Genomic DNA, 56,428 nt, shown 5'->3' with positions numbered 1-56,428 from the left:
GGCGGTACCGGCGATCGGGCGCATCAGGATCTCGCCGTCCTCGATCCGGAAGAACAGCTCCGGGCTGGCCCCGATCAGGGTCCGTCCGGCCTGCGGCATCAGGTACATGTACGGCGAGGGGTTGCGGCCGCGCAGCCGCCGGTAGACGTCGAGGGGGGTCAGGTCGGTCTCGACGTCGACGCGGTGGCCGATCTGGATCTGGTAGACGTCGCCGACGCCGATGTGTTCCAGGCAGCGCTCGGCCCAGCCCAGGAAGGTCTCCCGGTCGACGCTGTCGCGCACCGACCGGGGGGCGGGCGCCGGCGGGTGGCCTGCCGGGCGGGGGGCCTGCGGCAGTTCGGGGAGTTCGGGCGGTTCCGCCGGGCCCGCGAAGGCCGGGCCGTCGGCGCGCAGTCGGCGCACCCGGCCGTCGGCGACCTCGTACCAGACGGTGTCCCGGAACAGGGTGAGCGTGATGTCGGGGCGCCCGCCGTCCCCCTCGGTCCGCTCCGGCAGCTCCTCCATGTGCCAGGACGACTCGTACGCGAGCGAGGTCAGGAACCCGAAGGCGTAGCCGGTGTCGGGGAGTTCGGTGGTCACCGAGAACAACCCCTGGGCCCGTCGCAGGGCGTCCCAGACCTGGTCGGAGCGGGTGAAGCGGAAGACGTACGGGCCGTCGGGGAGCGGGTGGTGGGCCACCGGGCAGCCCGCGGCCGGCCCGTCGGTGACCAGGCCGGCCGCCTCGACCGCGCCAGCCAGTGCCCGCTTGAGCTCCGCCGCGGGGCCGTCCACTTCGACCCGGTCCGCGTGGACCCGGATCTCGGCGAGCCGCCCGAATCCGACGACGGCGGACCGGCGGTCGGCGGGCGCCCCCTCCAGGCTCTCGAAGAGGAACACCTCCTCGGCGGGGAGGACCTCGCGCAGCGCCGCGTACAGGTCCAGCGGGGCGTGCCGGGCCAGTTCCTCCACGGTGACCCGAACCTCCACTTCCGGATTGCTCACATCACTCGAACCGCTTGAATGCCACAAAGTGAACTCCCCCTGAATTCGGTTTCCGTCGGAATGAGTGAATCAATGTTTTCCGAACCACCGCCAGACCAATTCCCGGTCCCCGATGCGGTCCATTTCCAAAATGCTTGACCATTCCCCGGCCCCGGTGGGTAACTGACGCCATGAGAGAAAACGAGAACAGTTCTTCCTGGCGGGATTTCCCGGCCGCCCAGCAACCCGACTGGCCCGATCCCGCGGCGCTGCGCGACGTCACCGGCCGGCTGTCCGAGGCGCCCGGGCTGGTCTTCGGCGCCGAGTGCGACCAGCTGCGGCTGAAGATGGCGGCGGTGGCCCGCGGCGAGGCCATCCTGCTCCAGGGCGGCGACTGCGCCGAGACGTTCGCCCAGGTCACCACCGACTCCATCCGGGGCAAGCTGAAGACCCTCCTCCAGATGGCCGTCGTGCTCTCCCACGCCACCGCGCTGCCGGTGGTCAAGGTGGGCCGGATGGCCGGGCAGTACGCCAAGCCGCGCTCCAGCCCGTACGAGGAGCGCGACGGGGTGACCCTGCCCTCGTACCGGGGTGACGCCGTCAACGGCCTGGAGTTCACGGCCGCTTCCCGCACCCCCGACCCGCGGCGGCTGCGCGACACGTACGAGGCGTCGGCCCGCACCCTGAACCTGGTACGCGCCCTGACCACCGGCGGGTTCGCCGACCTGCACCAGGTGCACGCCTGGAACCGGGGCTTCGTCGCCGGTTCGGGCGCCGGCGAGCGCTACGAGGCCCTCGCCGACGAGATCGACCGCACGCTCGCCTTCATGCGCGCGTGCGGGGTGGACACCCGTGAGCTGGGCACCGCCGAGTTCTTCGTAAGCCACGAGGGTCTGCTGCTCGACTACGAGGCAGCCCTGACCCGCACCGAACCGGAGACCGGTCGGACCTACGCGGCCAGCGGCCACCTGCTGTGGATCGGCGAGCGGACCCGCGACCTGGACGGCGCCCACGTGGAGTTCTTCTCCCGGATCGACAACCCGATCGCCGTGAAGCTGGGCCCCACCACCACCGCCGACACCGTCCTCGCCCTCCTCGACCGGCTCGACCCGGACCGCGACCCGGGCCGGCTGACCTTCGTCGTCCGGGCCGGCGCCGACAGGATCCGCGACGTGCTGCCCACGCTGGTGGAGAAGGTCGCCGCCGAGGGGGCGCTGCCCTGCTGGGTCAGCGACCCCATGCACGGCAACACCATCACCGCCCCCAGCGGCCACAAGACCCGGTCCTTCGACACGGTGCTCGACGAGGTGCGGGGTTTCGTCGAGGTCCACCAGTCGCTGGGCACCCACCCCGGCGGCATCCACGTCGAGCTGACCGGCGACGACGTGACCGAGTGCACAGGAGGCGGCAACACTGTTCGGCCCGAGGACCTGCCGCACCGGTACGAGACGGCCTGCGACCCCCGCCTCAACCACACCCAGTCCATCGACCTGGCCTTCCGGCTCGCGGAGATGTACCGCGAGCGCCGGCCGGTCAGCTCCTTTGTGGACGCAAGCCCTCTTCGATGAGCCCGAACGGCGGCCGGTCGCCCAGGTAGAAGTGCTCGCCGGGCACGGTCAGCGCCCGGAACGGCCCCCGGGTCGACTCCCGCCAGGCTGCACTCTGCGCGGTGGTCACCCGGGGGTCGGCGTCCCCCACGATCGCGGTGACCGGGCAGGTCAGCGGGGGCCGTCGCCGGCCCTCGTACGCGGCGAGCATCCGGAAGTCCGCCCCGATGTACGGCATGACCAGTTCCACGAAGGCTCGGTTCTCCAGCAACTCGGGGTCAGTGCCGCCCAGTTCGATGAGGGTCCGGCCGATCGACTCCGCGTCCCAGGCGGCCGCGGCCACCGGGTCGCCGGCCATCAGATGAGGCGCCCGCGCCCCCGAGGCGAAGAGGTGCGCCACCCCCGAGCCGGCCTCCTCCAGCGCCCGGACCACCTCGTACGCGACGATCGCGCCCATGCTGTGCCCGAAGAACGCGACCGGCCGGTCGTCCCCCGAGGCCAGCACGTCGGCGGCGATCTCGCGCGCCATCGGGACCAGTCGGTCCGCGCACTCCTCGGAGAACCGCTCCGCGCGCCCCGGGTAGCAGACCGCGTGGACCTCGTACGCGTCGAGCCCCTTGGCCCAGCCGCGGAAGAAGTAGGGCGACCCGCCGGCGTGCGGGAAGCACACCACCCGCTCCGCCGCGAACGGCCGGGCCTCGACCACCTGTGTCCACACCATCACTGCCACCCCTGCCCCAACGGCCGTACCACGGCGTCCGCACACTTCCGACGGCGCGATGGTCGTGCCTCGCCCTGACGGCGCGCTGACGTCCGGCGGGCGTCACTGTCAGTGCCCCGTCAGAGTCCTTCAGCAAAGTGACAGGGGTCCGCCACGCCGACCCCTGTCCCTGGAGATTCCATGACGGTGACCTCCGCCTACCCGTCGATAGCCGAAGCGACGATGATGCCGCGCATCATCCGGCTCGGCCCGAACCTGTACGGCGCGGCCTTCACCCTGATGAAGCTGCTTCCCGCGCACCACATCCTCAAGCAGGCCGAGGAGCGGGGTGAGCTGGGGCCGGACACGGTGATCGTCGAGACCACCTCGGGCACCTTCGGGCTCGCCCTGGCCATGCAGGCCGCCCTGATGCGCCGGAAGCTGATCCTGGTCAGCGACCCCGCGATCGACGCCAACCTGTACCGGCGGCTGACCGACCTCGGGGCCCGCGTGGAGATCTGCCACGAACCGGCGGAGGTCGGCGGCTTCCAGGGGGCCCGGCTGCGCCGGCTCGCCGAGATCCGCGCCGAACTGCCGGACTCCTTCTGCCCGGAGCAGTACAGCAACCCGGGCAACCCGGGCGCCTACCGGCTGGTCGCGGAGCAGCTCACCCGGACCCTCGGCACCGTCGACGCGCTGATCGGCCCGGTGGGCTCCGGCGGATCCGTGTGCGGCACCGTGCGGGGCCTGCGCGCCGCCACCCCGCACACCGAGGCGATCGGCGTGGACAGCCACCACAGCGTGCTCTTCGGGCAGCCCGACGGCTCCCGGGAGCTGCGGGGCCTCGGCAACAGCCTGTGGCCCGCCAACCTCGACCACCGCGTCTTCGACGAGGTGCACTGGCTGACCGCCGGCGAGGCGTACGCCTCCACCCGCGCCCTTCACGCCCGCCACGCCCTCTTCCAGGGGCCGACCAGCGGCGCCGCCTACCTCGTCGCCCGCTGGTGGGCCGAGCGCAACCCGGACCGCACCGGGGTGGTGATGCTCCCCGACGAGGGCTACCGCTACCAGGCCACCGTCTACGACGACAGTTGGCTGGAGGCGCAGGGGCACCCGCTGCGCGAGCGGCCGTCCGCGCCGGTCACCGCCGCCGGCCCCGACGCGGCGGGCGACCGCTGGACCCGGTTCGCCTGGGACCGGCGGGCCTACGAGGAGGTCCCGGGCGTCGTGTCCCGGCCCGCGCCGGCGGCCGCCCGATCCGCCGACGCGGCCGCCGCGCAGCCGGTGGGGGTGGGCGCGTGAGCCGGACCCTGCCCACCGGAACGGTCACCGGCACGGGCCGGCTCGAACAGGGCCTGGGCGCCCGTACCCGCCGCGTCGTCTACGGCGAGCCCGGCCCGGAGGCGGTGCGCCGGGAGCTGGAGGCCACCAGCACCGTCGACCTCGCCCACGTGGTCATGCTCCGCGAGAGCGGGCTGCTGCCCGGTCCGGCCGCGGCGGCCCTGCTGGACCGGGTCCGGCGACTGCGGGCGAGCGGCTTCGCCGAACTGACCGGCCGCCAGGCCCCGCGCGGCCTGTACCTCATGTACGAGGGCTACCTCGTGGAGGAGCTCGGCTCCGACATCGGCGGGAAGGTGCACACCGCCCGGTCCCGCAACGACATCAAGGCCACCGTGACCGCGATGCGGCTGCGCTCGGAGCTCACCGAGCTGCTCGGCGAGGTCCTGCGCCTGCAGGCCGCGCTGCTCTCCCGGGCCCGCCGGCACGCCGACGCGGTGATGCCCGTATACACCCACTACCAGCCCGCGATGCCCATCAGTTACGGCTACTACCTGGCCGGCATCGCCACCGCCCTGGACCGCGACATCGCCGCGCTCCGCCACACCGTCGAGGACCTCGACCGCTGCCCGCTGGGCGCCGGCGCCGTCGCCGGCACCGACCTGCCGATCCGCCCCGAGCGCACGGCCGCCCTGCTGGGCTTCCGCGGCGGCGCCACCCTGCACGCCACCGACGCGGTGGCGGCCCGCGACACGATGCTGCGCGGCCTGGCCGTGGTGGCGTCGGCGGCGGTCACGCTGAGCCGGCTGGCCACCGACCTCCAGCTGTGGAGCACCCAGGAGTTCGGCTTCGTGGAGTTCCCCGAGCGCCTCGTCGGCGGCAGCTCCGCGATGCCGCAGAAGCGCAACGCCTTCCTGCTGGAGCACGTCAAGGCCAAGGCCGCGTGGGCGGTGGGGGCGTGGACCGCCTCGGCGTCCGCCAGCAAGTCCACGCCGTTCACCAACTCCATCGAGGTCGGTACGGAGGCGGTGGCCGTGGCCTGGCCCGCGCTGGCCGCCGTACGGGAGTCCGTACTGCTCGGCCAGGTCCTGGTCTCCGGGGCCCGGCCGGTCACCGAGCGGATGGAGCAGCGGGCCAAGGAGGGCTTCACCACCGCCACGGTGATCGCCAACCGGCTGGTCGGCGAGGGCGTGCCGTTCCGGACGGCGCACCACGTGGTGGGCGCGGCCGTGCGGGACGCCATCGCCGCCGGCGAGCGCGAACTCACCAAGATCGAGACCCCGGAGGGGGTGACGGACTTCGGCGGCGGGCTGCCCTCGCTCGCCGAGGTCGTCGCCGACCTCGACCGGGGCGGCGGCCCCGGCGAGTGCGCCGCGATCGTCGGCACCCTGCGGGACCGCCTCGCCGGGCACGGCGACTGGCTCATGGCCTACCGGGCGGGGCTGCGCGATGCCGCGCGGCTGCTGGACGCCGATGTGGACGCCGTCGTGAGACGTCACGGAACGGGAGAGACGCGATGAGTACGGGCGGCGGCCGGTTCGCCTTCCTGGAGAGCAACACCACCGGCACCGGGCGGGACTTCTGCGCCGCGGCCCGGGCCCGCGGGATGCGCCCCGTCCTGCTGAGCCGGGACCCCGGCCGGTACCCGTACGCCGTGCTGGACGGCATCGACACGGTGGTGCTGGACACCTCCGACCCGCAGGCCGTCCTGGAGGCGTGCACGCGGCTCGATCCGGTTGCCATCGCCTCCAGCTCCGAGTACTTCGTCGCCCTGGCGGCGCGCATGGCGGCCAAGCTGGGGCTGCCGGGACCGGACGGCGACGCCGTGGAGCGCTGCCGGTCCAAGGACACGCAGCGGGCCGTGCACGCGGCCGCCGGGGTGCCGGTGCCGGCGTTCGCGGCGGTGACCGGGGCCGCGGAGGCCGCCGGGGCCGCGGAGCGGATCGGCTTCCCGGTCGTCCTCAAGCCCGTCAGCGGCTCCGGCTCGGTCGGGGTGCGGCTGTGCGAGGACGCGGGGCAGGCCCGTGCGTGGGCGCAGCGGTTGCTGTCCGACGGCTCGGCCACCGTGCTGGTGGAGGCGGCCGTCTCCGGCCCGGAGTTCTCGGTGGAGACCTTCGACGGCGAGGTGGTGGCGGTGGTCGCCAAGCACGTCGGGCCCGAGCCGTACTTCGTGGAGACCGGGCACGACGTGCCCGCCCCCGTCCCGGCCGCCACCGCCGCCGAGCTCGGCGCCACCGCGGTACGAGCGGTGGGCGCGCTGGGTCTGGGCTACGGCGCCGCCCACACCGAGCTGCGGCTGGGCCCCGGCGGGCCGGTGGTCATCGAGGTCAACCCGCGCCTGGCGGGCGGCATGATCCCGGTCGCGGTGAAGGCCGCGACCGGGGTGGACCTGGTGGACAGCGTGATCGCCCGGGCCGCCGGGCAGCCGGCCGCCCCGCGCGGCGCGGCGGCCGGTCACGCCGCTGTCCGCTTCGTCCAGTTGGCCGGAGAGGGCCGGGTCACGGCCGTCGCGGGCCTGGCCGACGCCGCCGCGGCGCCGGGTGTGGCGGCCGTGTCCGCGAGCACCGCGGTGGGCCGGGAGCTGCGGGTGACGCACTCCTTCCAGGACCGCCTGGCCTGCGTGGTCGCCGCGGGCCCCGACTCCGCCGCCGCGGCCCGCCGGGCCTCGGCGGCCAAAGCCCTGATCGACATCACCGTGGAGGAGACCCCCCGATGAAAGGCGCACCGACGTCCCCCTCACGGACGCGGCCGAGCACCCCCGCCGACGCCCCTGCGGCCGGCATCCGGACGACCACGCACGCGCCGGCCGCCCCCGGCGGGCGGCCCACGACCGACGGCCCGGCGACCGCACGGGCCGCAGGCACCCCGGCCGGGGGACCTGCCGTCAGCACCCCGCCCACCGCCCAGGCCGAAGCCGCCTCCGCCGGAGCCCCCACGACCGGCCGCCCGGCGGACGCCCGCACCGGGGGCACACCCGGCCAGGTCGCCCCGGCCCCCGTCGCCTCTGCCGGTGCACCGAACGTCGTACCCCCGGCGGACGCCCCTGTCGGGGTCGGCGGCGCCGCGCCGGCCGGCAGTGCGGCCGCCGGCGGCTCGGCACCCACCGCCGGGGGCGCCAGGGCCGGTACCCGGCTGCCGCGCTGGGTCGCGGGGGACCGCGTGCCGCCCGGCTCGCCCGCGGGGCCCACGGCGGGGACCGGCTTCCACGAGGTGACCGTGGAGCCCGCGTTGGTGGGGGCGGTCGGGCGGACGGCCGCCGCGCTCGGGGTCGCGCCGGACGCGCTGCTCGGCGCCGCGCACGCCCGGGTGCTCGCCACGGTGGCCGCCGAGCGGGAGCTGCGGACCGGCCTCGCCGACGGGCCCGGCGTGCGGGAGCTGCGCCTCACGGTGGCCCCGTCCGGCTGGGCGGAGCTCGTCGCTGCCACCGCCGCCGCCCTCGCCGGGGCCGCGCCGGCCGCGGGGCCCCGGCCCGAGGTGGTCCTCGACCTGGCCGGCGACGCCCCGGCCCCGCTCGGCGCCGGCGAGGTGCTCCGCGTCCTGTGGAGCTCCGCCGACGCGGGACTGCGGCTGAGGCTGCGCTACGACCCCCGCGCGCTCGACGCCACGTACGCGGACCGGCTCGCCGGCTACCACCTGACCGCCCTGCGCCTGCTCACCGAGGACCCGTACGCCCGCCACGACCGGCAGAGCCTGCTGTCCCCCCAGGAGGTCGAGAGCCAGATCCACGGCCTCGCCGGCCCCCGCGCCGAGTTGCCGGACGCCGTCCTCACCGACCTCTTCGAGGAGCGGGTCCGCCGCCACCCCGACGCCGTCGCCGCCGAGCACGGCGCCCGCCGCTGGACGTACCGCCAACTGGACGCGCACGCCGACCGCGTCGCGCACGCGCTGCTCGCCGCCGGGTCACGGCCGCACGACGTCGTCGCCGTCGTCATGGACCGCTCCCTCGACTGGATCGCCGCCGCGCTCGGCGTCCTGAAGGCCGGCGCGGTCTACCTCCCCATGGGCCCCGACCTGCCCGTGGACCGGATCAGCGCCCAACTGTCCGCCGCCGCGGCCTCCTTCGTCCTCGCCGAGCCCGGCACGGAGGTGCTCGCGCGGAAGGCCGCCGACGGCACGCCCGCGCCGCCGGCCGTGATCTGCGTACGGGACGTCCACACGGCCGACCTGCCCGACGGTCCGCCCGCCGTCCGCGTCCGCCCCGACCACGCGGCGTACGTCTACTTCACCTCCGGCTCCACGGGCGACCCCAAGGGCGCGTTGTGCGAACACGCCGGCCTCCTCAACCACCTCCTCGCGAAGGCGGCGGACATGGGGATGGCGGACGGCGGGGACACCGGGAGCGGCGAGGTCGTCGCGCAGACCGCCCCGCAGAGCTTCGACATCTCCCTCTGGCAGTTCGCCGCGCCCCTCCTGACCGGCGGCGCCACCCGCATCATCGCGACCGACGTCCTGCTCGACGTGGACGGCTTCCTCGACGAGATCGTCGAAGGGCGCGTCACCATCGCCCAGACCGTCCCCGCCTACCTGGAAGTGCTCGTCCGGCAGCTGGAGCGCCGCCCCCGCGACCTGGGCGCGCTGCGCGCCGTCTCGGTGACCGGCGAGGTGCTCTCACCCGACCTGGTGCGCCGCTGGTTCGCGCTGTGCCCGGGGATCTCCCTGGTCAACGCGTACGGCGCGACCGAGGTCTGCGACGACACGATGCACGAGGTCCTCGACCGGGCGCCCGAACCCGGCCGACCGGTCGCGCTGGGCCGCTCCCTGCCCAACGTGAACACGTACGTCCTGGACCAGAACCTCGGCCTGGTCCCGCTCGGTTCGGCGGGCGAGATCGCCTTCTCCGGGGTCTGCGTGGGCCTCGGCTACGTCAACGACGAGGAGCGCACGCAGCAGGTCTTCGTGTCCGACCCGTTCCGGGCCGGCACCCGGATGTACCGGACCGGGGACTTCGGCCGATGGCTGCCGGACGGCCGCATGGAGTTCCTGGGCCGGCACGACGAGCAGGTCAAGATCCGCGGCTTCCGCATCGAACTCGGCGAGATCGAGAGCCGGCTGCTCGCCCTGCCCGGCGTCCGCGAGGCGGCGGTGGTCATCGTCGGGGACTCCGGCATCCACCGGCACCTGGTGGCCTTCTTCACCACCGACGCCGAAGGCGACGGTCCCGGCGTCGAGCGGGCCCGCGGCCACCTGGCCTCCGTACTCCCCGACTACATGGTGCCCAGCTATCTGCACCCGCTGCGCCGGCTGCCGCGCACCGCCAACGGAAAGGCCGACAAGAAGGCCCTCGTGGAGCTGGCGAGCACCCTCGGCCACGGCGGTGACGGCCACACCGGGCCGGCCACCGCCACCGAGCGCCGGCTGGCCATGCTGTGGGCGGAGGTCCTCGGGGTGCCGCTGGAGCGCATCGGCCGCCACGACGACTTCTTCGCGCTGGGCGCCAGTTCGCTCGCCTCGGTCCGGGTGGTCGTACGGCTCGACCGCGCGCTGTCCCTGAAGGAACTGGTCGCCCACCCGGTGCTGGCCGATCTGGCGGCCCTCCTCGACGGTCGGCGCGGCGGCGAGCCCCGGGAGGCGGCGCACCGGTTGCTGCACCCGCTGCTCACGGTCCGCAACCCGCACCACACCCTGGTGTGCCTGCCGTACGCGGGTGGCAGCGCCCTGAACTTCCGGGCCCTGGCGACCGAGCTGGAGCGCGAGGGGATCGCGGTGCTGGGGGCGGAGCTGCCCGGCCACGACTTCGCGGCCGAGGACGAGCCGCTGGAGGACGTGGCGACGCTCGCGGGGCGGGCCCGCGACGAGATCCTCGCGCAGGTCACCACCCCCGTCCTGCTCTGGGGCCACTGCTCGGGCGCGGCCCTGGCCCTGGAGACCGCCCGGCTGCTCCAGGAAGCCGGCCGCCCGGCGGAACGGGTCTTCATCGGCGGACAGTTGCTGCACGACGCGCAGGCGCTGCGCGCGGAGCTGGCCGAGGTGCGGACGACCGACCGGGAGGACCTGCTGGGTCGGTTGCGCGCCGACAACGCCTATGTCGAGCTGGACGCCTTCACCCCCGAGCGGGCGGCGGCCGTCGACCGGGCCTACCGGCACGATGTGATCACCGCCAACCGGCACCTGCTGCGGATCCTGGACGCCCCCGCGGCATACCGGATCGACGCACCCGTGGAGGTGGTGGTGGCCCGCGACGACGCCTGGACTGCCGCCGCGGACCCCGCGTACCGGGCCTGGCGGGCGGTCTCCGACCGCGTCACGCTGCACGAACTCGAAGAGGGCGGGCACTACTTCACCGGCACCCGGGCCGCGGAGACCGCCGACGTGGTGAGGAGGACCACCGGATGATCACGACCCAGACGGCAGCGCCGGTCAGCCCTGCGGCCGTCCCCGCCGCCGGCTACCGGCAGGTGGCCGCCACCGGAGTCAGTACGGCCTTCGGCACCTTCGGCGAGCTGCTCCAGGGCGTCCTGCCGGAGGAGGACGGCAACTTCCTGGTGACGCTGCCGGTGGCCCGCTGGTCCATGGCCCGCTTCGAAGTGCGGTCGCAGCAGCCGGGGTTGGAGGTGTGGCCGCCGCACAAGAAGAAGGCGCTGCGACTCACCTCCATGATCCTGGAGGACGAGGGTCTGCCGGCCGCCGGGCTGCTGCGGATCGACAGCACCCTGCCCGAGGGCAAGGGGCTGGCCAGCTCCTCGGCCGACCTGGTGGCGACGGCGCGGGCGGTGGCCAACGCGCTGGGCGTCCCGATGCCGCCGCGCCGGATCGAGGGGTACCTGGCGCGGATCGAACCGACCGACGGGGTGCTCTACGACGCGGTCGTGGCCTTCCACCACCGCAGCGTCCGGCTGCGGGCGAAGCTCGGCTCGCTGCCCTCCATGGCGGTCGTCGGTGTCGACGAGGGCGGCGCGGTGGACACCGTCGCCTTCAACAACATCCCGAAGCCGTTCACCGCCGCCGACAAACGGGAGTACGCGCGCCTCCTGGACCGGGTCACCGGCGCCGTCGCCGCCCGCGATCTGGCCGAGGTCGGACGCGTGGCCACGGCGAGCGCCCGGATGAACCAGGTGCTGCGCCACAAGTGGTCCCTGGATTCGATGACGGGCATCTGCGAGGAGGTCGGCGGTCTGGGTGTGGTCGTCGGGCACAGCGGCACCACCCTGGGCATCCTCATGGACACCGACGCCCCGGACTGCCCGGCCCGGCTGGCGGCCGCCGCGCAGCTGTGCCAGGAACTCGTGGGAAATGTGACGGTCTACCGGACCCTCAGCTTCCACTGAGGGGGCCCCGAAGGGCCCCCGACTTCGTCCACCGAGCCCCCGGGCCGAGCCTCGCGCTCGCCCCGGGGGCTTCCGCTTGGGTACTACCCCGGGGGTCCACCGGTCGGTGGACGCGAGGTTCAACCGGTCGAGCCTGTCGTCGCGACCCCCGCTGCGACCAGCATGTATGTCATGACGAACCCCACCGTACGGATGGCCCGATGGAGCGCCCGCAATCCGTGGCGCGCGATCACCGGCTGGCTCCTCTTCGTCGTCCTCTGCCTGGGGGCGGGCATCGTGATCGGTGCGAACCCCGCCACCAGCGAGGACTTCCGCATCGGCGAGGCCGGCCGCGCCGAGGCCATCGCCGCCGAGGGCGGCCTCCAGCAGAAGCCCGTGGAGCGGGTGTTGATCCACGCCCGGCCCGGCGCCGGCGCCTTCGACACGGCCCTGGCCGAGGCCGCCGCCCGCGACGCCGGCGCCCGGATGGCCGCGCTCCCCGAGGTCGCCTCGGTCGGCGCCCCGGTGCCCGCCTCCGACGGCTCGGCGCTGCGCGTGGACGTCACCATGAAGGGCGCCGAGTTCGACGCCAAGAAGCACGTGGACGTGCTCCTGGCGCAGACCGCGGCCGTCCAGGAGGCCTACCCGGGGCTGTGGGTGGAGGAGGTCGGCTCCCCCTCGATCAGCAAGGGCGTCGACGGGCTCCGCGGCGACGACCTGGCCCGTACGGAGGTCATCGCGCTCCCCGTCACCCTGATCACCCTGCTGATCGTCTTCAGCTCCATCGCCATGGCCATCGTCCCGCTGCTGCTGGCGCTCTCCTCGATCATCGCCGCGGTCGGCCTGTCGATGCTCGCCTCGCACGTCTTCCCGGACGCGGGCGTCGGCACCAACGTGATCCTGCTGATCGGCCTGGCCGTCGGCGTGGACTACACCCTCTTCTACCTCAAGCGGGAGCGTGAGGAGCGGGCCCGGGCGGGCGGCCGCCTCACCCCGCAGGCCGTCGTCGAACTGGCCGCCGCCACCTCGGGCCGCGCGGTCGTCGTCTCCGGGCTGGCCGTGGCCGTGTCCAGCGCCACCCTGTTCCTCGCCGACGACGTGATCTTCTCCTCCATCGCCACCGGCGCGATCGTCGTCACCCTGGTCGCCGTGCTCAGCTCGCTGACCGTGCTGCCCGCCCTGCTGGCCAAGCTCGGCGAGCGCGCCGACCGCCGCCGGGCCCGCAAGGAGGCCCGCGCCGCCGCCAAGGGCCGTACCCTGCGCGTCAAGCAGCCGAAGACCGGCGCCGGCCGGATCACCGCCGCCGTGCTGCGGCCCACCGCGAAGCACCCCGTCGCCACCCTGGCCGTGGCCACCCTCGCGATGGTCGCCCTCGCCCTGCCCGTGCTGAACCTGAACCTCACCGAGATGGGCCGCGACACCCACTCGCGGGCCATCGGCGCCATGCAGACCTACGACCGGGCGATGGCCGCGTACCCCGAGCTGAACTCCATGCACCAGGTCCTCGTGAAGGCGGACCCCGACCGCCGCGACGAAGTGGCCGCCGCCCTCACCGAGCTGGCCGGCCGCGCCACCGCCGAAGACCCCGCGATCAGCGGCAAGCCGGTCCTGCGCACCTCCCCCGACGGCCGGATCACCATGCTGGAGATGGCGGTCGCCCACCCCGTCGGCAGCGTCGAGGCCCACACCTCCCTGAAGAAGCTGCGTACGGAGCTGCTCCCGGCCACCGCCGGGAAGCTCACCGGCACCGAGACCGCCGTCACCGGTGACGTCGCCCGCAACGCCGACTACCCGGCGCACCAGAAGCAGAAGCTCCCGCTGATCATCGGCGCGCTGCTGCTCGTCACCTTCGCGATGACCGTGTGGGCCTTCCGCTCCCTCGTCCTCGGCCTGATCGGCATCGTCCTCAACCTGCTCTCCGCCTTCGCCTCGCTCGGCCTGCTGGTGCTCGTCTTCCAGAACGAATGGGCCGAGGGGATCCTCGCCTTCGAGTCCACCGGCTCCATCGGAGCCCGGGTACCGCTCTTCCTCTTCGTGATCCTCTTCGGACTCTCGATGGACTACCAGGTCTTCGTGATCAGCCGGATCCGGGAGGCCGCCATGAACGGCACCCCGACCCGCCAGGCGGTCCTCGACGGCATCGGCAGCTCCGCCGGAGTGGTCACCAGCGCCGCCGTGGTCATGGTCACCGTCTTCGCCAGCTTCGCCGCGCTGCACCTGATCGAGATGAAGCAGATCGGCTTCGCCCTCGCCGCGGCCGTCCTGCTGGACGCCTTCGTGATCCGCATCCTGATCCTGCCCGCGCTGATGCTGCTGCTCGGCGAGTGGAACTGGTGGCCGTCGCGCGGTATGCGCCAGGTGCGGTCCGAGGCGTCAACGGAACGTCAGCCGGCGACCGTAGGCTGATCACATGAGCGAACGGCCGCAGTCCTCCGACCGGTTGACCGTCGACAAGTTCCACGGCTGGTACACCACGGCATGGGTGCTCCTCGGCCTGATCCCCTCGGTCATCGGGGTGGAGAACGACTCGGGAGCACCCAAGTGGGGGGCCCTGGCCCTGCTCGCGGTTCTCGCCTCCTGCTACACCACCGTACGGCGGTTTCCGGACAACCCCGTCCTGCGGCCCCAGGCCTACCTGGCCCTGCTCGCCCTCGGGCTGGGCGCCATGGGGGGCCTGCCGGGCGGCGGGGCGGCGCTGTTCATCGTCTCCCTCCCGCAGTTCTGGCTCTTCGCCACCGGCGTCCGCGCCTCGATCGTCCTCAGCGGGGCGGCCGCCGCGGCCACCGTCGTCGGCAGCACCCTGCGCAGCGACGAGTCCCTCACGGGCAATGTCGTCTTCATCTTCATCGGGTACGCCGCCTCGGTCCTGACCGGACTGCTGATCCACCGGCTCGTGGCGGACAGCGACGCCCGGGCCGGGCTGCTGGGCGCGGAACTGGAGAGCGCGCAGGCCCGGCTGGCCGAGGCGCATCGGCAGCAGGGCGCGGCGGACGAGCGGGAGCGAATGGCGCGGGAGATCCACGACACCCTCGCGCAGGGCTTCGCCTCCATCATCGTGCTGGCGGAAGCGGCCCGTTCGACCGTCACCTCGGACCCGGAGCGCACCGGGCAGCAGCTGGTCTCCATCGAGCAGACCGCCCGCGAGAACTTCGCCGAGGCCCGGGTGCTGGTGGGCTCCGCCCCGCAGAGCGGCCTGGCCCCCGGCTCGGTCGCGGTGACCCTGCGCCGGACGTTGGACCGGTTCACCCAGGACACCGGGCTGACCGTCGAGGCGGAGCTGCCGCCGGACGTCGAATGCGACCAGCAGACCCGGATCGCGCTGCTGCGCTGCACCCAGGAGTCCCTTGCGAACGTGCGCAAGCACGCCGCCGCGACCACGGTCGGCGTGGTCCTCACGCAGTACCCGCACGCCATCGAGCTGGAGATCACCGACGACGGGCGCGGCTTCGTCGTCGAGGACTCCCGCGGCTTCGGCCTCGACGGCATGCGCAAGCGGCTCGCCGAGCTGGACGGCGACCTCACGGTGACCAGCTCGCTCGGGGACGGCACCCGCGTCCTCGCCACGATCCACACGAACGGACAGCCCTGATGAAGACGACGCCCGAAGACGCCGACAGGATCAGGGTCGTCGTGGTGGACGACCACACGGTGATGCGCGCCGGGGTCGTCGCGCTCCTGGCCCCCGAGCCCTGCATCGCCATCGTCGGCGAGGCCGACAACGGGCGGGAGGCCGTCGAGCTCGTCGCGTCCCTGCGCCCCGACGTGGCCCTGATCGACCTGCGGATGCCGGTCATGGACGGGGTGGCGGCGACCGCCGAGATCGTCGCCGGCCCGGCCGCGACACGGGTGCTCATCCTCACCACGTACGACACGGACGTGGAGATCGAACGGGCCGTCGAGGCCGGTGCGATCGGCTACCTGTTGAAGGACACCACCCGCGAACAGCTCGTGGCCGCGATCCGCTCGGCGGCCCGCGGCGAGACGGTACTGGCCCCGCGGGTGGCGGAGCGGCTGGTTGCGAGGATGCGGCAGCCCGACCCGGTGGTGCTGACCGCGCGTGAGCTGGACGTGCTGAGCGCGGTGGCCGACGGGCTGTCCAACTCGGACATCGGCAAGCGCCTGGTCATCGCGGAGGCCACGGTCAAGACCCACCTGCTGCGGGTCTTCGCCAAGCTGGACGTCAGCGACCGCACCCATGCCGTGGTGATCGCCTTGGAACGGGGCCTGTTGGTCCGCCCGGAGCGCGGCTGACGGTGCCCGGGGGGGGCCGGAGCCCGTGGAGGGCCAGGCCGGCCGTTGGCCATGTACAGGGTCGGCCCGCTGAAAGGCGTGGCATCAGGTCGCGGGCCAGACCGTCAGGTCCGCCTCCACCCAGTTGGGCATGTTCTCCATCTGGACGGTCGATTTGAGCTGGATCACGAGCAACCCGATGTCCCCCGACGGGTGTTTGATGCAGAACTCGCTGCCGGCCGCCGCCACGACCAGCGTGATGCTTCGCGTGTCGGCGTGCGTGAGGGCGTTGCGGCACGTGTCGAGGGAGCCGCTCGGTTTGCCGCGCAGCATGGTGATCACGCTTGAGTCGCTCTCCAACTCGCAGCCGGCCTTGCCACAGTTCAGGCGGATGTCCCCTGTTCGGGTCGCGCGCTGCCCGGCGGGATCCTTGATTCCGATCGAGTTGTGCTCCTCCAGGCGCACCCTGGGGTAGGGGACGGGAGCTGGCGGCTTGGAGGGCTGGGGCGTGCTCGATGCGGATGCGGAGGCTTGCGGTGTCGGGCCGCCGGCCGCCGAACCGGTCGATGCGGACACGGAGGCGGAGGCGGACACGGACGCGGACGGTGTGCGCCGTGTCGACTTGGACGCTGCCTCGTCGCGCAGGTCCGCCGCGCCCTTGGCCGCCCAGACGACGCCCGTCACGAGCAGGGCTCCGGCCGTCACCGCCGCGGCGGCGATCAGTGCGGTGCGGCGGCGCCCGCGGGGCGGGCGTGGCTGCGGTGCGGCCTCCTGCGGCGGGCGCCAGACCAGGGGGAAGGTGTTCAGCGCGGTCGGGTTGGGGACCGGGGCCGGGACCGATACCTCGGGGCCCGCGACCTCCCGCCAGACGTCCGGGCCGTCGTCCCCGTCGCCCGGCAGGTGGCGTCGGCACCAGGCCACGATCTCCGCCGGAGTGGCCCGTTCCGCGGGGTCGGCGGCCAGGCAGCGGGCGATCAGCGGGCGAAGTTGCTCCGGCAGGCGGGACAGGTCGGGCTCGGAGTGCACGATCCGGAACAGGACGCTGACCGAGGGGCCGCTTCCGTAGAGCGGCTCGCCGAGCGCCGCGTACGCCGCGGTCTGGCCCAGGGCGAAGACGTCGGTGGCGGCCGTGACCTCGCCCGCCGACGCCTGTTCGGGGGCCATGTACTGGGGTGTTCCGATGGCGCTGCCCGTTGCGGTGCCCACGGTGGTGTCGGAGGCCAGCGAGATGCCGAAGTCGATGACCCGGGGTCCGTCGGAGGCCAGGAGTACGTTCGAGGGCTTGAGGTCCCGGTGGACGATCCCCGCCTCGTGGATGACCTGCAGGGCCTCGGCCACTCCCGCGACCAGCCACAGCACCGCGGGCACCGGGAGCGGTCCGCGCCGGGAGACGGCCTCGGACAGCGAGGGACCGGGCACGTAGAGGGTGGCCAGCCAGGGCGGCGTTCCGTCGGCCTCGGCGTCGATCAACTCGGCGGTGTACGCGCCCCGGACCCGCCTGGCCGCCTCCACCTCGCGGCGGAACCGCCGCCGGAACTCGGGGTCCTCGGCCAGTTCGGGCCGTACCACCTTGATGGCGACCGGGCGACCGCCCTGGGTGTGCGACAGGTAGACCCGACCCATGCCGCCCGCGCCGAGCCGGGCCGCGAGGCGGTAGCCGGCCACGGCGGGCGGATCGTCCGCCTGCAGCGGCTGGAACACCTCGGTCGCGCTGTTCATCGGTCTCCCCCCGATCCCCTGACCAGCCGTTCGGCCGATCAGGGGTCACCTTAAGCGGCGGGCGGAAGGAAGGAATCAGCAGGCGGCTACCAGCCCTGCCATGCCGGGGCGGGGTACCGGGGTGTCCGCCGCTTGCGGGCCTCGAGCCCGAGGAACGCGGCTCCCGAGGCGAGGGTCGCGCTGAAGGACAGCCCCATGACGATCACCATCAGGACGTTGGCGGCTTCCCCCACGCTCAGCCACACCGCCGCCGTAGCCATCGCCAGGACCACCAGCAGCGGAACCCTCGCGGCGAGCGACAGCTTGCGGCTCAACGCGACGGTGGCGTATCCGACGACCGCGCCCGGCGTGACGGCCGCCACCAGGCCCAGGAACATGAAGACGAGCAGGGCGATAACCATGTCGTACCTACCTCCGGATCTCATGGCCAACTCGTGCCAAAGGCAGACGAATCCACGTCCCCCGGTCCGGCAGGCCCTTCCGGACGCCATGTTGTCAGATTTTCTGAACACGTTCAACGTGCTCCATCTCGTGGACCGTGTCCACGAAGGCGCGGATCCGGGCGGTCTCGCCGGCCCTCGGCCAGAGGAACCCGTACTCGACGGGAGGGGCGTCGCTGAAGGGGACCCAGGCTATGTCGGGGCGGCTGTAGTAGCGCTCCGCGTCCTCGCACGCCGGCGAGACGCCCTGGCCGACACCGACCAGGTTCAGCAGCTCCGTCCAGTACGAACTGGCCTGGCCGTGTGGGATGGACCTGCCCCGGGGGGTCTGCCGGGGATAGTGGTGGTCCAGCCAATGCCGCGGCACGGCCCCGGCGACGGGCAGGAGCGTCGACTCCGCGAGGTCCTCCAGCGACACGGCGGCGCGCCGGGCGAGGGGGTGCCCGGCGGGAACCATCAGCACGCGACGCTGGGAGAGCACGTGGGGGCCGAGCACCAGATCCGGCTCGTTCACCGGGTGCTCGCTGACCTGGAGATGGACCTGACCGGTCCGGATCGGCCCGAACGGATCGGAGAGCTGCACCTCCTGGATCTCGACCTCGCAGTCCGGATAGCGGGTACGGAAGGTCCCGGCGGCCTTCAGCAGGATCTCCGCGACCATGGGGCTCGAATACCCGACGCGGAGCACACCCGTGATGCCCCGTCCCATGGCCACCGCACGGTCGACCGCGCGCTGCAACTGGCGGCGGACGGGGATCAGGTCCTCGCGCAACTGCCGCCCCGCCGGGGTCAGCGCGACGTGCCGGCTGGTGCGCTCGAAGAGCGGCACACCGAGGCGGTGCTCCAGCTTCTTGATGGTCTGGCTCACTCGCCCCTGGGCCAGCCCGAGCCGCTCCGAGGTGCGCCTGAAGTGCAGTTCCTCGGCCAGCGTCAGGAACGCCTCGATCTCGTGCCGCTCCACCTTCGCCCCCCATCGGTGAGTTTGGAGCACCGATGGTAGATAACTTCGATCTTGTTCGGTCCGCCCGGGCGTACGAGAGTGGATCCGGCCCCACGGGCCCTCACACTCACTTCTCGCGACGCTCGCGCCATCCCGGCGGGGCGTCCCTTCGTGATGGGGCGATCACCATGACCACCGTTTTCGAACCCGCCCGACTGGGCCCGCTGCGCCTGCCCAACCGCTTGGTGATGGCGCCGATGACCCGCAACCGTGCCACCGCCGACGGCGTCCCGACGCCCCTCATGGCCACCTACTACGCGCAGCGGGCCTCGGCGGGGCTGATCATCGCCGAGGCGTCGACGCCGAACGCGGTCGGACAGACGTATCCGAACATCACCGCGATCCACAACGACGCGCACGTGGCGGGCTGGCGGAACGTCACCGGGGCGGTGAGCGCCGCGGGTGGCCGGATGTTCCTCCAGCTCCAGCACGGCGGCCGGATCGGGCACCCCGACAACACCGGCGGGCTGTGGCCCGTCGCGCCGTCGGCGGTCGCGCTTCCGGACACGATCTTCACGCCCGGCGGACACCAGCCGGCCGTCGTACCGCGGGAGATGACCCTCGGTGAGATCGAGTCCACCGTGGCCGACTTCGCCGCCGCCGCCCGCAGGGCGATCGACGCCGGCTTCGCGGGGGTGGAGGTGCACGGCGGCAACGGCTACCTCCTCCACCAGTTCCTGGCCTCGGATACCAACCGCCGCAGCGACGGGTACGGCGGCTCGGTGGCCGGCCGCATCCGGTTCGTACGGGAGGTGGTCGGCGCCGTCGCCGACGCGATCGGCCCGGACCGGGTGGGCCTGCGCATCGCCCCCGGCGTCACGGCCAACGCCATGCGGGAGGACGACGTCGACGCCGTCTACCCGGCGCTCGTCGACGCGCTGTCCGACAGTGGCCTCGCCTACCTGCACGTGGTCTTCGCCCAGCCGGACCAGCCTCTCTTCCAGCACGTCCGCAAGCACTGGGCGGGCTCGCTGATCGCCAACCCGATGCTCCCGTGGCCCGGACCGCTGCCCGCCGACGGCGGCAGGCTTGAAGCCGAGCGGCTGCTGGCCGCGGGGGCCGACCTGGTCTCCCTGGGCCGCGCGTTCCTCGCCAACCCCGACCTGGTGGATCGGCTGCGCCTGGGCGCTCCGCTCAACCCCCTTCAGGACAAGGGCCTGATGTACGTGGGTGGGGAGGCCGGGTACACCGACTACCCCGTGCTGGCCGACACCGACCGGCACGCCGGATCACCGGCGGCGGCAGCTCGCTGACCGCCCCTCCCCGGACGGACGGGGCCGACCCGGTTCGCGTCGGGCCCCGTCCGTCCGGGTGCGCGGGGCGGTCAGGAGGCGGCCCGGGCCGGGTACGGAAGGCCGTCCAGGCCTGCCGATTCCCGGGCCAGGCCGGTGGGGGTCAGCCAGTCGAAGGCCCGGTAGACCGCCGGTCCCAGGCCCATGCCCTCGGCGACCTGTTCGCGCAGCCGGTTGGTGGCGAACGCGCCGATGACGTTCATCTGGGCGTCCCGGTAGTGGCGTTCCACTTCGTGGCCCTGGGTCACGCCGGCCGCTCCGTGGATCTGTACGGCGCGCGCGGTGACCTCGACGGCCATCTCGGTGGCGTAGATCTTGAGCATGCCGATGAGGTCCTTCGCCGACCGGCCCGCGGCGCGCTCGCCCGCCGCCCGGCGGGCCAGCAGGCGGGCCGCGTCGATCTGGGCGCGGGAGTCGGCGAGCTGGGCCTGTACGCCTTCCATGTGCGCGAGGGGCCGGCCGAACGAGACCCGCTCCCGGGCGTGCTTCACCGAGGCGACCAGCGCGGACTCGGCGGTGGCGACGGCCGCGATCGAGACCAGGAGCCACCCCCACGTCATGCCCTCGGCGAGCTCCGTGAAGGGCACGGGCACCACGTCGTCCTCGGAGACGTGGACGTCGGTGAAGACGATGCCGCCCCAGGGCATGCCCCGCAGCCCCATGTGCGGGATCTCGTACCGGCGTACGCCCGGCCGGTGCAGGTCGACGAACGCCAGGCACCAGTCGGGGCCGTCGTCCCCGGCGGGCTTCTCCCGCCGGGCGAGGGTCACGGCCAGGTCGGCGTTGGGGGCGTTGGTGATACGCGCCTTCTCGCCGCTGATGACGAAGCCGCCGCCGGGTCCGCCGGCGGGGCGGACCGTGGTGCGGTAGGTGCTCGCGTCGCTGCCCGCGGCCGGTTCGACGATGGCGAAGGCCGCCAGTTGTTCCCCGGAGAGCAGGGGGTCGAGCAGCCGCCGGTGCTTGTCGGGGTCGCCGTAGGTGGAGATCAGCTTGCCGCACAGCAGCGCGGACACGGTCGCCGACCAGTAGGTGCCCGAACAGGCCCGGGCCAGGGCCTCCATGGCCTCGGCCTGGGCGGCGCCGTCGGCGCCGGTGCCGCCGACCTCCGGCGGGTGGAACAGCCGCAGGTAGCCGCTGTCGACGAGGTCCTTCCAGTTCTGCGGCGGTATGTCGCCCGTCGCGTCGGTCTCGGTGGCCCGGGCGGCGATGCCCGGGAAGCTCGGCGCGGTGTCGGTGCCGCGTTGGTCGCCGTTCATGTCAGTGTGCAGTCCTCACGGTCAGCCGAGCCCTAGCAGGGACGCCGCGATCACCGGCCGCAGCACCTCGGTGCCGCCGCCGGTCCCGGCGAAGAACAGTGCGTCGCGGTGCGCCCGTTCGATCAGGTGGTCGCCGGCCGGGGCGAGCGGCCCGGACAGGCTCGCCGCCCCCTCGGTCACCGCTCGCGCGGCCTGCGCCACGAAGAGCCGGGCGGCGGCCGCGTCCTGGTGCGAGGGCCGGCCTCCGGCGTCGAACTGCCCGGCCGCGCGGTACAGCAGCCCGGAGGCCAGTTCGTAGCGGGCGCCCAGGTCCGCGAGCGTGAACCGGGCGGACTGGCCGTGGGCCAGGGGCCGGCCGAAGAGGCGGCGCTCGCGGGCGTCCTCGACGGCGTCCCGGGTCAGCGCGCGGATGACGCCGAGCCAGGCCGCGCTGGAGAACACCCAGTCGAGGGCCGCCAGCAGCGGTTCCACCTCGGTGGCGGCGCCGCCGACGGTGCCCAGTACGGCGTCGTCCGGGACCGGGCAGCCGTCCAGGACGAGTCGGCCCCACGGGCAGGTCCGCATCGCCGCGGGGCCGGCGTCGCCGATCAGCAGCCCGGGCGTGTACCGGTCCACGACGAACGCGGTGCGGCCGCCGTCGTCGTGCGCGGCGATGACCAGGAAGTGGTGGGCCACGGGGCCGCAGGCGACCAGGTCCAGTTCGCCGCTGAGCTCCCAGCCGCCCGCGGCGGCGGGCCGAGCGGTGACGGTGGGGGCCAGGGCGGCGCCCTGCGTCTGGCGCAGCGACAGGGCGCCGATCCATTCGCCCGAGGCCATGCGGGGCAGGTAGCGCTCCCGCTGCCGGGTGCTGCCGAACGCCCGCAGGGGCACGGTGGCGAGAACCGCGTGCACGCCGACGGCGAGCGCGAGGCCCGGGTCGCGGGCGCCCTCGCCCAGCCCTTCCAGCAGGGCGCAGGTCTGGGTGGCGGACAGGCCGCCGCCGCCCAGGGCGCCCGGCACCAGCGGCCCGGCGAGGCCGAACTCGGTCCGGTCGTCGGCCAGCTCGGCGAACAGCGCGGGGTCCCACCGGCCGTCGCGGTCGCGATCGGCGGCGGTGGGCCGCGCCAGTCGGTCGGCAAGCCTTCTGGCCCGCTCGGCCAGTAATGGCTCGGCACCGCCGGCGCCTGCGCCGACGGGGGAATGCGGAAACGCCATCGAATTCCCTTTCGCTGACATCGGAGCACTCGAAGAGCTTTCGAAACTTCGAAGCAATTACTCCACCCCTTCTGTCGAAATGGGCTCGAACAAAGTAACCAGCGATCCGCCGCACCTCACGTTCCGGACCGAATATTTGGCCTCCGACCTGCGGAGAATTCGCATACCTCACCGGCGGCGACGTTCCATCACAGTCCTTGACAAAGCTCTGACATGTGAGCCGTTGTGCCCGCCGTGCCGGGTCGACCAACATATTCATCGGCGCGCTCCACATCGCCCTGCCATTCACTGCGGAGCCGGGCCGCAAAACGAAGTCCGGTTCTGAAAAAGGAGGGGAAACGCAATGGCAACAGCAGAGCACGAGGTGGGTCTTCCGAAGGGACTGCCCCGCCTGTCCGACGCGACCCTGCGGGACTCCGCGCACATGGCGGGCGTCGAGTTCGGCCCCAAGGACGCCGCGGTCATCGCGGACCTGCTGGTGAAGACCGGCATCGACCTGGTCGAGGTGGGCATGATCTCCGGCCCGGACTCGAAGGACGCCGACCTCGTCCTCGCCGCCCACGAGGCCATCGGGCCCGAGCGCAGCATGACGCTCGTCGTGGTGCAGGACCGCAAGCAGGTCACGAAGGCCCTCGACGAGGCCGAGCGGCTGGGCGTGCGCCACATCATGTACTCGATACCCACCTCCGAGCAGCACGCGAAGCTGAAGCTCGGCTCGCCCAGCCCCAAGTTCCTTCACGTGCTGGCCCGTTCGGCGATCTCGCAGGCCAAGGAGCGCGGCTTCCACGTCACCTTCAGCGGTGAGGACGGCGCCCGTACCCCCAAGGGCCGGCTCGTCCCCTACGTCACGGCGGGCTTCGAGGCCGGGGCCGACCGGTTCCGTCTCGCGGAGACCGTCGCGTACCTGTCGCCGTGGCAGATGGAGGAGGTCATCGGGGACCTCACCGCGATCGACGGTTCCGAGATCGAGATCCACTCGCACAACATGCTGGGCATGGCCGTCGCCAACTCCCTCGCCGCGATCCGCGCCGGCGCGCAGTGGATCTCGGCGACCGTCGGCGGCATCGGCGAGCGCGGGGGCAACGCCCCGCTGGCAGAGCTGCTCACCTCCCTGCGCGTCATCCACGGTGACACCCGCTTCGACCTGTCCCACCTCACGGAGCTGTCCCGGGTCGCCCTCAAGGGCGCGGGCCTGGGCCACGCCTTCCAGTCGGGGCCGACCACGCCGCACGCCTTCGCGTACGAGCTGCCGGGTCAGCTGAACAACCCGGAGGCGTACGAGACGCTGCCCGCCGAGCTGGTCGGCAACACCCGTGAACTGTGTGTCCGTACGCGCCTCACCCCCGCCCTCGTCACCTGGGCGCTCGCCGACTCGGGCGTCTTCGTCGACGTCGACGCCTTCACCCCGTGGCTCGTCGAGCGTCAGGAGCGCGGCGGCCGGCCGCTGCTCGACCGCGACGCGATCCGCAAGGCCGCCGTCGATTTCCAGGCCGCCTGAGCCTCCCGCCGGCCGGCCCCCGCCCCTCGTTCACACCCATTCCGCAGAGACAAACGGAGTTTCCCCATGTCCACAGCCACCCTCACCGGCGTCTGCCCCGAGTGCGAAACCGACCTGACCGTGCCGCCGGTCGTCCAGGGTGAGACCCTCGCCTGCCCCGAGTGCATGCTCACGCTCCGCGTCGAGGACGTCCAGGACGGCTCGCTGAGCCTGCAGATGGTCGAAGTACAGCTCCGCGACTGGGGCCAGTGAGATGGGCAACCGCGTTGCCATAGTCGCCGACCGGGTCGGCTGGGAGGAACGCCGGCTCATCGAGGCGGCACCGGAATTCGGCCTGCACATCGACTGGATCAACGACGAGTCGCTGTGCCTCGGGGATCCCAGGGCCCGCTCGATCGAGGGGTACGACGCCCTGCTCGTGCGCAGCCGCAGCTACACCCGCGGCGGTCTGCTCGCCACGCTGGCCGAGTCGACGGGCGTGACCGCCCTCAACTCCGCCGCGGCCATCAACGCCTGTGAGAACAAGCTGGTGCTGCGCGCCGTGCTGTCGGCCGCCGGCGTGCCGGTGCCGGACTACCGGCTCGTCCTCTCGCGCAAGGACTTCGAGAAGGCGCTCGACGAGCTGGGCCTGCCCGTGGTGCTCAAGCCGGTGTACGGCGGCATGGGCAAGCGCGTCACCCTGATCCGGGACTCCGATCTGGCGCAGTCCGTCTACGACTACGTCGAGGACCTCGGCCACGCCTTCGAGCAGGCCTGCCTCGTGGAGCCGTACCTCGGCGGCGGCTCGATCCGCTGCCTGGTCGTGGGCCGGGAGATCGTCGCCGCCGCCGAGTTCGAGAGCGCGGGGGCCGACTGGCGCAGCAATGCCGCGCTCGGCAACCAGAGCCGGGCCCTGGCCCACGACCCGGACGTGCAGAAGATCGTGGACGCCGTCGTGGACCGGCTGGGCGCCGGCATCTACGGGGTCGACCTCTTCAAGACGCCTTCGGGCTACCTCGTCAACGAGGTCAACCACGCCCCCGCCTGGCGGGGAGTGGCCTCGACCACGGGAGTGGACATCCCGTCGGCCGTCGCCCGACACGTGCAGGAGGTACTCGCGTGATCCGGGTGGGAATCGTCGGCGCCTCCGGCTTCACCGGCGGTGAACTGATCAGGCTGGTCAACCAGCACCCCGAACTCGAACTGACCTTCCTGGGCGGCAACTCCAGCGCCGGCAAGCGCCCGGCCCAGCTGCACCCCGGGCTCCGTCTCGACCTGGGCCTGAGCATCGAGCCCGTCGACGCCGATGTCGTCGCCGAGCGGTGCGACGTGGTGTTCCTCGCCACGCCCGCCCCGGTCTCGGCCGAGCTGGCCGCCCTGCTGGCCGACCGCGTCGCGTGCGTGATCGACCTGAGCGGCGCCTTCCGCATCCGCACTCCCGAGCTGCACGAGCGCTGGTACCCCAAGGCGGAGCGGACCACCGAGCTGGCGGACCGGTTCGTCTACGGGGTGCCGGAGCTGGTCGGGGACCAGCTGGTCGGCGCACCGCTGATCTCGGTCCCCGGCTGCTACGCCACCGCGATCACGCTGGGGCTCGCCCCGCTGACGCTGGGCCTCGGCCTGGACCTGAAGACCGTGGTCATCGACGGCAAGAGCGGCTCCAGCGGCGGCGGCGTGCAGCTGCGCGTCCCGGACCTGCACCCGCTGCGCAACGGCGCCATCGCGCCCTACGCCCCCACCGGGCACCGGCACGCCGCCGAGGTCGGGGACTTCCTGGAGCGCAGCAAGCCCGGCAGCGTCGGCTCGCTGACCATGTCGGCGTACGGGGTGTCGCACGTGCGCGGGCTGCTCGCCAGCGCCTACGTGTTCACCGACGACGAGGTGGACGGGCGCGAGCTCCAGCGGGCGTACCTGCGCTTCTACAAGGAGCACCGGTTCGTGCGGGTGCGGCGCAACACCGAGACGCTGATCCCGGTGCCCGACCCGCAGGCCGTCCTGGGCTCCAACTACTGCGACGTGACCGTCCTGCACGACGAGGAGGGCGGCCGCATCGTCGTCCTCGCCGCCCTCGACAACCTCGTCAAGGGAGCTGCGGGCCAGGCCGTGCAGGCCGCGAACAAGCGGTTCGAACTGCCCGAGGAGACGGGCCTGACGATGCAGCCGGTGATGCCCGCATGAGCGACACGAGCGCGACCCCGAACACGGAGCAGGAGCGGAGTCTTCCGACGCCGACCGTGGTGAAGCTCGGCGGCAGCTGCCTCGACGACCTCGACGGCGCCTGGTGGGACGACCTCGCCGAACACGGCAAGGACCACCCGCTGATCCTGGTGCACGGCTGGTCGAAGCCGCTGAAGCGGCTCAGCGCACGCTACAGCGAGCCGTCGGCGATCCTGCGCGACCGGTACGGCAACCAGAGCCGCTGGACCACGCCGGAGGTCATCGAGGACATCAAGACCGTCAGCGCCGAGATGAGCGAGCAGGTCTTCGCGCGGCTCGAACCGCGCGGCATCACCGCGGAGCGGCTGCTCGGCAGTGACGGCCTGGTCAGCGCGGGCGAGGCGGAGCGCTGGTGGTGGCAGGGCAAGCAGCTGGTCGAGCTGGAGAACCTGGTCGGACCGATCACCGGTGTGGACCCGGCACCGCTGAAGAACCTTAGGGCGGGCCACGCCTACCTGGTCACTCCGCTGGCTCGGAACGCGGCGGGCCGGGAGGTGAACACCGACGCGGACCGGGCGGCCGCCGCCGTCGCCGGCGCCACCGGCGCCACCGATCTGGTGCTCGTCACCGACGTCGCCCACCTGTTGATCGACGGTGAGCCGGTGCGCCGCATCACCGGGGAGGCCGCGGCCAGGTTCCGCGACAAGGGCGCCACCGGCGGCATGCGCAAGAAGCTGCGGGCCGCGGGCGAAGCCCTGGAGGCGGGCACGGAGCGGGTCGTGATCGGCAGCGCGCCCGTCACGGATCTGCTCGCGGCCCGCACCGGCACCGTCATCACGCGAACGTGAGGAGCAAGAACGTGGCGCAATCCCGTGTACTCGTCGTCAACAACGGAACGCTGTCCCTGGGGCAGCTCCGCAAGAGCTTCGAGGAGTTGGGCTCGCAGACCGAGGCGGTCGACGCGGCGTCCGTGCCCGCCCGGCTCGACGGCCGCTACCAGGCGATCGTCCTGAGCGGCACGAAGGTGCGGGCGTACGACCGCGACTACTACAAGCCGCTGATCGACCTCGTCATGGGCGCCGACGTCCCGGTCTTCGGGATCTGCGGCGGCATGCAGATCCTCGCGGTCGCGGCCGGCGGGCGGCTCGCCGAGGGGCCGCAGCGGGTCGGCGGCTACGAGGTGCAGGTCGACAAGGAGGAGCCGCTCTTCACCTACGTGAAGCCGACGGTGACGGTCTTCCACCGCCACACCCTCTACCTCCAGGAGGCCCCGGAGGGTTTCCGCTCGATCGGCCGCTCCGAGCACGCGCCCGTGGAGTTCCTGCGCTCCGACGACGGCCGGATCTTCGGCTCCCAGGCGCACCTCGAATTCCGCAGCGACGGCCTGGAGATCCTGCGCGGCTTCGCAGACCTCTACCGGTGACCTTCGCCGCGCGCGAAGCAGGCGCACCCGGTCGCCCGAACTCACCCATCAATTCAAGGACTTGGCAATGAGTGATCTGGAAATCCCACAGGACCCGGCGTTCACGGTCCACCTGAACGGCAGCGGTGGCGCACTCAAGGGCTGGGTCGTCGTCGACTCCCTGTACGACGGACTGGCCATGGGCGGCACCCGGATGACCACCGGGGTCACCGAGGCGGAGGTGGCCGGCCTCGCCCGCGACATGACGCACAAGTTCACGCTCGCCCGCCTGCCCATCGGCGGCGCCAAGGCCGGCATCGTCTCCGACGGCGGCAACCGCGAGGAGACCTTCCGTACCTTCGGCCGGACGGTCAAGCCGCTGCTGCACGGCGGCATCCACCTCGGCATCGACATGGGCGTCACGCCCGCCGACCGGGCCACCTTCTTCGCCGAGGCCGGCTACGACCCGCGCTACCGGCTGGGCGCGCCCGACATGCCCATCGACTGGCGCACGTACTACGAGCCGCTCATCGACTGCACCGGCCACGGCGTCGGGGTGGCGGCGGTCACCGCCCTGGAGGCGAGCGGCCGCACCGAGCCGGCCCGGGTCGTCGTGCAGGGCTTCGGCGCGGTGGGCCGGGCGGTCGCCCGGTTCCTGGAGGACCGCGGGCACGTGATCGTGGGCATCGCCGACATCGAGGGCACGATCAGCGCGGACCGGCTGCCCGTGGCCGACCTGGTCGCCGTCACCGACGAGTTCGGGCGGATCGACCGCTCGCGGTTGCCGCAGCACGTCACCGTCTCCGGCGAGTCGGACGCATGGCTCGACGTGGACGCCGACCTGCTGATCCTCGCGGCGCAGAAGTACGCCCTGAACGCCGAGAACGCGCACCGGCTGCGCGCCGGGCTGGTCGTCGAGGGCGGCAACCTCAGCTCCAGCGCCGAGGCGAAGGACAAGGCGCGCGCCTCGGGCGCCGTCCTGGTCCCGGGCGTGATCGCCAACATCGGCGGGGCCGCCTCGGCCGCCCTGGCCGTCACCCGCGTCGTCCCGTTCGGCCTGGAGGCCGAGGCCCGCAAGGCCTGGGTGTTCGACTGGGTCGGCGACCGCGTGCGCGAGAACACCCGCGACCTCCTGGAGATCGCGGCGGCCGACGCGGGCGACCCGCTGCCGCAGCTGCTCGCGGCGCGCCGCAAGGAACGCCGATGACCACGACGACCTCCGCCATCCTGGCCACGGCGTCGGCCGCGGACCGCATGGCCGAGTACCGGCGGCGCGGCTGGTGGCGGGACGAGACCTTCCTCGACGACCTGCGCCACCAGGCCCGCGTGCAGCCCCGCAAGCTGGCCATCGCCGGGCGCCGGCTCGACGAGGCCCGCACCGACACCCTCGACTACGCCGAGCTGGCCCGGCTGACCGACCGGTTCGCCGGGGCCCTGCTGGAACTGGACGTGGAACGCGGGGACGTCGTCGCCGTGCAGCTCCCCAACCGGTGGGAGATGGTGCCGCTGATGTTCGCCTGCATGGCCGTCGGCGCGATCATCTGCCCGATCGCCCCGGTCTGCCAGGAGGACGAGCTGCGCCACCGCCTCGCGCTCACCGAGGCCAAGGTCTGCATCACCGTGCCGGAGTGGGAGGGCTACCCGCTCGCCGACACCGTCTGCGCGCTGCGCTCCGAGCTGCCCCTGGAGCACGTGGTGGTGGTCGACGGGCACGCTCCCGAGGGCGCGGTCGACTTCCACGACCACTTCGTCTCCGAGCACTGGGAGAAGCGGCGTTCGAGCGATCTGGAGGGCCGCCAACTCAGGCCCGACGAGCCGTTCGTGGTGCTGTTCACCTCGGGCACCACGGGCTTCTCCAAGGGCGTGGTGCACAGTCAGAACACCGTGCACTCGGGCGTACGCGGCTACGTGGACACCTTCCTGCTCCGCGACGACCTGGTGGTCGCGGTCACCACCCCGCTGGTGCACTACTCCGGCTTCGGCCAGGGAGTCCTCGCCGGGGTCATGCTCGGCGGGACCATCGCCTTCCAGGACGGCCAGGACCACGCCGGCCTGCTGGACCTGGTCGAGCGGTACCGCGCCACCCTGCTGTACGGGCCTCCGCCGACGCTGTCCGGCGTCGCCAGGGCCCAGCAGGTCGATCCGCACGACGTCTCCAGCCTGCGCCACACGGTCACCGGCGCGGCTCCGGTGCTCCAGCAGCTGGTGGACGAGCTGCGCACGACCTTCGGCGCGCGCACGTACTCGGTGTGGGGCATGTCCGAGTTCGGCCCGGTCACCATCAGCCGGCTGGACTACAACCAGGACTGGGCGGCGCACAGCCACGGGCGGCCGATCGACTCCATGGAGATCCGCATCGACCTGTGCCACGACCCCTCCAAGCGGGCCCCGGTGGGCCGGCTGCGGGCGCGCGGCGCCTCGCAGGCCCTCGGCTACTACAAGCAGCAGGACGCCTTCGACTCCGAGCTCACCGTCGACGGCTGGTTCGACACCGGCGACGTGGCGCGCGAGGACGGCCGCGGCGGCATCCGCATCCTGGGCCGCTCCCGGGACACCATCCTGCGCGACGGGATCGTGGTCCCGATGGCGGAGCTGGAGGCGATCATCTCCCGGCACCCCAAGGTGCTCGAGGCGACCCTGGTCGGTCCCAACGGCACGGTCGACGACCCGATCCTGGCCGTCGCCGTCCCCCGCGGCGCGAAGCACCCCACGCTGGCCGAGATCCGCGAGCACCTGCGCGAAGCCGGCCAGGACCCGCGGTTCTTCCCCGAGCGCCTGGAAGTCGTCGACGCCCTGCCGAAGACGCTCACCGGGAAGGTCCGCAAGGTCGAGCTCAGGGAGCTGTACGCCGGGGGCTGACCCGCCCTCGGGCCCCGATGCCCCCGGGGGGTGCTTCCCCCGTCACCCTCCGGTGCCCCTTTCGGGGGGTGACCCTCCCCCGCGTCACCCCCCGAATCCCCACCCCCAACCCCCAACCCCCCACTCGTCCCCACGGCTGCGCCACGAAGTCCGATCAGTTGGAGGAACCCATGCCCGCACCCGCGCCGGTGACCATGTCGGCGACGCTCGCGGCCGATGAGGAGCTGGACCGCCGGCGCCACGCCGGGGAGCGAATCCTCTCGCTGGCGAGCGGCGAGATCGGCCTCCCGGTGCTGCCGGCGCTGCGGGAGCGGCTCGCCGGGGCGACGGACCGCAACGCCTACGGGCCCGTCGCCGGGAACCCGGCCCTGCGCGCCGCCGCCGCCGGGTACTGGGGCCGGCGGGGCCTTCCCACCGACCCCGCCCTGGTCGTGTGCGGCCCGGGGAGCAAGCCGCTGCTCTTCGCCCTGATGCTGGCCATCGGCGGGGACGTGGTGGTGCCGGTGCCGAGCTGGGTCAGCTACACCGCGCAGGCCGAGCTGGCCGGGGCGCGGCCGATCCCCGTGCGCACCCTGCCGGGCGAGGGCGGGGTGCCGGATCCGGCGGCGCTCCGCGAGGCGGTCGCCCTCGCCCGCTCCGCCGGGCGCGACCCGCGGTGCGTGGTGGTGACCCTGCCGGACAACCCGACCGGCACCATCGCCCGGCCGGAGACCGTCCGGCGCCTGGCGCGGGCCGCGCGGGAGTTGGACCTGGTCATCGTCTCCGACGAGATCTACTGCGACCTGGTCTTCGACCCGGCCCACCGGGCGGTCTCCCCGGCCGCTTTCGCACCCGAGCGGACGGTGGTGACCACCGGACTGACCAAGAACCTGGCGCTCGGCGGCTGGCGGATGGGGGTCGCCCGGCTCCCCGACGGCCCGCTGGGGCACGAGGTGCACGCCCGGCTGGTCGGTGTGGCCAGCCAGGTCTGGTCGAGCACCGCCGCCCCGGTGCAGGCCGCCGCGGCGTACGCCTTCGAGGAGCCGCCGGAGGTGGTCGCGCACGTCGCGGCCAGCCTGCGGTTGCACGAGGTGGTGGTCCGCGCGGTGGCCGAGCGGTTCGCGGCGGTCGGCGCCGTACTGACGCCCGTGCGGGCGACCTCGTACCTGTACCCCGACTTCGAGCCGCTCCGGGACGGTCTCGCCCGCGCCCACGGGGTGCACGGCGGCGGGGAACTCGCCGCGCTGTTCGCGGAGCGCTACGGGGTGGGGCTGCTGCCGGGCGCGGCCTTCGGCGAACCGGAGCACTCGCTGCGGATCCGGGCCGCCACCAGCCGGCTCTACGGCGAGACCGAGGCCGAGCGCACCGCCGCCCTGACCGCCGCGGACCCGCTCCGACTCCCCTGGATCAGCGCGTCCTTGGACCGCGTCGCCGAGGTCCTGACCGACCTCACCACATCGTTCGCCGTCCGGCCCGCGCGGGCCGGACGGCCGTGACCACTCATCAGCACCGACTCAGGAGGGCCCTGACCACCATGTCCATCATCTTCGAATGCGAGTACCGGGGTCACCGGTACGCGGGTCTCGGCAAGGCGACCGCCGGCGAGACGCAGACCCTGTACCGGGTGACCGACGGGCAGCTCCGGGCCGCCTTCCTCGCGGGCGGCGGTCCGGAGTCGGTGATCGCCTCCGTCACCGAGGGGGCCGAGACGGTCACGGTGACCGCCGGTGACCCGGAGGTCCGCCTCCTGCCGCCGCTGCTGCCCACGGCCTCGGGTGACGCCCTGCTGACCGGGTTCATGGGGACGCACCGGTCGAAGTACGCCGACGAACCGGACCCGGACAAGGAGTTCACGCCGCCGAACTGGCTGATCAAGGGCTTCGGTTCCTGGGTGCGGATGCCGGACGAGCCGCTGGCCGCCGCCGCGTCGACGGTCGCGCTGCTGGAGGAGCCGGAGGTCGCCCTGGTCTACGTCAACGACGAGGACGGCACCCCGCGCTACGCCGGCTACACCTTCGCCAACGACCTGAACGACATCGGCTACCACCTGAAGAACCCGTGGGGCTGGACCCCGTACTCCAAGCTCTGCGAGACGTCGATGACGCCGTGGCTGTTCCTCGGCGAGCCGCCCCGTACGGTCACCGGCGAGATCACCATCGAGCGCGACGGGGCGGCCGCCTGGAAGGGCGACTTCTCCTGCGGCGCGGACGCGCTGTACCACCGGGTGGAGGACATGGTGGACCACCTGTTCTCGTATCCGGTGATGCGCCGGCCGGGACTGGTGAGCTACGTGCTGCTCGGGGCGGACAAGGCCAGCTGGCACGACGGGTTCCGGATCGCGGACGGCGACCGGGTGACCATCGACGTGGCCAGCCACGGCGTCGTGCTGTCCAACGTCATCGAGTACGCCGGCCGGGCGGCCTAGGCCGCTTCCACGGGAGCCGTCCCCGCGGAGCCGCGCCGCACCGCGGCGACGTAGTCGGAGATGGCGTCCCTGTTGCGTTCCAGGCACCGGATGCGCTCGGTCATGCGGTCGCGTTCGAGTTCGAGCGCGGCGATCGTCTCCGGCGTGGCGCCGGAGACGTGGATGGCCCGGGGCGTGTCGATGCACGGGAGGACCTGCTTGATGATCCGGGTCGGCAGTCCGGCGTCGAGCAGTCCCCGGATCTGCAGGACCCGGTCCACGCAGTCCTCCTCGTACTCCCGGTACCCGTTCAGGGAGCGGCCGGAGCGGATCAGCCCCTGCTCCTCGTAGTAGCGCAGCAGTCGGCGGGAGGTGCCGGTGCGCTCTGACAGTTGCCCGATGAGCATGTGACCCACCTCACATCAGGTCGTCTTGACCTTCACATCTATGTAAGGGTTTGAGCATACAAGCCATGACAACTTCCCACACTGAGTCACCCACCCTCGCCCCTCCCACAACTGACAACCGGAAACTTCCCATGTCGCCGCTGCTGGCGCTGGGCACGGCCGCGTTCATGGGAATCCTCACCGAGGCGCTGCCCGCGGGCGTGCTGCCCGAGATGGCCCGCGACCTCTCGGTCAGCGAGTCCGCGGCGGGACAGTCACTGACGATCTACGCACTCGCCACGGGCCTGTCGGCGATCCCCGTGTCCGTGGCCACGGCGGGGTGGCGGCGCAAGAAGCTGCTCCTGCTCGCCGTGGTGGTCTTCGCCGTCGCCAACCTGGTCACGGCCGTTTCCCCCAACTACGCCCTGACCATGGCGTTCCGCCTGGTGGCCGGCGTCGCGGCGGCCGTGGTGTGGGCCGAGCTGGTCGGGTACGCCCGCCGCCTGGCGCCCCCTCACCTGCAGGGCCGGGCCATTGCGATCACGATGGCGGGCATCCCGCTCGCCCTTTCCCTGGGCATCCCCGTGGGCACGTTCCTCGGCGGGATGTTCGGCTGGCGGATGACCTTCGGCCTCGTCAGCCTGGTCTCCGTCCTCCTGGTGGTGTGGATCCTCGCGTCGGTGCCGGACGCGCCGGGGCAGCGGCCGGAGAACCGGGAGCCGATCCTGAAGGCGCTGCGCCTTCCCGGCGTGGTGGCGGTGCTGTTCGTGGTCGCGGCCTACGTGCTGGCCCACAACATCCTCTACACGTACATCGCCACGTTCCTCGACGAGTACGACATGGGCGGCTCCCGCGACATCGTGCTGCTCGTCTTCGGCATCGCCTCCATGGTGAGCATCTTCATCACCGGCGCCCTGGTCGACCGCCGGCTGCGCGCCCTGACGATCGGCAGCACGGCCCTGTTCATCGTGGCGGCCGTCCTGCTGGGGCTGCTGGCCTCCAGCCCCGCGGTGGTCTACGCGGCCATGGTGCTGTGGGGGCTCGGCTGGGGTGGTGTCGCCACCCTCCTGCAGACCGCGGTCACCGATGCGGGAGGCGACCGGGGGCAGGCCCTGCTGGTCACCACGTGGAACTCCTTCATGGCCGGTGGCGGTGCCGTCGGCGGCATCCTGCTCTCCGCGCTCAGCCCCACGTCCTTCCCGTGGAGCGTCCTGCTGCTCCTGGTGCCGGTCCTGCTCGTCGTGGTCGGTGCCCGCGCGCACGGTTTCCCCGCCAAGCGGCCGAACTCGGGCTGACGCACCGCCGGAACGGGCCGCGGCCCCTGCGTGATCAAGGCGTTCGACGCCGTTGGTCGCACAGGGGCCGCGTTCGTTCGCGGGCTTCCGGGGAGGTCAACCCCGACCCATCCGGTAGCCGACACCGCGTACCGTGATGATCCATCTGCTGGCGCCGAGCTTCGCGCGCAGGCTGCTCACGTGGGTGTCGATGGTGCGGCTGGAATCGGCCCAATCGGTGTCCCAGACCCGGGACATCAGTTCCTTGCGGGAGATGACGCTCTCGGGGTTCGCGGCGAGGATGTGCAACAGCTCGAACTCCTTTCCGGTGAGGTTCACCGGCTCGCCGTGCAGGCGGGCCTCACGGGTTCCGACGTCGATGTGGAGCGGATCGAGGGAGATGGTCCGGGCCGGGTCCGACTGCGGATGGGACCGGCGCAGTACGGCCTCGATGCGCGCCGTCATCTCGCGCAGGCCGCACGAGGTGACGACGCAGTCGTCCGCTCCGGCCTGCAGGGCGAGGACCCGGTCCAGTTCGGTGTCGCGGGCGGTGACGGAGATGATGGGCTTGTCCCCGGCCGCCCTGATCATCCGGCAGACTTCCAGGCCGTCGATGTCGGGCAGGTCGAGGTCGAGCAGGACCAGGTCGGAGTGCTGATGCGCCCTCAGCGCTTCCGCCCCGGTGTCGACGCTGCTCGCGGAGTACCCCTGCCGGCGCAGGTCGCGGACCCTCGTCTCGGCTTCGTCCGCGTCGTCCTCGACCACAAGCACTCGGGCCATGGGTGGCTTGATGACCTTCCTGAGCTGTAGGCGTGAGGTCAGCGGTGTTCCTGTCCGCCATCCGGCAGGCACGGCCTGCGTTCGGCCGACCTCCTCGATGCGCAAGGTGCCCCCCTGAGCCATTGCTCCCCTCTCCCTGACATAGTCGCTCCCAATATCATAACGAACGTTCTCTTTTTTTCGACGGCCGATATCGTCGACTTGGTCACGCGGGGCAGCGCATCGGGCACGGTGATCGGGAACTCGCCAGATTCCGGTTCAAAAGCAGCAATCCGGGAAGGTCGCGGGCCCCTCGCCAGTTCAGGTTGTGCCGGAACGACCGGCACCACTGAGCGAGCGGAGCCGAACGTGTCGGCACCGGAGGTGATACGTGACCGCGCCCAAGCGTCCGACCCGGGGCACGCCCCCCACCCCGGCGAACCCCGGGCGGGTGGAATCCGGAGACGGCCCGTGGTGAGGCAGGAGAGGGCCGCCCGAACCCGGGAGGCCCTGCTGCGGGCCGCCGCCACCGCGTTCGACCACGCGGGATACGAGGCCACGACGCTGGCCCGGGTCAGCAAGGCGGCCGGCATCTCCATCGGGGCCCTGACCTTCCACTTCCCCTCGAAGGACGCACTGGCGGACGCCGTTCAGGAGCGCGGCGGGTCCGCCGTGCGCGCCGCGGCGGACCGGGCCGGCGCGTGCCTGGAGCGGCCGCTGCGGGCCGCGATCGCACTGACCGTCGAGATCGCGGGGATGCTGGAGGGGGACGCCACCGTCCGCGCGGCCGCGCGGCTCGCGCGCGAGCGCGTGGACACCACGGCCGGCTGGTCCTCCCTCTGGCTGCCGACCGTCGACCGGTTGCTCGCCCGCGCGGCGGACGAACTGCGCCCGGGCGCGGACCGCAAGACGGTGCTCGCACTGGTGACCTACCTCGTCACCGGCGCCGAGGCGTACGCGCGCGGACGCGCCGAATCCCCCGGGGATCAGGGGGACAGCGCCGAGCGGCAGCTCGCCGGGATCTGGGAAGTGGTGCTGCCCGGGTTCGCGGGCGGGGGCCGAGCCGCGCCCTGACGCGGCTCGGCCGGGGCCGGCGGGCGGGCGGAGGTCGCTACTCCCCCGGTTCGGCCCCGGCGCCCGCGCGGGCCCGGTACCCCAGGTGCCCGTCGAGGAGGGTCCGCAGCCGCCTGCGACCGCGGTGCAGCCGGGAGTTGACGGTGCCGCTCGGGATGCCGACGAGGGCGGCGATCTCCTCGTACGGCAGGCCCTCGACGTCCGCGAGGTAGACGACGGTCCGGAAGTCGCCCGGTATCGCCCGCAGCGCCTCACTGACCACCGGGTCGGGGATCCGGTCCATGACCTGGGACTCCGCCGACGGCAGCCCCGCGGACGTGTGGGAGGCGGCGCTGGCGAGCTGCCAGTCCTCGATGTCCGAGGTGGGCGCGAAGCGCGGCTCCACCTGCTGTTTGCGGTAGTCCGTGAGGAAGGCGTTGGTGAGGATCCGGAACAGCCAGGCCCGCAGGTTCGTGCCGGGGCGGAACTGGTGGAAGCTGCGGTACGCCCTGGCGTACGTCTCCTGGACCAGGTCCTCCGCGTCCGCGGAGTTGCGGGTCAGCCGCACGGCATGGGCGTAGAGCAGCGTCCGGTAGCCGACGGCATCCCGCTCGAAGCGGGTCGAGCACTGTTCGTCCGTCCGCACGGTCGGATCGGGGTTCGTCACAGCGGCAACAATACATATCGAGCGTTCGTTTTTCTTCGTCGCGTGACAAAACGCAGGACAGCCGGGCGCCGCCCTGGGGGCACCCGGCTGTCCTGGGGGTTCGCAACTGCTCCGACTGCTGCGGCTACTTCGCGGTCCACCCGCCGTCCACGGGCATGGCGGCGCCCGTGACGAAGGAGGCCCGGCCGCTGAGCAGCCATGCCGCGGCCTGGGCGATCTCCGTGGGATCGGCCATCCGCTTCTGCGCGGACCGGCCGACGAACGGCTCGTGCAACGCGGGGATCTCGTCGAGCACTTGCTGCATGAGTTCGGTGAGGGTGCTCCCGACCACCAGCGAGTTGACCCGGATCCCCTTCTCCCCGTACTCGTCGGCGGCGGCCTTCGTCAGTCCGATCACCGCGTGCTTGGCCGCGATGTAGGGGGCGGTGGCCCCCGTGGACAGCACTCCGGCCACGCTGGCCGTGTTCACTATGGAGCCGCCCGAGCCGCTGTCGAGCATGGCGCCTATCTGGTGCTTCAGGCAGTTCCACACCCCGCGCACGTTCACGTCGACCACGCGGTCGAACACCTCGTCGTCGGTCTCGTGCAGCGGCGTACCCGCCGTTCCCCAGCCCGCGTTGTTGAACGCCCCGTCGAGGCGTCCGTACGCCGCCACGGTCGCGGACACCACGCGCTCGACGTCCCCGGGGACGGTGACGTCGCCGGCCACCGCGAGCGCCCGTCCGCCCGCCTCGGCGATCTCCTTCGCCAGTGCGGTCAGCTGTTCTTCCCTGCGCGCCATCAGGACGACGTCCGCGCCCTCTTCGGCGAACAGTCGCGCCGCGGCGGCGCCGATGCCGCTCGACGCGCCGGTGATCATGACGGCCTTGCCCTGGAGTAACCCTTCGTATCGCATGGCTGTCATTCAACCCCGGCCGATCTCGCCCAACACGGTGATCCTCCTCACGGCCTGACGGGCCCTCGGAACTCGGCCGCATGCCTCTGCGCCCACTGTCCGAACGCGCGCGGCGGGCGCGAGGTCAGCCTCTCCACGTCGTGGGTGACCTCCAGCTTGGCGCCGGCCGCCTGGCGGGCCGCGCTCTCGGCCAGTGCCCGCACGATCGGCTCGGGGTGGCGCCTGCTCCATCCCTCACGGGCCTCGTCGAGGGTGAGCTCCACGAACCGCAGGGGTCGCCCCAGCACCGACGCCAGTTGCTCGGTCTGCTCCCGCGCGGAGACCGCCTCGGGTCCGGTCAGGGCGTAGGCCCGCCCGTGGTGACCGGGAGCGGCCAGGACCGTCGCCGCCGCCGCGGCTATGTCCAGCGGATCGACACAGGCGTTGCGCGACGATCCGTACGGCGCCCGCACCACCCCGTCGCGCAGGATGCCGGGGGCCCAGCCGAGCGCGTTGGACATGAACGAGCGCGGCCGCAGCAGGGTCCAGTCCATGCCCGCGGAGCGCACCAGCTCCTCGCACTCCCGCTGGCGCCGTGTCATCCCGTCCGTGGCCAGCGGGTCGGTGACGGCTAAAGCGGACAGCTTGACCACGTGGCGCACGCCGGCGGTGCGCGCCGCCGCGAGGAGGTTCTCGTCGTGGGACAGGCGCATCGGATCGCTCGTGATGACGAAGAGGGCGTCCGCTCCCGCGCACGCCCGGACCAGCCCGGGGCGGTCGTCGTTGTCGACGCCCACGATCCGCCCCGGCAGTCCCGCCCGGGCCGCCCGGTCGGGATCCCTCGTCAACGCGGAGACCTCGTGGTCGGCGGCCAGCAGGCGAACCGTCCGGCTTCCGACGGGGCCGGTCGCACCGGCCACGACGATGCGTCTCGGGCCCTGGGGGGCCGTCATCGTCACGTCTCGCTCTTCGCGCGCCGCGGGTCGAGGTCGATGGTGGACACGACGGCGTCGGGAGCCAGGCCCGGGAGCAGCAGCCGCCACATCCTGACCACGCGATCGGTGAGGTCCGCGCGCCCGCTCAGCAGCTGCGAGTGCAGCTGCGTGCCGGTACAGGTCCCGACGATGAATTCGGCCACCTCGGAGGGGACGATCCCGTCCCGGAGCTCGCCGGCGGCCGCCGCCTCCTCCAGGCAGGCCTGCAGGATCTTCTCCCAGTCGCGGAACGAGGTCGCGTCCCGTACCCCGAACGCCCCTTGCTCCACGGCCAGTTGGACACCGGCGCGCAGCAGCAGGTCGGTCTGGAGGCGCCAGGACCACACCAGGGTGATGTCGACCAGTCGCTGGAGGCCCGCCGATTCCAGGTACGGCATGACCGTGTCGGGCTGCGCGTTCATGACGGCGCGGGCCAGCGCTTCCTTGTCGGGGAAGTGGAAGTAGACGGCTCCGAGCGTCACTCCGGCCCGCTGCGCCACGGCCCGCATGGCGGTGCCCCGGTACCCGTGCTCCTCCAGCAATTCCGCCGCCGCGCGGAGGATCTGCTCCCGCGTTCTGACCGAGCGTTCCTGCTTCGGCTCCTGCATCGCGCCTCAACTTCCTCGACAAACAAAAAGAACACACGTTATGTTACGACCCTCGGTCCCCCCACCGCCAGCGGCCGAAACACAACGTGGCTTGTCAGCCGTTCCTGGAAGTGAATCGATGATCGACATCCAGCCTGCGCCTGTCCGTTCCACCTCGGCCCTCATCCCGAAGCAGCAGGTACGCCTACAGGCGTCGGCGGAGCTGCTCCAATTGCTGGTGCACAAGCGGGAGCCGGCGGAGGTGCTCCTGACCGGCTGGTACCGGTGCGGGAGCGACACCTTCACCGTCACCGCACGCTGGCCTGAATCGCACCCGTTCTACGAGTCGCGCGGCGGCGCCTTCGATCCGATGCTGTTCGCCGAGACCGTCAGACAGAGCACCCTGCTGATCTCGCACGCCGCGTACGACGTCCCGGTCGGACACCAGCTGATCTGGGACCACTTCACCTACGCGGTCGACCCGTCGGCCATGCGGGTCGGCAGCGGCCCGGCCGTCGTCGAACTCCGCGTCACCTGCTCGGACATCGTCCGGCGCAGCTCCCGCCTGGCCGCGGTCTCCATGGACTTCGTGGCGTTAGCCGACGGTGTCGAGATCGGCACCGCCCGCATGCGTTTCACCAGCAACCCGCCCGCCGTCTACAAGCGCCTGCGCTCCGGTCGCGCGGACCCCGTGGCCGCCATGGCGGCGGCCGGTCCCGCCGCTCCCGCGATACCGCCCGCCGTCGTGGCGCGCGAGCGTCAGACGGACGTGGTGCTGTCCGACAGCACCGACGCGGGCACCCCGGCGCGGTGGCTGCTGCGCAGCGACACCTCGCACCCGGTGCTCTTCGACCACGCCGTTGACCACGTGCCGGGCATGCTGCTGCTGGAGGCCGCCCGTCAGGCGGCGCTGGCCCGCACCTCCCCGACCGGTGCGATGCCCGCCGGGTGCGACTCGACGTTCTTCCAGTACGTGGAGTTCGACGCCCCGTGCTGGATCGCGGCGGAACCGACGCTGCCCGACGAGCGGGGTCGGCCCCGCGTCGAGGTCGTCGCCCTGCAGGCAGGGGCGGTCGCCTTCTCCTGCGTCGTGACCCTGGAGCGACAGGTCCGCGAGCCGGCGGTCGTGTAGCCGGTGCACAATGGCCGGCATGCGCGCTCCCATCGGCCCCTTCGAGCAGGCCCGCCCCGCCCCTGAGTGCCTCGACGAGCTGACCCGGCCGGTGGCCGACGCGATCCGTTCCTGGGCCGGCGGTGTTCCCGCGGACCGGATCGTCTACGTGGACACCGATCCCGCCATCGCGGACACCGCCGCCTTCGTCGAGCACTACGGGCGGGAGCTGCTCGGGCAGTCCGCGAACTGCGTGGTCGTCGCCGCCAAACGGGGTGGCGAGACCACGCTCGCGGCCTGCCTGGTCCCATCAGGCGCCCGCGCCGACGTCAACGGCGCGGTGCGCAGGCGGCTGGGCGCGCGCAAGGTGTCGTTCGCGGCGATGGAGAGCGCCGTGGAGCGCACCGGCATGGAGTACGGCGGCATCACCCCGATCGGTCTGCCGGCCGACTGGCCGCTGCTGGTGGACGCGGCCGTCGTCGACATGCCGTACGTACTGATCGGCAGCGGACGCCGCCGCGGCAAGCTCATCGCCCCCGGCGAACTCTTCGCCTCGCTCCCTGCGGCGGAAGTCGTCGAAGGCCTCGCCGGGTAGCGGTACGGCCCGGGTCACCAGGGCGTCATCGCGGGCGGGACGGTCCGCATGCCCCCGTCGTTGCTCTCGCCGTGCGGTGTCCGGGGGATCCGGCCGTGCAGGCGGTCGAGGTAGGTGTGGGCATCGGGGAGGGTCTCCCCGAGGATGCGCTGTTGGCGCGTGATGCGGGTGAAGTGGTCCTCGGCCGTCCGGAGGGCGTGGGGGTGGTGGGTGAGGGCGGGGGACGGGGTGCCCGTGTGGGGAGTGAGGGCGGTCAGGAGGGTCCGCAGGGGCGCCTCGTCGGGGGTGACGGAAAGGCCGGCCGCGTGGGCTTCCACGGTGGCGTGGAGGTCGTCGGTGAGGGGCAGGGCGCGCTGCGCCGTCCAGAACGGGGCGTCCGTGCGGGGTGAGGCCGCGTAGCGGAGTTGGGCGAGGTCGAGGGCGCGCCGGTAGTGGTCGGCGGCCGCCCGGTTGAAGCGGGCCGCCGGGGCTTCACGGTCGTCGGGGGACGGGAAGTCCCGGATCAGGCGGTCCAGGAGGTCGAGCGTGGCTCGCTGGTCGTCGGCCAGGGGGTCGGTGGACCAGGCGGCCCCGCCGAGGGCCACGCAGTTCTTGACCCAGGTGCGCCCGGTGTGGCCGACGCGTAGGGGGGCGTGGGTCGGCTCCACGCGGTCGCCGGGCAGGCCCAGTGCGCTCCGCAGGCTCCGGGCGGCCTCGTCGGGGGTGGTCAGCGTGCTCGCGTAGACGATGCCGGCGCCGTGGCGGCCGAGCAGGGGGCGGCGCCAGATCCAGCCGTGCGGGACGGCGGTCGCGGTGGTGTACGGCTCGACGCCGTGCAGGTCGCTGTCGTGCGGAAGCGTGAGGGACAGCGTGCTGTCGGCGAGGAGGCGGTCGGCCGCGCCGATGAAGGGTTCGCCGAGGATGCCGGCCAGGAGCAGGCTCTCGGAGCCGGTGCAGTCCAGGAAGAAGTCGGCCGTCAGGTCTCCCCGGGTGGTGTGGAGGGCCGTCAGCATGCCGTCCTCGTCGCGGTGAGCGCCGAGGAGTTCACCGGTCACCACGCGCACCCCGCAGGTCTCGATCGCCTTTCCGCGCAGGAAATCGGTCAGCATGACGGTGTCCGCGTGCCAGCCGTACGGAAATGCCGCTCGCCCGTCCAGCCAGCGCGGCGATTTGAGGGCGTCCATGAGCGGCGGCTCGCGGAAACAGGCGTGGTCGAAGGGGTCCACGGTTCGGCCGGCCCGGCGGCGGAGAAGCCAGAAATCGGAGAGGGGAAATCCCTCGCAGTCCGACGGCGCCCCGTCCTGGGGAATGTAGAAATGATGTTCGCCGACGCCCCAATTCATGTATTTCACGGCCACGTTGAAGGATGCCGCGCTCGCGCGCATCCACGTGCTCTCGGGGATGCCGAGACGGTCGAACAGGTCGCGCTGCAGGGTCGGCGCGAGGGCCGTGACCTGGGGTTCGGGGCGGTGCGGGGTTTCGAGGACCGTGACGCGGACCGTGCCCTGGCAGGCGGACGCCAGCCGGGCGGCGGCGATCCAGGCGGTGAGGGTACCGCCGGCAATCACCGCTTTCCTGATGCGGGTGGGTGCGGCCGCGGCCGCGTTCGTATCCATGGCCGCAGGGTCACGGCCACCTCTGTACGGGATGTATATGGCGGCTGTATCCGGGGGTCCAGATGAATTGAAGAACGCATATAGGGGGCGAGCCGAATCTGTTGGTGCGGGACCTGAACGGGCCCGACACCAATAGGAGGAATGATGTTCGAGCAGCCCGAGGTCCGGCACCCCCTGGAAGTTCTGACGGAGATCGAGCGCAGTGCGGCGGTGGATCAGGAACTCCTGCTGCGCGACAGTGCGACGCCCTGGGCCGACCTTCTCGCGGACTACGTCGACGCCTTGAACGACCTGGCCACGCAGGGCACCGCGGAGAACGGGTACATCGCCACCTACGGGCTGGACGAGGGACACGCCGGCGGCTGCGGCTGAGCACGCGGGGAAGCGGCCTGGTGGCGGGAGCCACCAGGCCGCTGGGGAACCGGGAACCGGGAACGTGGAACGGGAACGGGAACTCAGGCCGCCGTGAGGACGCGGGTCCGGGCGAACAGCCGCACCAGCGGCATCAGGCGGTAGCGCGGGACGAGATCGTCCTCGGTGGGCCGGGGTTCCAGGAGGCGGGCGTCGACCAGCCGGTCCAGGACGTCCTCGGCCTCTTGGAGCGGCAGGTCGAGGAGGGCGGCCGCGTCCGGGGGCGAGAGGAGGGGCGGGTCCGTGGCCGTGAGGGCGGCGAACGCCGTGGCGGTGGACGGGTCGAGGGCGTTCACGGCGTGCCGCAACCCGGTGGTGACGTCGAGGCTGCCGATGCGCAGTTCGCCCAGGCGCCGGTTCTCGGTCGCGAGGCGGGCGGCGAGGTGCGCGGGCGGGCGGTCCGGACGGTCGGCGAGCCGGGCCGCGGCGATGCGCAGGGCGAGCGGGAGGCGGTCGCAGTACTCGGCGATGCGGGCGACCGCTTCGGGATCGGCGGCCAGTCGCTCGGGGCCGGCGATCTGCGCGAGGAGGCGGGTCGCCTCGGCGGGGGTCATCGGGCCCAGCCGTACCAGGCGAGTGCCTTCCAGGGAGGCGAGGCCCGGCCGGATGCCGGTGACGAGGGTGCGGGTGGCGCCGCCGCCGGGCAGCAGGGGGCGCACCTGGGTGTCGTCGTCCGCGTTGTCGAGCACGATCAGGATGCGGCGGTCGGCGAGGAGGGTCCGGTAGAGCTGGGCGCGCTCGTCGAGGCCGTCGGGGAGCCGGTCCGGGGCGGTACCGAGGGCCTCCAGGAACCAGCCGAGGACCTGCCGGGGGCTGCGCGGCATGCCGTCGGGGGTACGGAGGTCGGCGTAGAGCTGGCCGTCGGGGAAGGTGGGGCGAAGTTGTTCGGCGGCCCGGAGGGCGAGGGCGGATTTCCCGGTGCCGGGTGCGCCGGTGATGGCCACATCCTGGTTGCCGTTCAGGGCGTCGAGGACCTCGCGGGTCTCGGCCTCCCGGCCCGTGAAGTCGCCGGGCGCGGCCGGCAGCAGGGCCGGGACCGGGCGGGCGGGGGCCGGTACGGCGGAAGCCGACACGGCAAGGGCCTCTGTGGCAAGGCCCGGAACGGCAGAAGCCGGTACGGCAAGGCCCGGTACGGCAAAGGCCTCTGCGGGAAGGCCCGGTACGGCGGAGGTCGGTACGGCGAAGGGCAGTGCGGCGGCGGGCCGTTCGGCGGGGTCCGGTGTGGCGGGGGGCGGGACCACGAGGGTGGTCGTCCCGCGCGCGGGGGCGGGCGGCGGGGCGAGGGTGTTGGTGAGGATCTGCCCGTGGAGGGCGCGCAGTTCGGGGCCCGGGTCGATGCCCAGTTCGTCGGCCAGGATGCGGCGGCCGTCCTCGTAGAGGGAGAGGGCGTCGGCCTGCCGGCCGCAGCGGAACAGGGCGGTCATCAACTGGCCGCGCAGGCGCTCCCGTACGGGGTGTCGGGTGACCTGCCGGGTGAGGCCCGGGACGAGCTCGTCGTGCCGGCCCAGGGCGAGGGCGGCCTCGGTGTGGTGCTCGGTCGCCGCCAGGTGCGCCTCGGCCATGCGGGGGCCTTCGGCGGCGGCGAGCTGCTCGGTGACGTCGCTGAGGGCGGGGCCGCTCCACAGGGCGAGCGCCTCGGCGAGGCGGCGTTCGGCGTCGGCGTGGCGACCCGCGAGGAGGTCGGCGCGACCGGTCTCGGAGAGTGAGCGGAAGCGGTCCCAGTCCAGGGCGCCGGAGGCGATGTCCATGCGGTATCCGGCGCCGCAGCGCTCCAGGCCGTGGCCCGGGCCGAGGCGGGTGCGCAGCCGCGAGACGTACGTGTAGAGCTGGTTGGTGCTGGTGGCGGGCGGCTCCCAGCCCCAGAGCAGAGTGGTCAGTCGCTCGTCGGTGATGACCTGTCCGTGGGCGAGGAGCAGCGCGGCGAGCGCGGTGCGCTGCTTGGAGCCGTCGAGGGCGACCGGACGGCCGTCAAGGCAGGCCGACACGGGCCCGAGGATCTTGAAGTCCATGGAGGTCCCCCACCGTTTCGCGAGCCCGCGTCTGCTCGCGGGACAACTCGCGTAAAACGCTATTGACCTGCGGTTTTCTCTCGCTCTCGGATCGATTTCAGTGCGACGAAAGGGTTTTGAAAGCGCACGAAAACGGGGGCTCCGTAGCGTTCATGGCGTACCGCAGGGCACCGGCCCACAGCGGACGACGAAGGTCCGGGAGGACACCATGAACCGCGTCATTCTCTCCGCTCGCAAGACCGCTCGGACCGCGACGGCCGCCCCGGTGGGCAAGATGGTGGCGACGGCGGCTCTGCTCCTCGCGGCCGTCGGAGGGTTCGCCGCGCAGCAGGGTGTGTCCCCATTCGACGACATCGCGGCGGCCGGCCCCACCCACGACGACCCGTGGGCGGTGCGTGCGGACGGCGTCCTCCGGGACGACCCGTGGGCCGTGCAGGCCGCCGGTCTCCACCGCGACGACCCGTGGACCGCGCAGGCCGCCGGCGTCCTCCGCGACGACCCGTGGGCCGTGCAGGCCGCCGACCTCCACCGCGACGACCCGTGGGCCGTGCAGGCCGCCGACCTCCACCGCGACGACCCGTGGACCGCGCAGGCCGCCGGCCTCCTGCGGGACGACCCGTGGAAGGCCTCCGCCCCGGTCGCCCAGACGGACGTCCTGTGGGTGTGAACCGGGTCCCCCGGGGGGCCGCCGTCAGGGTTGTGGCGCGAACAGCCCCTGCAAGTCGACCGGTTCGCCTTCCGCGAGCGCCACCAGGAGTTGCTCCACCCGCGCCCGCCAATCCCGTGCGCCGACCTCGGTGAAGAGGTCCGCCGCACTCTTGAACGTACTCGCGGCGCCGCTCCGGTCCGAGCGCAGCGCCTGCACGCTTCCGAGGACCACGGCCGCCCGCGCTCGGAGATAGACGTCCGACACCTGCTCCGCGGCCTGCAGGGCATCGCGTGCGACCGCCTCGGCCTCCTCGAGCTTCCCCTGGCGCCACAGCGCCTCCCCCAGAGCGCGCAGCACGTGCGCCTCGCCCCGGCGGTCACCACTGCCGAGCACCAGCTCCAGAGCGCGCCGGCCGGCCTCCTCGGCGCGCACCCCGTCGCCCTGGTGGATCAACGCGTTCGCGAGCCGGAGCGTGCTCTGTGCCTCGCTGCGCACCGACCCGAGTCCGCGGCTCCTGGCCACCGCCTCCGAGGACAGCACCAGGCTCGCCTGCGCATCCCCCCGTTCCAGTTCGATCTGCGCCAGCAGGCCCAGTACGTGGGCCTCGGCGTAGGGGTCACCGACGGCACGGAAGAGCTCCAGCGAGCGTCGCCCCCTCTCGACGGCCCGGGCAGGATCCCCGCGATCGCGTTCACACATCGCCAGGTTCCGGAGCACCAGGGCACGCCCCTCGTCCTGGCCCAGCTCCTCGAACAGGCTCAGGGCCAGCACGAGCCGCTCGTACGCGCTCGCGTGCTCGTACTGGATGATCTCCAGGGTGCCCAGCGAGTGCAGCATCGCCGCCTCGCCGAGCCTGTCACCGGTGCGGCGGACGGCGGCCAGTGCCGCCTCGCCGCACTCGCGCCAGTCCTCCAGGTAGTTGCGGTTCTGGAAGAGGGTGACGCTGGTCATCGCCAGGTCCCACGCATACGCCGACTCGTCCTCGCGGGCCGCCTGCTGCACCAGGCCCGTGATGGAGTAGCGCTCGGCCTCGAACCACTCCATGGGGTCCTCGACCAGGGAATCGACCAGGTGGGAGGGGAGCGTGCGCAGCGGCGCGGAGCCCTGTACGAGCGTGTAGTCGCCGCCGTAGAGTCTGCGGTGCGCCTCCTTGGCCAGCCCCAGCCACACCGCGCAGGCACGCCTCAGGGCGGCCCGCAGTTCCTCTTCTCCGTCCTCGGCAAGCGCGCATTCGCGAGCGAAGAGGCGGAGAAGGTCCTGGAACCGGTAGCGGACGTGTCCGACGCCGGCGCTGAGCGGTTCGAGCAGTTGGGCGTCGACGAGCTGCTCGATCAGGTCCTCGGCGTCGACCTGGTCGATGCCGAGGAGGGCGGCCCCGGCCCAGCCGGAGAACTCGGGCACGTTCAGCGAGCCGAGCAGCCGGAACATCCTGGCGGTGTCGGCCGGCAGGTCCCGATAGCTCAGCCGCAGGCCGGCCCGCACCCCGCGGGCGTCGAGGCTGAGTTCGTCGAGGCGGCGGTGCTGGTCCTCCAGCCGGGACACCAGGGTCCGGACGGTCCAGTGCGGTTTCGCGGCGAGCCGGGCGGCCGCGATGCGCAGCGCGAGCGGCAGCCGGTCGCAGAGCTCGCTGAGCCGGGCGGCGCCCGCGGGGTCGGCGGCGAAGCGGTCGTCGCCGGCCACCCGGGACAGCAGGACGATCGACTCGTCCTGTTCGAGGGAGGCCAGGTTCAGCGGTACGAAGGCGTAGTCGCCGGCGAGCCGGCTGCTCATGCTGTCGCGGCTGGTGACCAGCACGCAGCAGCCCGAGGTACCGGGCAGGAGGGGCCGTATCTGCTCGAAGGAGCGGGCGTTGTCGAGGACGATCAGGACCCGACGGTTGTCCAGGACGCTACGGAAGAGCGCGGTCCGTTCGACCTGGTCGGCGGGGATCTGTGGTCCGGGCACGCCGAGGGCGCGCAGGAACCGGTCGAGTACGGCGCTCGGTCTGCGGGGTTCTTCCTCCTCGTCGTAGCCGCGCAGGTCCGCGAAGAGCTGGCCGTCCGGGAAGCGCGCGGCGACCTGGTGGGACCAGTGGACGGCGAGCGCGGTCTTGCCGACGCCTCCGGTGCCGGTGATGGAGCCGACCGGCAGGGAGGAGCCGTCGAGCTGCTCCAGCAGCCGGTCGAGGGTGGCCAGTTCCTTGTGGCGTCCGGTGAAGGAGGCCGGGGCCGGCGGGAGGTGGGCGGGCACGGCGGTGGCGGGGTCCGGCTGGGCGGCGGCCGTGTCGGTGGGCAGGGCGAGTTTCGGGGAGTCGGCGAGCAGGTCCTCGTGCAGTTCCTGGACGGCCGGGCCGGGGTCGATGCCGAGTTCCTCGGCGAGCAGGCGCGCCCCGTCGCGGTAGGCCTCCAGGGCCTCGGCGCGCCGGCCGGCCCGGTAGTGGGCCAGCATCAGCTGGGCGAGGGCCTGCTCGCGCAGCGGGTTCGCGCGTACGAAGGCGGTGAGTTCGCCGATCAGTTCGCGGTGCTGGCCGAGGTCCAGGCGCAGGGCGGTGAGCTGCTCGTACACGGCGAGGCGGAGCTCGGTGAGGCGCTCGGCCTCCGCCTCGACGCGTTCGGCGGTGATGCCGGCGAGGGCGGGGCCGCGCCACATCGCGAGGGCTTCCTCGAAGTGGGCGCGGGCCTCCTCGGTGCGGCCCCGGCGGGCGGCTTCGCGGCCCTGGGCGGCACTCTCCTCGAACTCGACGGCGTCGATGCGGTGCTCGCCGGTGTGGAGCATGTAGCCGGGGTGGCTGGTGACGAGGAGGTCGTCGATGCCGACCGTGGTCTTGAGGGTCTTGCGCAGGCCCGAGAGGCAGATGGCGATCTGGTTGCGGGCGGTGGCGGGCGGGTTGCCGTGCCAGACGGCGTCGGCCAGTGTGTCGACGGAAACCACCCGGCCGGGCGCGAGCAGCAGCATGGACATGATGGTGCGTTGGCGGGCGCCCTGGAGGACGACCGGCCGCCCGTCGGCGCTGATGTCCAGTGGCCCCAGGATCCGGAACACCACCTGAAGCACGGCGCCCTCCTTACACGTCGACCGCGGTTGTGCCGGAACGACCGATTCGCCGCCCTTCACTCTGAGTTACAGGCCGTCGGACGGCCCCGCAACGCGGACGGCAGCAAGCTGCCAGAAGGGCGGCTGATCAGGCACGGGCCGCCCAGGAGGTCGGCGGGAGGATGTCGCTGTGGTCCCATCGCGCGGCCGGTCCGGTCTCGGCGGGCGCGGCCGGTCCTGCGGTGCCCGCGGTGGGGCGGGTCGCCGCCAGGGCGGCCACGAGGGCGGCGACGGCGGCCAGTTCCTCGGGGGTGGGGCTACCGTTGATGATCTTGAACAGGGTCGGTGCCAGCGCCCCTTCGAGAGCGGGTACGGACGGGCCGGACATGGGCTCACTCCTCACATCGGGGGATTGCCGTGCTTGCGGGCGGGTGTCGCGGCGTGCTTGGTGCGGAGCATGGCGAGCGAGGCGATGAGGACGGACCGGGTGTCGGCGGGGTCGATGACGTCGTCGACGAGGCCGCGCTCGGCCGCGTAGTAGGGGTGCATGAGCTCCGTCTTGTACTCCTTGACGAGCTGGCGACGGGTGGCTTCCGGGTCCTGTGCCTGGGCGATCTGGCGGCGGAAGACCACGTTGGCGGCGCCCTCGGCGCCCATCACCGCGATCTCGTTGGCCGGCCAGGCGTAGGTGAGGTCGGCGCCGATGGACTGGGAGTCCATGACGATGTACGCGCCGCCGTAGGCCTTGCGCAGGATCAGCGAGATCCGCGGGACGGTGGCGTTGCAGTAGGCGTAGAGCAGCTTGGCGCCGTGGCGGATGATGCCGCCGTGCTCCTGGTCGACGCCCGGCAGGAAGCCGGGTACGTCGACCAGCGTCACCAGCGGGATGGAGAAGGCGTCGCAGAGCTGGACGAAGCGCGCGGCCTTCTCCGAGGCGTGGATGTCGAGGACGCCGGCCAGGGACTGCGGCTGACTGGCGACGATGCCGACGACCTGGCCGCCGAGCCGGGCGAGGGTGGTGATGACGCTGGTGGCCCAGCGCTCGTGGACCTCCATGTGCTCGCCGTCGTCGACGATCTCGGCGATGACCTCGCGCATGTCGTACGGGCGATTGCCGTCGAGCGGGACCAGATCGAGCAGCCGGTCGCAGGCACGGTCGTCCGGGTCGGCGCAGGGGACGCTCGGCGGGGTGGCGCGGTTGTTGGAGGGCAGCATCGAGATGAGGTAGCGGACCTCGGAGATGCAGGTCTCCTCGTCGTCGTACGCGAAGTGCGCGACGCCGCTGGTCTCGGCGTGGACGTCGGCGCCGCCGAGGCCGTTCTGGGTGATCTCCTCGCCGGTCACCGCGCGGACCACGTCCGGTCCGGTGATGAACATCTGCGAGGTGCCGCGCACCATGAACACGAAGTCCGTCAGGGCCGGCGAGTACGCGGCGCCGCCGGCGCACGGGCCCAGCATCACCGAGATCTGCGGGATGACGCCCGAGGCCTTCGTGTTGCGCTGGAAGATGCCGCCGTAGCCGGCGAGCGCGGAGACACCCTCCTGGATGCGTGCACCCGCACCGTCGTTGAGCGACACGATCGGAGCGCCCGCCGCGATCGCCATGTCCATGATCTTGTGGATCTTCGTCGCGTGCGCCTCGCCGAGCGCACCACCGAAGATGCGGAAGTCGTGCGCGTAGACGAAGACGGTCCGGCCCTCCACCGTGCCCCAGCCGGTGATCACGCCGTCCGTGTAGGGCTTCTTGGTCTCCAGGCCGAAGCCGGTCGCCCGGTGCCGGCGCAGTTGCTCGACCTCCCTGAAGGAGCCCTCGTCGAGCAGCAGCGCGATGCGCTCGCGCGCCGTCAGCTTGCCCTTGGCGTGCTGCGCCTCGGTGGCGGCGGCGACGCCGGTCAGGACGTCCTGGCGGATGCGGACGAGTTCGACGACCCGTTCGGCCATGGTCATGGGGGCTCCCTTGCCGGTCTCGGCCGGCTCAGCTGGTACGGAGTGCGACGTAGTCGCAGAGTGCGAGCAGTGCCCGGCGGGCCGGCAGCGGGGGCAGCCCGCCGAGGGCGGCCCTCGCCCGGTCGAGGCGACGGTGCATCACGGCCTCGGTCTCGGTGAGCGCGGACGAGTGCCCGAAGAGTTCCAGGGCGCGCGGCACGGCGGCGGCCGGGACGGGTCCCGCGGCCAACAGGTCCCGCAGTTCGGCGTCGGCGGGGTCGCCGCTCTCGCGGGCGAGCAGCACGGGCAGGCTCTGGACGCCGGCCAGCAGGTCCTTGCCGCGTTCCTTGCCGGTGAGTTCGGCCGGGGACCGGAGGTCGAGGAGGTCGTCGGCTATCTGGAAGGCGACCCCGAGCTGTTCGCCGCACTCGGTGAGCGCGGCCGCGGCGGTCGCGGACGCGCCGGCCTGTACGGCGCCGATCCCGAGGGACATAGCGAGCAGGGCCGCCGTCTTGCCCGCCGCGACGTGGAAGTAGTGGGTGACCGGGTCCTCGTCGGGCCTGGGGCCGGTGAGTTCGCGCAGCTGGCCGGCGACCAGGCGGCCCGCGGCCTGTGCGTTGAGGTGCACGGCGGCGGAGCCGAGTTCGGCGGCGAGTTGGGCGGCCCGGGCGAGCAGCCAGTCCCCGCCGAGTACGGCGGCCCGCTCGCCCCAGCGGGCGTGGACGCTGGGGACGCCGTGCCGGGTGGTGGCACCGTCCATCACGTCGTCGTGGTAGAGCGAGGCGATGTGGACGAGTTCCGCGATGGCCGCCGCCTGGGTGACGCCGTGCGCCCACGGGTCGCCGAATTCGGCGCCGAGGAGGACGAGGAGGGGGCGCAGGCGCTTTCCGCCGGCGTCGGCGAGGTGTCCGGTGAGGGCTGCCACACGCGGGTCGAGGGCGTCGTGCGCGCTGGTCTGGAGCCACTTCTCGGCACGGTCCAGGGCTTCCCGTATTCGGGTCTCGAACTCCGGGTCATCCAGGGCGAGTTGACTCAACAGGCGGGTGGTGGGGAAATCCGGCGCAACGGAACTCCCCGCCCCGTACTTTCGTCCAGCACCCATGAGGAAACCTCTCTGTTCCGAGACGGCGTCGAACACGTGATCTCAGGTATTGGTTCGATAGCTTTCAACCCGGGGGAACGAACCGGCAACAGCCCTGACATGAAGGTGCCACTAGGGCCTCGGCACACCGGATGAACAGGGGGTTGTCAGCTTCCTGCCAAACTTGCGCCGGCCGGGGACCTGCCGAATTTTCGACACCTACGCTCCCTCACGGAAACTCCGAGGAAAGGCCAGGAATTGCGTAATCGATTCACACTCGCCGCTGTACTCGCCGTCGCCGCACTGGCTCTGACGGCCGTTCCGGCCGGCGCAGCCGGAAATCCGGCGACGGGCGGGCCGGCCGGGAAGTCCTGCGGCGAGATACGCCTGTCCGGCTCGCTTCCCGCGCCGCCGGCCGGGACGGCCGTACAGCAGACGGTGACGATCGGCCCCGACTGCACGCCCCGGTTCGGGGAGGTACGTCTGGTGCCGGCAGCCTCCCCGACCGAGGCGAAGGCGGCCTCTGCGACCGTCTCCGCCACCGCCGCTCCCGCCCTCGCGGCGGGCACGGTGCACCGGCTGAAGAGCTGGAACGAGATGTTCGACTGCTGCAACATCCGGATGACCGGCGTCTACTCGACCTCGGAGTGGACCACCGACAGCGGTCGCATCTCCACGGCCGCCACCACCGTGACGCAGGGCTGGAACCGCGAACCGTGGAACGCCGGCTGGTCGCTGGCGTCCGCGACGAAGAGCACCGACTGCCTCACCGACTGCGGCGCCTCGCGCACCCAGGCCCACGCCGACTTCACGTACAAGGGAATCTTCGACCTCTCCGGCAAGACGTACGCGAACTCCCACCACTCGTATGTGGACCTGAACGCGGACGGAACGGCCACCTGCCGATTCGACGTCCAGTTGCGTAATTCCTTCATCGGCTGGAACTGGCAGCGCGGCTGTTCCTGACCAAAACGACGCGGGCGGGGGCGCTGACAGCAACCGGACATCTCCGGTATTGGCTCCGCCCCCGCTGCCTAGGCTCTCCGGGACATACTCGCGTCTCGCACTTGTGAAGGAGTCTCATGTTCGGACGGATCGGACGTGTCGTCGTCCTCCGGCCCTGGGTGACCATCTCGCTCTGGTTGATAGCCGCGGTGGCTCTGGGCGTCTTCGCACCCCAGCTCAAGGCCACCAGCGACCAGGCCGACTTCCTGCCCTCCCACTACGAGTCGGTTCAGGCGGCGAAGGCACAGGAGCGCGCGTTCCCCCAGCATGAGCTGCCGGCGGCCATCGCGGTGTTCCAGCGGACCGACGGGGGCAAGCTGACCGACGCCGACACGGCGGCGGTCGCCAAGGTCTCCGCGGAGCTCGAGAACCTGCGACTGGAGCACATCAAGCGGGTGGAGACGAACCCGCAGGCGATCTCCCCCAACGGTGCGATCGCCCTGGCCAATGTGGTGGCCGACGTCAAGGACCCCTACGACCCGGCGCTGTCGGAGTCGGTCAAGAAACTGCGGGCCGAGGCCAAGTCGCTGCTGTCCGGTACGGACCTCCGGCTCGGGCTCACCGGTCAGGCGGCCAGCGCGCTGGACGCCAAGGAGTCGTCCGGGGACACCGACGCCATGATCATGTCGGCCACGCTGCTGCTGATCGTGGTCCTGCTGCTGATCATCTTCCGCAGCCCGCTGATCGCCGTACTGCCGGTGCTGATCATCGGCATGGCCTTCGCGGTGGCCACCGGTCTGATCGCCACCGCCTCCGAGCTCGGCGGCCTGAAGTCCGACGCCTCCATCTCCGCGATCCTGATCGTGGTCCTCTTCGGCGTCGGCACCGACTACATCCTCTTCCTGCTCTTCCGGTACCGGGAGCAGCTGCGCGGCGGGCAGGACCCCAAGCACGCCATGATCAGCGCGGTCGCGCTGGTGGGCGAGACCATCGCCTCCGCGGCCGGCGCCGTCATCGTGGCGTTCCTCGCGCTGCTGCTGTCCACCATGGGCATGCTGCGTTCCATGGGGCCCGCGCTCGCCATCTCGGTGGCGGTGGCGCTGCTCGCCGGACTCACCCTGGTGCCCGCGGTCTTCTCGCTGCTCGGCGCCAAGGCGTTCTGGCCGTCAAAGGCCTGGCGCAAGGAGCCCAAGAACGCCCTGGCCGGCCGGATCGGCAACCTGACCGCGAAGCGTCCGGCGGGCGTCGCGGCGCTCACCTCCGGGCTGCTCGCCGTGCTCGCGATCGGGGTGCTGAGCTTCCACGCGGAGTTCGACAGCGAGAGCTCGCTGCCGCAGAACCTGGAGTCGGTGCAGGCCATGAAGGACCTGCAGCGCGGGTTCTCGGCCGGACAGACCGATCCCACCTCGGTCTTCCTGGAGAAGAAGGACGGATCCGCCCTCGACCCGGCCCAGCTGGAGGCGTTCGGCGCCGCGCTGAAGAAGGTCGACGGGGTCGGCGAGGTCTCCCCCGCCGTCCCCGGCGCGAACGGCGGCATCGCGCAGTACAGCGTGGTGCTCACGCACCGGCCCACCGAGGACAAGGCACTGGCCCTGGTCGACGGGCCGCTGCGGGACGCCGCGCACCGGGCCGCCCCCGAGGGCACCCGGGCGCTGGTCGGCGGCACCACCGCGGTGCTCGCGGACATCCGTACGGCGGTCAACCACGACTACAAGGTGGTCTTCCCGGCCGCCGGACTCGCCATCATGATCATCCTGGGGCTGCTGCTGCGCAGTGTGGTCGCCCCGCTGTACCTGATGATCTCGGTCGCCCTCGGATTCGGTGCGACGCTCGGCGCCACGGTGTGGCTGTTCCAGAACGGGGCGGGCAAGAACGGCCTGCTGTTCACGCTCCCCGTGATCGTGTACCTCTTCGTGGTCGCGATCGGCACCGACTACAACATCCTGATGGTGGCCCGGCTGCGGGAGGAGATCGGGCGGGGCCACAGTCCGCGCGAGGCGGTCCGCCGGGCGGTCACCGCGTCCACTCCGACCATCGCCGCGGCGGCGGTCATCCTGGCCGGCACGTTCGGCGTGCTGATGCTCGCCAAGAACTCCATGCTCCAGCAGATGGGCTTCGCCGTCGCGTTCGGCATCCTGCTGTCCGCCTTCGTGATGGCCGTGCTCCTCGTCCCGACCCTGACCACCCTGCTGGGTCACCGTGCCTGGTGGCCCGGGCACCGGTCCACGCATCCCGAACCGGCCGCCGCGCCGGGCGGGGCGGCCGTACCGGCCCGATCCCCCGCCGACGACCGGACACTCGTATAACCCGCGCAATCCGTGCGAGAGGAGGGCGCCGTTCGGACCCCGCCGCTGACAGGCGGCGGGGTCCGGACGGCGCACAGCCATGGAGTTGACCCTTTTCCTTTTCGTCGCCGCCCTCTCCCTCTTCCTGACCGTCGCGGCGCTGTCCGTCGGCGCCCGGCGGCTGCTGGGTCTGCGGATCGGCAAGGTCCGGGCCGCGCTGACCGGCCTGGTGGGCATGGGGGCCAGCGCACTGATCGGTGCCGCGATGGGCGAAGCCCGTCGCGGCGCCCTCATTTCGGTGCAGTTGGGTCTGACGGTGCTGGCCGCGGTGGGGTTCCTCGCCCTGTCCGAGGTACTGGTGCCGTCGGGCTCGCTGGCCGGGGTGGTGCGCTGGCCGCAGGCGATCCGCCGCCGGGTGGCCCGGACCCGCAGGTACGGGCAGCTGAGCCGGATCGCGATGCGCCACGGCCTGGGCGGTGCGCTGCGCGGCCGGGGCCGGGGCGGTCCCGACGCCGCCGTCGAGCGCACCCGGCTGGCTGCCAGTGTCCGGATGGCGCTGGAGGAGGCGGGCGCCACCTTCGTCAAACTCGGGCAGGTCCTCTCCACCCGGTACGACCTGCTGCCGGGGGAGTTCGTGGAGGAGCTGACCAAGCTCCAGCACCAGGTGGCGGCCGACTCCTGGGAGGAGGTGGAGCGGGTGCTCACCGAGGAACTCGGCAAGGAACCCGCCGCCTTCTTCGCCGAGTTCGACCACGTGCCGCTCGCCGCGGGGTCCATCGCCCAGGTGCACCGGGCTCGGCTGGCCACCGGTGAGGAGGTGGTGGTCAAGGTGCAGCGGCCGGGGGCCCGGCCGGTGGTGGACCGCGACCTGGACATCCTGTTCCGGATGAGCCGCAAGATGGAGGAGCACACCTCGTGGGGCCGGGACTTCGGCGCCATGGATCTCGCGGAGGGGTTCGCGAACTCCCTCAACGAGGAGCTCGACTTCCGGATCGAGGCCCGGAACATGGCGACCATCCGGGCCGCGGGCAACCGCGAGGACATGGTGTCCAAGGTCAGGATGCCCGCGGTGTTCGAGGAACTGTGCAGCAGGCGGG

General features: G+C 72.6%; 48 protein-coding genes (2 of these 48 only partly in view). 29 read left to right on the top strand and 19 right to left on the bottom strand.

Features of this window, described 5'->3' with window-relative positions:
* A protein-coding gene (locus tag ACFV9H_RS08035; RefSeq protein ID WP_385394890.1) for an anthranilate synthase component I family protein crosses the window boundary here: on the bottom strand, positions 1-981 show its 5' portion. The gene continues 546 nt to the left of window position 1, outside the view; 981 of the gene's 1,527 nt are visible here — the first part of the coding sequence; its start codon is at positions 979-981; the stop codon falls past the left edge of the window.
* A gap of 170 nt (positions 982-1,151) precedes the next feature.
* Between ACFV9H_RS08035 and ACFV9H_RS08030 the strand changes: the two genes are divergently transcribed.
* On the top strand, positions 1,152-2,528 hold the full coding sequence (locus ACFV9H_RS08030; RefSeq protein ID WP_385394888.1) for a class II 3-deoxy-7-phosphoheptulonate synthase: 1,377 nt from the start codon (positions 1,152-1,154) through the stop codon (positions 2,526-2,528).
* Here ACFV9H_RS08030 and ACFV9H_RS08025 read toward each other — a convergent pair.
* Positions 2,494-3,228 carry a thioesterase II family protein gene (locus ACFV9H_RS08025; RefSeq protein WP_385394886.1) on the bottom strand — a complete coding sequence of 245 codons (735 nt, stop codon included), beginning with the start codon at positions 3,226-3,228 and terminating at the stop codon, positions 2,494-2,496. The genes ACFV9H_RS08030 and ACFV9H_RS08025 overlap by 35 nt on opposite strands.
* Positions 3,229-3,408: 180 nt before the next feature.
* On the opposite strand from ACFV9H_RS08025, the gene ACFV9H_RS08020 reads away from it, so the two are divergent.
* The 8 genes from ACFV9H_RS08020 to ACFV9H_RS07985 all read left to right on the top strand — a co-directional run bounded on the left by ACFV9H_RS08020 (position 3,409) and on the right by ACFV9H_RS07985 (position 15,980).
* Positions 3,409-4,509, top strand: a complete 1,101-nt coding sequence (locus ACFV9H_RS08020) for a cysteine synthase family protein (protein ID WP_385394884.1) — start codon at positions 3,409-3,411, stop codon at positions 4,507-4,509.
* Positions 4,506-6,005: an argininosuccinate lyase gene (gene argH / locus ACFV9H_RS08015; protein ID WP_385394882.1), complete on the top strand. Its 1,500-nt coding sequence runs from the start codon at positions 4,506-4,508 to the stop codon at positions 6,003-6,005. The genes ACFV9H_RS08020 and argH overlap by 4 nt, the downstream gene beginning before the upstream one ends.
* The gene (locus tag ACFV9H_RS08010) at positions 6,002-7,201 is read left to right on the top strand and encodes an ATP-grasp domain-containing protein (RefSeq protein ID WP_385394880.1); all 1,200 of its coding nucleotides are present in this window, start codon (positions 6,002-6,004) and stop codon (positions 7,199-7,201) included. Before argH ends, ACFV9H_RS08010 begins: the two co-directional genes overlap by 4 nt.
* Positions 7,198-10,818 carry an amino acid adenylation domain-containing protein gene (locus tag ACFV9H_RS08005; RefSeq protein ID WP_385394877.1) on the top strand — a complete coding sequence of 1,207 codons (3,621 nt, stop codon included), beginning with the start codon at positions 7,198-7,200 and terminating at the stop codon, positions 10,816-10,818. Before ACFV9H_RS08010 ends, ACFV9H_RS08005 begins: the two co-directional genes overlap by 4 nt.
* The gene (locus tag ACFV9H_RS08000; RefSeq protein ID WP_385394874.1) at positions 10,815-11,750 is read left to right on the top strand and encodes a kinase; all 936 of its coding nucleotides are present in this window, start codon (positions 10,815-10,817) and stop codon (positions 11,748-11,750) included. Before ACFV9H_RS08005 ends, ACFV9H_RS08000 begins: the two co-directional genes overlap by 4 nt.
* 171 nt (positions 11,751-11,921) lie before the next feature.
* Positions 11,922-14,135, top strand: a complete 2,214-nt coding sequence (locus ACFV9H_RS07995; RefSeq protein ID WP_385394871.1) for an MMPL family transporter — start codon at positions 11,922-11,924, stop codon at positions 14,133-14,135.
* A gap of 4 nt (positions 14,136-14,139) precedes the next feature.
* Positions 14,140-15,318, top strand: coding sequence for a sensor histidine kinase (locus ACFV9H_RS07990; RefSeq protein WP_385394869.1), 1,179 nt, complete (start codon positions 14,140-14,142; stop codon positions 15,316-15,318).
* Positions 15,318-15,980: a response regulator gene (locus ACFV9H_RS07985; protein WP_385394866.1), complete on the top strand. Its 663-nt coding sequence runs from the start codon at positions 15,318-15,320 to the stop codon at positions 15,978-15,980. Before ACFV9H_RS07990 ends, ACFV9H_RS07985 begins: the two co-directional genes overlap by 1 nt.
* An 84-nt stretch (positions 15,981-16,064) precedes the next feature.
* Here ACFV9H_RS07985 and ACFV9H_RS07980 read toward each other — a convergent pair whose 3' ends face one another.
* The 3 genes from ACFV9H_RS07980 to ACFV9H_RS07970 form a co-directional block, all read right to left on the bottom strand.
* Positions 16,065-17,678 (bottom strand): serine/threonine-protein kinase, encoded by a 1,614-nt coding sequence (locus ACFV9H_RS07980; RefSeq protein WP_385394863.1) that lies wholly within the window; start codon positions 17,676-17,678, stop codon positions 16,065-16,067.
* A gap of 86 nt (positions 17,679-17,764) precedes the next feature.
* Positions 17,765-18,079, bottom strand: coding sequence for a hypothetical protein (locus tag ACFV9H_RS07975; RefSeq protein WP_385394861.1), 315 nt, complete (start codon positions 18,077-18,079; stop codon positions 17,765-17,767).
* 94 nt (positions 18,080-18,173) lie between these two features.
* A complete protein-coding gene (locus tag ACFV9H_RS07970; RefSeq protein WP_385394859.1) occupies positions 18,174-19,079 on the bottom strand; it encodes a LysR family transcriptional regulator in 906 nt (301 codons plus the stop codon).
* 167 nt (positions 19,080-19,246) lie between these two features.
* Between ACFV9H_RS07970 and ACFV9H_RS07965 the strand changes: the two genes are divergently transcribed.
* Positions 19,247-20,371: an alkene reductase gene (locus ACFV9H_RS07965; RefSeq protein ID WP_385394856.1), complete on the top strand. Its 1,125-nt coding sequence runs from the start codon at positions 19,247-19,249 to the stop codon at positions 20,369-20,371.
* A 71-nt stretch (positions 20,372-20,442) separates the two neighbouring features.
* Here ACFV9H_RS07965 and ACFV9H_RS07960 read toward each other — a convergent pair whose 3' ends face one another.
* Complete coding sequence (locus ACFV9H_RS07960) at positions 20,443-21,666, bottom strand: acyl-CoA dehydrogenase family protein (RefSeq protein ID WP_385394854.1); 1,224 nt, start codon at positions 21,664-21,666, stop codon at positions 20,443-20,445.
* Between the two features lie 21 nt (positions 21,667-21,687).
* Complete coding sequence (locus tag ACFV9H_RS07955) at positions 21,688-22,860, bottom strand: acyl-CoA dehydrogenase family protein (protein ID WP_385394852.1); 1,173 nt, start codon at positions 22,858-22,860, stop codon at positions 21,688-21,690.
* Between the two features lie 343 nt (positions 22,861-23,203).
* Between ACFV9H_RS07955 and ACFV9H_RS07950 the strand changes: the two genes are divergently transcribed.
* The 10 genes from ACFV9H_RS07950 (at position 23,204) to ACFV9H_RS07905 (ending at position 33,159) form a co-directional block, all read left to right on the top strand.
* Positions 23,204-24,358 carry an isopropylmalate synthase gene (locus ACFV9H_RS07950; RefSeq protein ID WP_385394849.1) on the top strand — a complete coding sequence of 385 codons (1,155 nt, stop codon included), beginning with the start codon at positions 23,204-23,206 and terminating at the stop codon, positions 24,356-24,358.
* A gap of 66 nt (positions 24,359-24,424) precedes the next feature.
* Entirely contained in the window at positions 24,425-24,610 is a 186-nt protein-coding gene (locus tag ACFV9H_RS07945; protein WP_385394846.1) for a lysine biosynthesis protein LysW, read from the top strand.
* A 1-nt stretch (position 24,611) separates the two neighbouring features.
* A complete protein-coding gene (locus ACFV9H_RS07940; protein WP_385394844.1) occupies positions 24,612-25,460 on the top strand; it encodes a RimK family alpha-L-glutamate ligase in 849 nt (282 codons plus the stop codon).
* Positions 25,457-26,515, top strand: a complete 1,059-nt coding sequence (argC, locus tag ACFV9H_RS07935) for an N-acetyl-gamma-glutamyl-phosphate reductase (RefSeq protein WP_385394841.1) — start codon at positions 25,457-25,459, stop codon at positions 26,513-26,515. Before ACFV9H_RS07940 ends, argC begins: the two co-directional genes overlap by 4 nt.
* A complete protein-coding gene (locus tag ACFV9H_RS07930) occupies positions 26,512-27,342 on the top strand; it encodes an acetylglutamate kinase (RefSeq protein ID WP_385394838.1) in 831 nt (276 codons plus the stop codon). Before argC ends, ACFV9H_RS07930 begins: the two co-directional genes overlap by 4 nt.
* Before the next feature lie 11 nt (positions 27,343-27,353).
* Positions 27,354-27,917 carry a type 1 glutamine amidotransferase gene (locus tag ACFV9H_RS07925; protein ID WP_385394835.1) on the top strand — a complete coding sequence of 188 codons (564 nt, stop codon included), beginning with the start codon at positions 27,354-27,356 and terminating at the stop codon, positions 27,915-27,917.
* A gap of 67 nt (positions 27,918-27,984) precedes the next feature.
* Positions 27,985-29,103 carry a Glu/Leu/Phe/Val dehydrogenase dimerization domain-containing protein gene (locus ACFV9H_RS07920; protein WP_385394832.1) on the top strand — a complete coding sequence of 373 codons (1,119 nt, stop codon included), beginning with the start codon at positions 27,985-27,987 and terminating at the stop codon, positions 29,101-29,103.
* On the top strand, positions 29,100-30,755 hold the full coding sequence (locus ACFV9H_RS07915; protein ID WP_385394828.1) for an AMP-binding protein: 1,656 nt from the start codon (positions 29,100-29,102) through the stop codon (positions 30,753-30,755). Before ACFV9H_RS07920 ends, ACFV9H_RS07915 begins: the two co-directional genes overlap by 4 nt.
* Before the next feature lie 170 nt (positions 30,756-30,925).
* Positions 30,926-32,230 (top strand): pyridoxal phosphate-dependent aminotransferase, encoded by a 1,305-nt coding sequence (locus tag ACFV9H_RS07910; protein WP_385394826.1) that lies wholly within the window; start codon positions 30,926-30,928, stop codon positions 32,228-32,230.
* Between the two features lie 38 nt (positions 32,231-32,268).
* Positions 32,269-33,159 (top strand): fumarylacetoacetate (FAA) hydrolase, encoded by an 891-nt coding sequence (locus ACFV9H_RS07905; protein WP_385394823.1) that lies wholly within the window; start codon positions 32,269-32,271, stop codon positions 33,157-33,159.
* On the opposite strand, the gene ACFV9H_RS07900 is transcribed toward ACFV9H_RS07905, so the two are convergent.
* On the bottom strand, positions 33,156-33,545 hold the full coding sequence (locus tag ACFV9H_RS07900) for a MerR family transcriptional regulator (RefSeq protein ID WP_385394820.1): 390 nt from the start codon (positions 33,543-33,545) through the stop codon (positions 33,156-33,158). The genes ACFV9H_RS07905 and ACFV9H_RS07900 overlap by 4 nt on opposite strands.
* A 131-nt stretch (positions 33,546-33,676) precedes the next feature.
* On the opposite strand from ACFV9H_RS07900, the gene ACFV9H_RS07895 reads away from it, so the two are divergent.
* The gene (locus ACFV9H_RS07895) at positions 33,677-34,819 is read left to right on the top strand and encodes an MFS transporter (RefSeq protein ID WP_385394817.1); all 1,143 of its coding nucleotides are present in this window, start codon (positions 33,677-33,679) and stop codon (positions 34,817-34,819) included.
* A gap of 96 nt (positions 34,820-34,915) precedes the next feature.
* On the opposite strand, the gene ACFV9H_RS07890 is transcribed toward ACFV9H_RS07895, so the two are convergent.
* Positions 34,916-35,578 carry a response regulator transcription factor gene (locus ACFV9H_RS07890; RefSeq protein ID WP_385394813.1) on the bottom strand — a complete coding sequence of 221 codons (663 nt, stop codon included), beginning with the start codon at positions 35,576-35,578 and terminating at the stop codon, positions 34,916-34,918.
* A 450-nt stretch (positions 35,579-36,028) separates the two neighbouring features.
* On the opposite strand from ACFV9H_RS07890, the gene ACFV9H_RS07885 reads away from it, so the two are divergent.
* Positions 36,029-36,631 carry a TetR family transcriptional regulator gene (locus ACFV9H_RS07885; RefSeq protein ID WP_385394810.1) on the top strand — a complete coding sequence of 201 codons (603 nt, stop codon included), beginning with the start codon at positions 36,029-36,031 and terminating at the stop codon, positions 36,629-36,631.
* Positions 36,632-36,668: 37 nt separating this feature from the next.
* Here the strand turns inward: ACFV9H_RS07885 and ACFV9H_RS07880 are convergent, their stop codons facing one another.
* From ACFV9H_RS07880 to ACFV9H_RS07865, 4 genes are all read right to left on the bottom strand, one after another.
* On the bottom strand, positions 36,669-37,277 hold the full coding sequence (locus tag ACFV9H_RS07880; protein ID WP_385394807.1) for a sigma-70 family RNA polymerase sigma factor: 609 nt from the start codon (positions 37,275-37,277) through the stop codon (positions 36,669-36,671).
* Positions 37,278-37,401: 124 nt separating this feature from the next.
* Positions 37,402-38,172: an SDR family NAD(P)-dependent oxidoreductase gene (locus tag ACFV9H_RS07875; RefSeq protein WP_385394804.1), complete on the bottom strand. Its 771-nt coding sequence runs from the start codon at positions 38,170-38,172 to the stop codon at positions 37,402-37,404.
* Between the two features lie 47 nt (positions 38,173-38,219).
* Positions 38,220-39,104 (bottom strand): NAD(P)H-binding protein, encoded by an 885-nt coding sequence (locus tag ACFV9H_RS07870; RefSeq protein ID WP_385394950.1) that lies wholly within the window; start codon positions 39,102-39,104, stop codon positions 38,220-38,222.
* Between the two features lie 2 nt (positions 39,105-39,106).
* Positions 39,107-39,733 (bottom strand): ScbR family autoregulator-binding transcription factor, encoded by a 627-nt coding sequence (locus ACFV9H_RS07865; RefSeq protein ID WP_385394801.1) that lies wholly within the window; start codon positions 39,731-39,733, stop codon positions 39,107-39,109.
* 118 nt (positions 39,734-39,851) lie between these two features.
* On the opposite strand from ACFV9H_RS07865, the gene ACFV9H_RS07860 reads away from it, so the two are divergent.
* Both ACFV9H_RS07860 and ACFV9H_RS07855 read left to right on the top strand, forming a co-directional pair.
* Positions 39,852-40,844 (top strand): ScbA/BarX family gamma-butyrolactone biosynthesis protein, encoded by a 993-nt coding sequence (locus ACFV9H_RS07860; RefSeq protein ID WP_385394798.1) that lies wholly within the window; start codon positions 39,852-39,854, stop codon positions 40,842-40,844.
* A 19-nt stretch (positions 40,845-40,863) separates the two neighbouring features.
* Positions 40,864-41,418 carry a YbaK/EbsC family protein gene (locus ACFV9H_RS07855; RefSeq protein WP_385394795.1) on the top strand — a complete coding sequence of 185 codons (555 nt, stop codon included), beginning with the start codon at positions 40,864-40,866 and terminating at the stop codon, positions 41,416-41,418.
* A gap of 14 nt (positions 41,419-41,432) precedes the next feature.
* Here ACFV9H_RS07855 and ACFV9H_RS07850 read toward each other — a convergent pair whose 3' ends face one another.
* Entirely contained in the window at positions 41,433-43,013 is a 1,581-nt protein-coding gene (locus ACFV9H_RS07850) for a tryptophan 7-halogenase (protein WP_385394792.1), read from the bottom strand.
* Positions 43,014-43,154: 141 nt separating this feature from the next.
* Here ACFV9H_RS07850 and ACFV9H_RS07845 point away from each other — a divergent pair, with 141 nt between their 5' ends.
* Positions 43,155-43,385, top strand: a complete 231-nt coding sequence (locus tag ACFV9H_RS07845) for a DUF6269 family protein (protein WP_385394789.1) — start codon at positions 43,155-43,157, stop codon at positions 43,383-43,385.
* An 83-nt stretch (positions 43,386-43,468) separates the two neighbouring features.
* On the opposite strand, the gene ACFV9H_RS07840 is transcribed toward ACFV9H_RS07845, so the two are convergent.
* Positions 43,469-45,433, bottom strand: coding sequence for a BTAD domain-containing putative transcriptional regulator (locus tag ACFV9H_RS07840; protein ID WP_385394786.1), 1,965 nt, complete (start codon positions 45,431-45,433; stop codon positions 43,469-43,471).
* A 208-nt stretch (positions 45,434-45,641) separates the two neighbouring features.
* On the opposite strand from ACFV9H_RS07840, the gene ACFV9H_RS07835 reads away from it, so the two are divergent.
* On the top strand, positions 45,642-46,100 hold the full coding sequence (locus ACFV9H_RS07835; protein ID WP_385394783.1) for a hypothetical protein: 459 nt from the start codon (positions 45,642-45,644) through the stop codon (positions 46,098-46,100).
* Positions 46,101-46,124: 24 nt separating this feature from the next.
* Here ACFV9H_RS07835 and ACFV9H_RS07830 read toward each other — a convergent pair whose 3' ends face one another.
* The 4 genes from ACFV9H_RS07830 to ACFV9H_RS07815 all read right to left on the bottom strand — a co-directional run bounded on the left by ACFV9H_RS07830 (position 46,125) and on the right by ACFV9H_RS07815 (position 52,122).
* Positions 46,125-49,115 (bottom strand): BTAD domain-containing putative transcriptional regulator, encoded by a 2,991-nt coding sequence (locus ACFV9H_RS07830; protein ID WP_385394780.1) that lies wholly within the window; start codon positions 49,113-49,115, stop codon positions 46,125-46,127.
* Between the two features lie 127 nt (positions 49,116-49,242).
* Entirely contained in the window at positions 49,243-49,482 is a 240-nt protein-coding gene (locus ACFV9H_RS07825; RefSeq protein ID WP_385394777.1) for an acyl-CoA carboxylase epsilon subunit, read from the bottom strand.
* An 11-nt stretch (positions 49,483-49,493) separates the two neighbouring features.
* Entirely contained in the window at positions 49,494-51,041 is a 1,548-nt protein-coding gene (locus tag ACFV9H_RS07820) for an acyl-CoA carboxylase subunit beta (RefSeq protein ID WP_385394774.1), read from the bottom strand.
* A gap of 28 nt (positions 51,042-51,069) precedes the next feature.
* Positions 51,070-52,122, bottom strand: coding sequence for a polyprenyl synthetase family protein (locus tag ACFV9H_RS07815; protein WP_385394771.1), 1,053 nt, complete (start codon positions 52,120-52,122; stop codon positions 51,070-51,072).
* A gap of 237 nt (positions 52,123-52,359) precedes the next feature.
* Here ACFV9H_RS07815 and ACFV9H_RS07810 point away from each other — a divergent pair, with 237 nt between their 5' ends.
* From ACFV9H_RS07810 to ACFV9H_RS07800, 3 genes are all read left to right on the top strand, one after another.
* Positions 52,360-53,067, top strand: a complete 708-nt coding sequence (locus tag ACFV9H_RS07810) for a hypothetical protein (protein ID WP_385394768.1) — start codon at positions 52,360-52,362, stop codon at positions 53,065-53,067.
* Positions 53,068-53,183: 116 nt separating this feature from the next.
* A complete protein-coding gene (locus tag ACFV9H_RS07805; protein ID WP_385394766.1) occupies positions 53,184-55,352 on the top strand; it encodes an MMPL family transporter in 2,169 nt (722 codons plus the stop codon).
* 79 nt (positions 55,353-55,431) lie between these two features.
* Positions 55,432-56,428, top strand: partial view of an ABC1 kinase family protein gene (locus ACFV9H_RS07800; RefSeq protein WP_385394763.1) — the 5' portion only. The gene runs 974 nt beyond the window's last position; the window shows 997 of its 1,971 coding nt (coding positions 1-997); the start codon lies at positions 55,432-55,434; its stop codon lies beyond the right edge, outside the window.

Origin of the sequence: Streptomyces sp. NPDC059874 (genome assembly GCF_042731135.1) — a bacterium.
Taxonomy (GTDB): Bacteria; Actinomycetota; Actinomycetes; order Streptomycetales; family Streptomycetaceae; genus Streptomyces.
The sequence above is the reverse complement of the archived record's forward strand: the minus strand, read 5'-3'. Positions and strand labels throughout refer to the sequence as shown.

Excerpts from the sequence above, each read along its gene's own strand:
- ACFV9H_RS07995 (WP_385394871.1), top strand. The coding sequence starts at position 11,922 with ATGACGAACCCCACCGTACGGATGGCCCGATGGAGCGCCCGCAATCCG.
- ACFV9H_RS07835 (WP_385394783.1), top strand. The coding sequence starts at position 45,642 with ATGAACCGCGTCATTCTCTCCGCTCGCAAGACCGCTCGGACCGCGACG.
- ACFV9H_RS07950 (WP_385394849.1), top strand. The coding sequence starts at position 23,204 with ATGGCAACAGCAGAGCACGAGGTGGGTCTTCCGAAGGGACTGCCCCGC.
- ACFV9H_RS08000 (WP_385394874.1), top strand. The coding sequence starts at position 10,815 with ATGATCACGACCCAGACGGCAGCGCCGGTCAGCCCTGCGGCCGTCCCC.
- ACFV9H_RS07930 (WP_385394838.1), top strand. The coding sequence starts at position 26,512 with ATGAGCGACACGAGCGCGACCCCGAACACGGAGCAGGAGCGGAGTCTT.
- ACFV9H_RS07895 (WP_385394817.1), top strand. The coding sequence starts at position 33,677 with ATGTCGCCGCTGCTGGCGCTGGGCACGGCCGCGTTCATGGGAATCCTC.
- ACFV9H_RS07825 (WP_385394777.1), bottom strand. The coding sequence starts at position 49,482 with ATGTCCGGCCCGTCCGTACCCGCTCTCGAAGGGGCGCTGGCACCGACC.
- ACFV9H_RS07985 (WP_385394866.1), top strand. The coding sequence starts at position 15,318 with ATGAAGACGACGCCCGAAGACGCCGACAGGATCAGGGTCGTCGTGGTG.
- ACFV9H_RS07915 (WP_385394828.1), top strand. The coding sequence starts at position 29,100 with ATGACCACGACGACCTCCGCCATCCTGGCCACGGCGTCGGCCGCGGAC.
- ACFV9H_RS07955 (WP_385394852.1), bottom strand. The coding sequence starts at position 22,860 with ATGGCGTTTCCGCATTCCCCCGTCGGCGCAGGCGCCGGCGGTGCCGAG.
- ACFV9H_RS07900 (WP_385394820.1), bottom strand. The coding sequence starts at position 33,545 with ATGCTCATCGGGCAACTGTCAGAGCGCACCGGCACCTCCCGCCGACTG.
- ACFV9H_RS07850 (WP_385394792.1), bottom strand. The coding sequence starts at position 43,013 with ATGGATACGAACGCGGCCGCGGCCGCACCCACCCGCATCAGGAAAGCG.
- ACFV9H_RS07860 (WP_385394798.1), top strand. The coding sequence starts at position 39,852 with ATGATCGACATCCAGCCTGCGCCTGTCCGTTCCACCTCGGCCCTCATC.
- ACFV9H_RS08005 (WP_385394877.1), top strand. The coding sequence starts at position 7,198 with ATGAAAGGCGCACCGACGTCCCCCTCACGGACGCGGCCGAGCACCCCC.
- ACFV9H_RS07815 (WP_385394771.1), bottom strand. The coding sequence starts at position 52,122 with ATGGGTGCTGGACGAAAGTACGGGGCGGGGAGTTCCGTTGCGCCGGAT.
- ACFV9H_RS07910 (WP_385394826.1), top strand. The coding sequence starts at position 30,926 with ATGCCCGCACCCGCGCCGGTGACCATGTCGGCGACGCTCGCGGCCGAT.
- ACFV9H_RS07960 (WP_385394854.1), bottom strand. The coding sequence starts at position 21,666 with ATGAACGGCGACCAACGCGGCACCGACACCGCGCCGAGCTTCCCGGGC.
- ACFV9H_RS07890 (WP_385394813.1), bottom strand. The coding sequence starts at position 35,578 with ATGGCCCGAGTGCTTGTGGTCGAGGACGACGCGGACGAAGCCGAGACG.
- ACFV9H_RS07990 (WP_385394869.1), top strand. The coding sequence starts at position 14,140 with ATGAGCGAACGGCCGCAGTCCTCCGACCGGTTGACCGTCGACAAGTTC.
- ACFV9H_RS07980 (WP_385394863.1), bottom strand. The coding sequence starts at position 17,678 with ATGAACAGCGCGACCGAGGTGTTCCAGCCGCTGCAGGCGGACGATCCG.
- ACFV9H_RS07940 (WP_385394844.1), top strand. The coding sequence starts at position 24,612 with ATGGGCAACCGCGTTGCCATAGTCGCCGACCGGGTCGGCTGGGAGGAA.
- ACFV9H_RS07975 (WP_385394861.1), bottom strand. The coding sequence starts at position 18,079 with ATGGTTATCGCCCTGCTCGTCTTCATGTTCCTGGGCCTGGTGGCGGCC.
- ACFV9H_RS08030 (WP_385394888.1), top strand. The coding sequence starts at position 1,152 with ATGAGAGAAAACGAGAACAGTTCTTCCTGGCGGGATTTCCCGGCCGCC.
- ACFV9H_RS07845 (WP_385394789.1), top strand. The coding sequence starts at position 43,155 with ATGATGTTCGAGCAGCCCGAGGTCCGGCACCCCCTGGAAGTTCTGACG.
- ACFV9H_RS07870 (WP_385394950.1), bottom strand. The coding sequence starts at position 39,104 with ATGACGGCCCCCCAGGGCCCGAGACGCATCGTCGTGGCCGGTGCGACC.
- ACFV9H_RS07945 (WP_385394846.1), top strand. The coding sequence starts at position 24,425 with ATGTCCACAGCCACCCTCACCGGCGTCTGCCCCGAGTGCGAAACCGAC.
- ACFV9H_RS08025 (WP_385394886.1), bottom strand. The coding sequence starts at position 3,228 with ATGGTGTGGACACAGGTGGTCGAGGCCCGGCCGTTCGCGGCGGAGCGG.
- ACFV9H_RS07840 (WP_385394786.1), bottom strand. The coding sequence starts at position 45,433 with ATGGACTTCAAGATCCTCGGGCCCGTGTCGGCCTGCCTTGACGGCCGT.
- ACFV9H_RS07875 (WP_385394804.1), bottom strand. The coding sequence starts at position 38,172 with ATGCGATACGAAGGGTTACTCCAGGGCAAGGCCGTCATGATCACCGGC.
- ACFV9H_RS07805 (WP_385394766.1), top strand. The coding sequence starts at position 53,184 with ATGTTCGGACGGATCGGACGTGTCGTCGTCCTCCGGCCCTGGGTGACC.
- ACFV9H_RS07920 (WP_385394832.1), top strand. The coding sequence starts at position 27,985 with ATGAGTGATCTGGAAATCCCACAGGACCCGGCGTTCACGGTCCACCTG.
- ACFV9H_RS07905 (WP_385394823.1), top strand. The coding sequence starts at position 32,269 with ATGTCCATCATCTTCGAATGCGAGTACCGGGGTCACCGGTACGCGGGT.
- ACFV9H_RS07820 (WP_385394774.1), bottom strand. The coding sequence starts at position 51,041 with ATGACCATGGCCGAACGGGTCGTCGAACTCGTCCGCATCCGCCAGGAC.
- ACFV9H_RS07965 (WP_385394856.1), top strand. The coding sequence starts at position 19,247 with ATGACCACCGTTTTCGAACCCGCCCGACTGGGCCCGCTGCGCCTGCCC.
- ACFV9H_RS07855 (WP_385394795.1), top strand. The coding sequence starts at position 40,864 with ATGCGCGCTCCCATCGGCCCCTTCGAGCAGGCCCGCCCCGCCCCTGAG.
- ACFV9H_RS08020 (WP_385394884.1), top strand. The coding sequence starts at position 3,409 with ATGACGGTGACCTCCGCCTACCCGTCGATAGCCGAAGCGACGATGATG.
- ACFV9H_RS08010 (WP_385394880.1), top strand. The coding sequence starts at position 6,002 with ATGAGTACGGGCGGCGGCCGGTTCGCCTTCCTGGAGAGCAACACCACC.
- ACFV9H_RS07865 (WP_385394801.1), bottom strand. The coding sequence starts at position 39,733 with ATGCAGGAGCCGAAGCAGGAACGCTCGGTCAGAACGCGGGAGCAGATC.